We start from the raw sequence: 56,136 nt of genomic DNA on the forward strand, positions 1-56,136 counted from the left end.
AGGTGGTGCAGGTCGGCCATGAGGAGCATGTTCTCCTCGCCGGTGATCAGGCCGTCGACGGCGGAGAACTGCCCGGTCACGCCGATCGCGGCGCGGACCGCCTGCGGGTGGGTGCTGAGGTCGTGGCCGGCGACCTGGGCCTGTCCGCCGTCGGCGCTGATGAGGGTGGAGAGGATCTTGACGGCGGTGGTCTTGCCGGCGCCGTTCGGGCCGAGCAGCGCGAAGACGGTGCCTGCCGGGATGTGCAGGTCGATGCCGTCGAGGACGGTCTTGTCGCCGTACGACTTGCGCAGACCGAGGCTGGAGACGGCGGTGGGCGACTGGGGGCCGTCGCCGCTGTGAGCGGTCGTGGACATGACAGAAGAAGGCATGGAGCCCTCCCAATCGGAGGCTGAAGGGGCTGGGGACTGCTGGGGACTTGGGGCTGGGGACTGGGCCTAGGCCTGGGGACTGGGGCCTGAGGGGTGGGGCCGGGGCTCCGGGCCTGCGCGGGCGAGTTCGAGGGGTGGCGCTCAGGCCTTGGCGCGGCGGACGTCGACGTTGCCGTAGCGCGTCCGGGCGCGGACCTCGACGGTGTCCTCGGTCTTGCCCGGGGCGTCGGACGCGGTGAGCGAGTTGCGCACCTGTCCGTGGTCGGAGCTGCCGTCGAGCCAGGCGGCGGTGCCCTCGCGGATGCCGACCTCGATGGCGCCGTACGAGGTCTCCAACTGGACGACACCACGGGCGACTTCGGCGACGCGCAGGGTGCCGTGGGCGGTGGTGGCGGCGACCGAGGCCTCGGCGCGCGTGACGTCGATGTCGCCGGCGGAGCCGCTCACCCGCAGGTCGCCCAGGGCGGCGCCGACGGTCGTGGTGCCGTGCGAGTTCTTCAGGACGGCGGGGCCGTTGACGGTGCCGACGCGCAGGCTGCCGGAGCTGGTGGTGATCTCGGCCTGGCCCTCGACGCGGTCGACGGTGATCGAGCCGTGGGAGGCGGTCAGATGGAGCGGCCCGGTCGTGTCGAGGCGGACGTCGCCGGTCGAGATCTTCACGCGGACCTCGCCGAGCCTGCCCTCACCGAGGACCTGGGCCCAGGAGCCGGTCACGTCGACGCGCGAGCCCGTGGGCAGTTCCACCGTCACGTCGACGGTGCCGCTGCGGCCGAAGAGGTGGCGCTGCTTGGGCGTCCTGACGTGCAGGTTGCCGCCCGAGAAGGTGACCTCGGTCTGCTCGGCGGCCCGCACGTCCTGGTCCGTCTTCGGGTCGCGGGGCTGTACGTCCACGACCGTGTCGAGGCGGTCGCCCGCGGAGAACCGGATGGACCCGGCGTCCACGTGGGCGGTGGTCGAGATCGGCTCGGGAGTGTCGAAAGAAGGCATGGCTGTACCGTCCTCGTGAGTCCGTGGGGCGTCCCCGCTGGTGGGACGTGGTGTGGGTGAGGTGAGGTGGGGCGCGGTGGGGTGAGGTTGGGATGCGGGTGCGGGGCGTGGGCGCCGGGAGTGGGCGCCGGGCGTGGGCGTGGTTAGCGCACCCAGCCCGTGAAGCTCTGTCCGATGGACTGGGTCCTCTCCGGCGTACGCGGCGCGGCACCGCTGTCGACCGCGGCCGACACGGCCCGGATCAGCCAGGCGTTGACCGACAGGCCCTCGCGGTTCGCGGCTTCCTCGGCGCGCGCCTTGAGGTGGGCCGGCAGGCGCAGATTGACGCGGGCGGTGCCGCCCTCGTCGCTGTCGGCGGGCGCCTGGGACTTGAGCGGTTCGGTGGGTACGGCCGGTTCCGCGGGGCCGCGGTCGGTGGGCGGCAGCGTCACCACGAAATCGGGGTCGAGCCCGCGCAGCCGTACGTCGACGGAACCTGGGGCGAGGTCGCGGGTGATCTCGTCCATCGCGGCGGAGAGCACGTTGAGCATGGTCAGCCGGGTCGCCGACTCCAGGGGAGCGGTGAGGCGATCGGCCAGCTCGCGAGCGTCTTCCCCGCCGGCTTCGGCGGCCACCGCTAGTTCGCGGCGGAGGTTGTCGACATACGGGGTGAGGTCCATGACGCCATGATGGCACCATGTTGGCGCCATCCGCAAGTGTCATTGGTGCCTTAGGGGTCGTGGCGTCGAGGGTGGACCCTCTGACCTGCGGTGATGGGAGCGGATTGGCTGGAGCCGGTGTGGCGCCATGTGTGCGGGTGGGCCGATTTGGGGTGGAGGGTGGCACTGGTTGGCGCCAGGTGGTGCCAAGCGGTGCCAGGTGGGGGTCGTGGGCTGGGGAGGGGTGGTCTTTGGGGGGTGAGGTGACCGTACGCTGGTCTTTTCTGTGCACAGGTTGTGTGGAAGGCGGGCGGCCGGGGTGGGCGATGTGAAGGCCGGGGCGGTCGACGGAGCGGCGGGCAGTGCGGCGGGTGGCGCGTCGGGCGGCGCGGCGGGGAAGCGGCAGAAGCGGATGCCGCGGGCCGTGCGGGAGCAGCAGATGCTGGACGCCGCCGTGCGGATCTTCGGGCAGCGGGGGTACCGGGCGGCTTCGATGGACGAGATCGCGGAGGTCGCGGGGGTCTCGAAGCCGCTGGTGTACCTGTACCTGAACTCCAAGGAAGAACTGTTCACGGCGTGCATCCGCCGGGAGGCCGCGGCGCTGGTCGCGGCGGTGCGGGACGGGGTGAGCGGGGGCGGCCCCGCCGACCGGCAGCTGTGGGCCGGCCTGCGGGCCTTCTTCACGCATACCGCGGAGCGGCCCGACGCGTGGGTGGTCCTGCACAACCAGGCGCGGACGCAAGGGGAGCCGTTCGCGGCCGAGGTCGCCGTGATGCGCGAGGAGATCGTGGCGTTCGTGACGTCACTGATCGCGGAGGCGGCACGCGAGGCGCACCGCAAGCCGGAGCTGGCGGAGCGTGAAGTGGCGGGGCTGGCGCAGGCGTTGGTGGGGGCGGCGGAGTCGCTCGCCGGCTGGGCGAACGGGGACGCGTCGGTGTCCGCGAAGGAGGCCGCGGCGACGCTGATGAACTTCGCGTGGGCGGGGCTGGGGGAGCTGATGGAGGGGCGGCGGTGGGTGCCTTAGCGAAGGGTGCCTTAGCGGAGGGTGCCTTAGCGAGGAGTGCCTGAGCGAGGGGTGCCCTGGTGAAGGGTGCCGCTGAGGTGGATCGTGGTGCCGTCGGCGTCGAGGAGTTGGAAGGCGTGACCGTCGGCGGCGTAGGTGACGGTGCCGGGGAGCAGTACGGGTGCCTTGAAGTCGGCGTGGACGTGGGCGGCTTCGGGGGTGCCGTGCAGGGTGTCGTACTCCGCGAGGCAGCGGGCCACGGTCCACATGCCGTGGGCGATGGCTCGGGGGAAGCCGAGGAGGCGTGCGGTGAGGGGGTACAGGTGGATGGGGTTGCGGTCACCTGAGACGGCGCCGTAACGGCGGCCGAGGTCCGGGGGGAGCTGCCACTCGGCGCGGGCGGGGAGCGGGGCGACTTCGCGCGGGGGCGGGCCGGGCTGTGCGTCGGCGGTGCGGTGACGGGCCAGGTAGGTGCTGCTCGAGGTCCATACGGTGGTGCCGTCGACGCGGGCCTCCGTGACGAGGGTGGCTTCGGTGCCGCGGCGATGAGGGCTCAAGTGGGCCGCGTGTACGGAGAGTTCGAGGCTGTCGGCGGCTGTCAGGGCGCGGTGCCGGGTGATCTCGATGGACGTGTGGACGAGGCCGAGGAGGGGGAGCGGGAAGGCGCGGGTGGTCATGAGGCGCATGGCCAGGGGGAAGCTGAGGAGGTGGGGGTAGGTGAGGGGGAGGGTGCGCGGGGTTGTGCGGTAGCCGCAGAGGCGGGAGTAGGCGTCGAGGTGCGCTGAGCTGGGGCGCACGTCGGTGAGGGTGGGGCGGGCGCCGGGGAGCGGGGCGTCGGGGCGGGGCCGCCGCTTGAGGGGCGAGAGGATCGCGCCGCGGAGGAGCAGGGGGGCGAGCATGGGGGTCCTTTCGGGGGTGGGTGCGGGGCCCGCGCTCCGGGTGGGCTTACCGGCGCGTTCCCTTGCGTCGCGTTGCCGTGTGCGGGGCGTGGGGCGTGCTGCGGGGTCGGTCTGTTGGTGGGTGCGGTGCCGCGCCGGTATGTCCGTCCTCGCTATCGTCCGGTGGCCCCGGGGCTGCTTCGGCACCGGAGCTCCGCGAACCGTGCTCCGGGCGGACATACCGGCACGTCCCCTCCCGAGCGCTGCCGACTGCGGCGAATCACTGGTCGCTGCGGGGCAATCGGGCGGGTGGGCGGGAAAGGCCTGTTCGGTGAGGGGGTGCTGCGGGGCAATCGGGCGGGTGGGTGGGAAAGGCCTGTTCGGTGAGGGGTGCTGCTGGGTTGCGGGCGGGTGAGTGGGTGGGGGAGGTCCGTTCGTGGTGGGCGAAGCCGCGGGGCAGGGGAGAGGCCCGGTTCCGACGAGGGCTACGACCCGAGCAGGCTCTGGCCGCAGACCCGCACCACCTGCCCGTTCACCCCGCCGGAGCCCGGCGAGGCGAACCACGCCGTGGTCTCCGCCACGTCCACCGGAAGACCCCCCTGGGCAAGGGAGTTCATCCTGCGGCCCGCCTCGCGGATGAAGAGGGGGACCGCCGCCGTCATCTTCGTCTCGATGAAGCCGGGGGCCACCGCGTTCACCGTCACCCCGTGCTCCGCCGACGCCACCGGCGCCAGGGACCGTACGAGCCCGATGATCCCCGCCTTGCTGGCGGCGTAGTTCGTCTGGCCCACGTTCCCCGCGATCCCGGCGATCGACGCCGTGGCCACCACGCGCCCGCCCCGGTTCAGCGTCCCGGACTTCAGCAGCGCGTCCGTCGTGCGCAGCACGCTCGTCAGGTTCACGTCCAGGACCGGGTCCCAGCGGTCCGCCGGCATGTTGGCCAGCCTGCGGTCCCGCGTGATCCCCGCGTTGTGGACGAGGATGTCAAGGCCGGCAGGGGCGAGCGCCGACGCCATCCGGTCCCCCGCGTCGTCCGCCGTGATGTCCAGCGGCAGCGCCGTCCCGCCCAGCCGGTCCGCGACCCGTACCAACTCCGCCTGCGCCGACGGCACATCGAGGACGACCACCCGCGCGCCGTCCCGCGCCAGCACCTCCGCCACCGCCGCGCCGATCCCCCGCGCCGCCCCCGTCACCAGGGCCGTACGGCCCGCCAGGGGCCTGTCCCAGTCGACGGGGGTGGCCGGCGGCTCCGCTTCTCCCACCTCGATCACCTGGCCGCTCACGTACGCCGACCTCGGTGAGAGGAGGAAACGCAGCGTCGACTCCGCAGCCGCCGCCGAACTCATCCGGACCAGCGTCGCCGTGCGGCCCCTGCCCAGCTCCTTGCCCAGAGAGCGGACGAAGCCCTCCAGCGCCTGTTGCGCCGCCGCCTGGTGGTGGTCCGACGATGAGACCGGCGCGCCGAGCACCACCACCCGGCCGTTCTCCGCCACCGAGCGCACCACCGGATGCAGCGCCGCGTGCACCTCGGAGAGGGCTGGCACGTCGCTTATGCCCGTTGCGTCCACGACCACCGCTGCCGGGGAAGAGGATTCGGCCGCGAGATCGAGGTGCGTTCGCGACAGGACCGTCGACAGTTCCGGGCCGTGGGCGGACTCTCCTGCCGTCAGGAGCAGCAACTCGCCCTCCAGGTACGGGTGTTCCGGGGTCCAGCGGCGCAGTGGCGACGGCTGAGGGAGGCCGAGCCTTCGAGTGAGGAAGCGGCCGGGTGCGGTGCCCGTGAAGTTCAGATAGCGGTCGGCCATTGTCCAACTCCCAGCTCGGTCGTAAATTTACTTCAGAGTAAGGTTACTCAAGGGTCAGGAGCTGGTCGAGACATGAATCTGCCCACCACCCGCCGCGTGGCGGTCATCGGCGGCAGCCGCATCCCCTTCGCGCGCTCCGACGGCCCGTACGCGACCGCGTCCAACCAGGAGATGCTGACCGCCGCCGTGGACGGTCTCGTGAAGCGGTATCGGCTCGACGGACCCGGCGTCGTCGGGGAGTTCGTCGCCGGTGCCGTGCTCAAGCACAGCCGCGACTTCAACCTCGCCCGCGAGACCGTCCTCGGGTCCCGCCTCGCGGCCACCACACCCGCGTACGACATCCAGCAGGCCTGCGGCACCGGCCTGCAGGCCGTCGTGGCCGCCGCCAACAAGATCATGCTGGGGCAGACGGAGTCCGCTGTGGCGGGCGGAGCCGACACCGCGAGCGACGCGCCCCTCGGTCTCAACGACTCGCTGCGCAAGATCCTGCTCGCCGCGCGCCGCGCCAAGACCACTGGAGGGCGCCTCAAGGCGCTCGCTCGCGTGCGGCCCTCGCACCTCGTGCCCGACATCCCGCGCAACGCCGAGCCCCGCACCGGGCTTTCGATGGGTGAGCACGCCGCCGTGACCGCTCAGGCGTGGGGCGTCACGCGCGAGGCGCAGGACGAACTGGCCGCCGCGAGCCATCAGCGGCTTGCCGCCGCGTACGACCGTGGGTTCCTGGACGGGCTCGTCGTGCCGTTCCGGGGGCTCGAACGGGACCAGAACCTGCGGCCCGGGTCCAGCGTCGAGAAGTTGGGGCAGCTGAAGCCCGTCTTCGGGGTGGAGGGGCCCAATCCGACCATGACCGCCGGGAACTCGACCCCTTTGACCGATGGGGCGGCCGTCGCTCTCCTCGCGAGTGAGGAGTGGGCCGACGAGCGCGGGCTCGAACCGCTCGCCTGTCTGACCGCGTACGAGACCGCCGCCGTCGACTTCGTGGGAGGTGACGTCGTCGGGGGCGAGGACGGGCTGCTGATGGCGCCCGCGTACGCCGTGCCGCGCATGCTGGAGCGGGCCGGACTCGGGCTCGCCGACTTCGACTTCGTCGAGGTCCATGAGGCGTTCGCCTCGCAGGTGCTCGCCACGCTGGCCGCCTGGGAGAAGCGGGGGCTCGGTGCCGTGGACCGGGACCGGCTCAACGTCGCCGGGTCCTCGCTCGCCACGGGCCACCCCTTCGCCGCCACCGGCGCGCGGATCGTCGCCACCCTGGCGAAGCTGCTCGCCGAGCGGGGCGGGTCCGGACGCGGCCTCATCTCCATCTGCGCGGCCGGCGGGCAGGGGGTGACGGCGATTCTCGAGCGGTAGGCGGTAGCCGACCTGCAGGCCTCCGCCGGGTCCGCCACCGAGCAGCGGAACCGCGCCCGGCCCTCCCAAGACCACCCCCTGACAAGGAGCCGCCACCCCATGTCCCCCGTCACCCCGCAGCCCGCCCTCGTCGAACCCCGCCTGCGCCACCTCGACGGCGTCGTACGCGAAGTCTCCGTACCGCCGTTCGCCTCCGCCGTCAGCCGGGGGTCCCTCGCCGACATCCCCTTCGACAACGCCCGCGAGGCACCCGCCGAAGCCGTGCTCTCCCGCAAGGGCGACGACGGGCGGTGGCGGGACGTGTCGGCCGCCGCGTTCGCCGAGGAAGTCCTCGCCGTCGCCAAGGGGCTGATCGCCGAGGGGCTCGCCCCGGGGGACCGGCTCGCCATCATGGCGCGTACGACGTACGAGTGGACGCTGCTCGACTTCGCGGGCTGGGCCGCCGGGCTCGTCACCGTGCCCGTCTATCCGACCTCGTCCGCCTACCAGACCCGGTGGATACTCCAGGACTCCGGAGCCGTCGCGCTCGCCGTCGAGACCGCCGCCCTCGCCGCGTCGCTCGGGCCCGAGCGGGACCGGATGCCCGACCTTGAGCACCTGTGGTCCTTCGAGAAGGGGGACGTACGGCGGCTCGCCGAGCTGGGGCGGCGCGGAGGCATCTCCGATGTCGAAGTGGAGGGAAGACGCGCCGAGTTGGGTCCCGACTCCGTCGCCACGCTCATCTACACCTCCGGCACCACCGGGCGGCCCAAGGGCTGCGTCCTGACCCACGGCAACTTCTTCGCCGAAGTCGACAACGCGATCGAGCTGCTCCATCCCGTCTTCAAGTCCGTCAGCAAGGAGCCCGCCTCCACGCTTCTCTTCCTGCCGCTCTCCCACGTCTTCGGGCGCATGGTCGCCATCGGCTGCATGCGCGCGCGGGTGCGGCTCGGGCACGCGCCCAGCATCCAGACCGAGGATCTGCTGGGCGACCTGGGAGGCTTCCGGCCGACCTTCCTGCTCGCCATCCCGTACGTCCTGGAGAAGGTCTTCAACACGGGACGGGCCACCGCCGAGAAGATGGGGCGCGCCTCCTCCTTCGACCGCGCCGCCCGTTTCGCCGTCCGCTACGGCGAGGCGGTCGAGGCGCGGCAGCACGGCACGGGGCCCGGTCCGACGTTCGGGCTGCGGGTGGCCCGCGCGCTGTACGACCCGCTCGTCTACCGGCGTATCCGCGCGGCCCTCGGCGGCAAGGTGCGGTACGCGATCTGCGGCGGCTCGCCGCTCGGGCGCCGCCTGGCCGCGTTCTACGCGGGGGCGGGCATCGAGATCTTCGAGGGGTACGGCCTGACCGAGACCACAGCGGCGGCCACCGTGACACCGCCGCTGAAGCCGAAGCTCGGCACGGTGGGCTGGCCGCTGCCCGGGACGCGGGTGCGGATCGCCGACGACGGGGAAGTGCTGCTCGCCGGAGGGCAGGTCTTCGGCGGGTACTGGGACGGGCAGGCCGGGCGTGCGGTGCCCGCGAAGGGGGAGTGGTTCGCGACGGGGGACATCGGCGCCCTCGACGCCGACGGGTACCTCTCCATCACCGGGCGCAAGAAGGACATCCTCATCACCACCGGCGGCAAGAACGTGGCGCCCGCCCCGCTGGAGGACTGGCTGCGCGCCCACCCGCTGGTGGGCCAGTGCATGGTGGTCGGCGACGACCGGCCCTACATCACCGCCCTGCTCACCCTGGAGGCGGACGGCATCGCGCACTGGTGCCGGATGAAGAAGAAGGTCTACACCGGCCTCGCCGATCTCGTGGACGACGTCGATCTGCGCGAGACCCTGCAGCGCGCCGTCGACGAGGCGAACAAGCTCGTGTCGCGGGCCGAGTCCATCCGGCGGTTCGCCGTGCTTCCCGTGGACTTCACGGAGGACAGCGGCCATCTGACCCCGTCCCTGAAGCTGAAGCGGGACGCCATCGAGCGGGACTTCGCGGCGGAGATCGAGGGCCTGTACGGACACGCACGGTAGCGGCTGTCACGCGCTGTCACCTGAACGGGCGGGGCCGCTGCCCCGCGCTTAGGGTGATCGAGGGGCAGACCCTGGGAGGTTGCCGTGCGCAGAGCTGTCGCACTCGCCGGCGTGACCGCGCTGGCCGTCATGGGGACAGGGGCCTGGCTGCCGGGCGAGAGCGCGGCGGCCACGCCATCGCCTTCCTCGTCGCCCGATCTTTCCCGCTACTACACGCAGAAGATCAAGTGGGGCGCCTGCGAGGGAGACGGCGCGGGCCTCATATCCGAGTCCGACGCCACCGCCGTGCCCAAGGACAAGAACATCCGGTGCGGCAAGATCACCGTGCCCCTCGACTACGCGGACCCGGGGCGCGGCAAGGTCGACGTGGCCATGATCCGCATCAAGTCCAGCGGCAGGCCCAGGGGTTCGCTCCTGCTGAACTTCGGCGGACCCGGCGGCGCAGGTGTGTCCGGGCTGCTGAACGCGCAGAAGGAGTTCGAGTACCTCGGCAAGGGGTACGACGTGGTCTCCTTCGACCCCCGTGGTGTGGGCGAGAGTTCGCCCGTCAGCTGCGGGGACGCCGGTGCGCGGGAGACGGCGGTGGAAGGGGACTCGGACGACCCGGGTGCCGTCATCGACGAGATGCGCGAGATCGCCGAGCAGTGCAAGAAGGAGTCCGGACCCGTCCTTCCGTACGTCGGGACCGTCAACGTCTCGCGCGACATGGACGTCATGCGGCAGGTGCTCGGCGACAAGAAGCTCAACTATCTGGGCTTCTCGTACGGGACGCGGCTCGGCTCCGTCTACGCGGCCCAGTTCCCGAAGAACGTCGGGCGGATGGTCCTGGACGGCGTGGACACGCTGACCGAGGACGTCGCGGAGCAGGCCCTGGTGAGCGCGGAGGGGCGGCAGACCGCCCTCGACAACTTCATCAAGTGGTGCACGGACAACGCGGGTTGCGTCCTTGGCACCGACTCGCGTGGCGCACGCGACAGCATGGCCGAGCTGATCAAGGGCCTCGACACGTATCCGCTCCAGTCGTCGGACGGCGCGGAGTTCACCGGCCAGGACGTCGTGGCCGTACTCGGGCAGGCGCTCTACAGCAGGCAGTCGTGGCCCGCGCTCTCCCAGGCGCTCGGCGCGCTGCTGGCGGACGGCGACCCCCGGGCGCTGCTGCGGATGAGCGGGTCCCTGGCCCAGCAGATGCCCGGGGGCGCCATCCGGGGAGGCGTCCGGGGCCTGTCGCCCGAGGACGTTCCCGCCGACAACATGGCTGCCGCGCTCATGGCCGTGAACTGCGCGGACGACCCGGACCGGCCCGACGCCGAGAGCCTGGAGAGGGAAGTCACCGAACTCCAGGAGGAGTTCGAGTCGACGTCCGCCATCTTCGGGCAGTCGATGCTGATGCCGGTGCTGTTCTGCTTCGGGCGGCCCGCCGGTACGGACTACATCCGCGACGACGTACGCGACGTGAAGAGCCCCGACTTCCTCCTCGTCGGCACCCGGGGCGACCCGGCCACGCCGTACCGCTGGACCGAGGAGACCGCCGAGCGGCTCGGGTCGGCGGCCGTCGTCCTGGACAACAAGGGTGACGGACACACCGGTTACGCCGGGTCGAAGTGCGTGCGGGAGAAGGTGGACGGCTTCCTGCTGTACGGGGAGATGCCGAAGAACGGGTCCTCGTGCGGGGTGGACGAGGAGGAGTGACGGCGGGCGGGCGCGGGCGCCCTGCCCGAGCGACGAAAAGTCGGTGGGCGCGCCGCTTTCGCGGCGGCTACCGTCCCCTCCATGCGTCGACAAGCCGAACAAGAACCCGCCACCCCTGGGCCCGTGACACCCGATGATCTTGAGCTGGTCGTCCAGCTCGCGCTCGGCGTCCTGCGTGACGCGCCACCGGACGCCTGGGCCCGCAAGGCGGGTGCGCTGGAGTGGGACTGCTGGGAGACCGTCGAGCATCTCGCCGATGATCTCTTTGCGTACGCCGTGCAACTCGGCCCGAAGCAGCCGCCCTTGGAGGGTGAGGTGCCCTTCGTCTGGGAGGCCCGGCGGCCCGGCGGGCCCGCCAATGCCGTCCATGCCGACCGTGCCGCCGGACCGGCGGGGTTGCTCCAGGTCCTGGAGGCCAGTGGCGCGTTGCTGGTCGCCATGGTGCGTACGGCCCCGCCCGCGACCCGGGCCTACCACGGCTTCGGCGTCTCCGACCCCGAGGGCTTCGCCGCCATGGGGGTCGTGGAGACCGTGGTCCATGCGCACGACCTCGCCGAGGGACTGGGGCTGAAGTGGGCGCCTCCCGGCGATGTGTGTTCCCGCGTCCTCCACCGCCTCTTCCCCGACGTCCCGTCGGACGAGGGGCCATGGCAGGCCCTGCTCTGGGCCACCGGGCGCGGGGAGTTGCCGGGACGGGAACGGCGGGGCGCGTGGCGGTGGTACGGGGAGCCCCGGGGGTAGCGGGCGTCCGAACCCGGGCCCGGAAGCGGAAGCCTTCCGGGCCCGGGGCGGACGTCAGGACGTCGGCGTGGCCGACACCTCGGGGGAGAGGGCGGACACCAGGCCGTCCTCGTTGAGCGTGGCGACGGCGTAGTAGTACTTCGTGCCGCCCGTCAGGTCACGGTCCACGTACTGCGTGTCGCTCGTGACGTGCGTGAACTCCGCGTTGTCCTTGGTGATGCCGGGGCTCGTCGAGCGGTAGACGCGGTAGCCCGTCACCGGCGCCTCGTCGCTGCCGTACGGGACACCGAACCAGTTGAGCCGCACGCTGCCCGCGCCCGGCGTCACCTCGTAGACCCGCGTGGCACCAGGCGGACGCGGCTCCGTGTACGTCGGCTTGACCGACGCGGAGGCGGGCGAGGCGACGGAGTACGAGGACGTGGCGACGACGGCGTAGTAGTAGTCCCGCTCGCCCTCGTCCTCGCCCACCGTGGCGGTGTACTCCGTCCCCGTCGTGGTGGCCACCTTGTTGGCCGGGTCGGTTATGTCCACCGGGGAGGTCTTGGACCGGTAGACGGTGTAGGAGGACACCGGCACGTACGGGCTCTGCGACCACGACAGCGTGAGCCGCCGGCCCACCAGCTGGGCGTTGCCGAGGGCGGGAGCCTTGGGCGCGGTGCTGGAGCCGACCGTCTTGGTGCCGTTCACGGTGTTCGACGCCTCGGACTCGTTCCCGACGGCATCGACGCCCCGCACCTCGTACAGGTACGTCAGGCCCGGGTCGCCCTTCGTGTCGCGGAAGGTCAGCGACGTCGTCGAACCCACCTTGACGCGCTGCGCGTTGGGCGACACCGCGCGGTACACCACGTACTTCACCGAGTCCGAGTCCCCGGTGCGCCACGTCAGCGTCACCCCGCGCTCGTCCTCGCGGGTGCGCGTGAGGTCCCTCGGCGCGAAGGGCGCGACGGAGTCCTGGGTGCCGCGGAGGGCCTCGGTGTAGGGCGACACGTGACCCGCGCCGTCCACGGCGCGGACCTTGTAGGCGTACGTCACGTCGGGGTCACCGGCGCTGTCGACGTACGAACTCGCGGCCACGGTGTCGAGCAGCTCGTAGGGGCCGACCTCGTCCGGCTCGGTCCCCTCGGCCTCGGCGCGGTACACCTCGTAGCCGGTGGCCGCGGAGAGCGGGCTCCAGAAGAGGGAGACGGACTCGCGCCCGGAGGTGACGTAGAAGCTGTCGGGGGCGTCGTACAGCGGGTTGTCCGGCTGGTCCGGGTCGTCGCCGACGCGGGTGGCGGAGCTGGGGGCGGTGCCGGGTGCGGCGGCGTGGGCGGTGCCGGTTAACCCGAGGGCGAGGACGACGACGGCGGCCGCGGAGGCGACGGCTGCGGGTCTGAGGTGACGGCGTTGAGACACGGCTGGCGTTCCCTTTCCGATGGAACCACGTACGGACGTACGGGAGTTCGGGGTGCAGGCGTGGGGGGAGTTGGCGGTGCTGCCGTGGGGGCAAGGAACTGTAGCCGTACATGACTGCGAAAGGGGAGGCGGCGCGACCTCTCCGACGCGGCGGCGCGGCGCACATCACCGCCGAGCTCCGGCTCATGAGCCCCGTGGGGCACTGACGGGCACGGCGGCGGTCACCGGGCGGCGCTCACCGGGTGGGGGCGAGCGGGCCCTCGGGCACGTCGCCCCGGGCGATCCGGGCGGAGAGCTCGGTCAGCTTCTGCCGGCGGGAACGGGCATGGCCGCGCAGCCGCTGGAACGCCTCGTCCATGCCGACGCCGAGCCGGACGGAGAGGACGCCCTTGGCCTGCTCGATGACCACGCGGCTGTCCAGGGCGATCTGCAACTGGCCGAGGACCTCGTTCTTGTCGGCCGGCTGCTGCCGGAAGGACAGCGTCGAGCTGGTGACGTCGGCCAGTGCCTGGGCCAGCCGCAGGTCCCGGCCGCTGGGGTGGGGCGGGCCCGCCATCATCAGGTTCAGGGAGCCCAGCGGCAGCCGCGGCAGGTGGGGCAGGCGCAGGGTCACCGCGGCGACCGCCGTGATCCCGGCCCGCCGGGCGAGGGGAGCGAAACGTGGCCATCGGGTGGTGCCCGGTGGGCCGGTCAGCGAGATCACCGGCAGTGGCTGCCCGCTGCGGGTGCTGTCGAGGCAGGGGCCTTCCTTCAGCGCGGTCTGTTCCTCCTCCAGGGCCAGGCACAGCTCGTCGGACGCGGTGACGTAGACCGCGTTGGTGCCGCTGCGGTTCATGACCGTGATGCCGGCGCACCGGACCGGCAGCAGGGCGGCGGCCCGGCTGGTCAGGTCGTGCAGGAGCTCCAGCGGATCGAAGTCCGGGCGGGGGCGTGCGAGGTCGAGGAAGGCGTGGGCGATCCGTACTTCGCGGTCGGTGGTGGGCATGCTGCGCCTGCCGATCGAGCGGCTTCCGCGCCCATCGGCGGCAGGGGCCAGGCAGCGTCCGGCGACGGAAGGATGTCGGCCCTCCGAAGGGCCATGTCGCGTCCGCTGACAGGGAGTTCGCCGCTCGCCTCTCGCCCTTGGCCGACCCGCCAAAGACCGCCACTCCGACCGGTTCCATCCGGGCCGGGCGGCCTTACGGTACGGCACCCGGCTACCCGCCCCCCCCGTACCCGAAACCCCGGAGGCCGAGGCCTCCACAGGAGCTCGACAGGACCGGACGGGACCGGACGGGACCGGTCCGAACCGGGCACAGGATGTCGGGTCCGGCAGGGTGGGTCCTTCATAGCGTGAGGGCGTGAAAGGGAAGGAGACCGGGGTGCTGGAGCGGCTGAACCAGGCCATGGAGCACATCGAGGCCCACCTCGACCAGCGGATCGAGGTGGCCGACCTGGCGCGGACCGCGATGACGTCGGAGTACCACTTCCGGCGGATGTTCTCCGCGCTGGCGGGACTCCCGCTGTCGGAGTACGTCCGGCGCAGGCGGCTGACCGTCGCGGGCGCCGAGGTACTGGCAGGGGAGCGGACGCTCCTGGAGATCGCCGTGCGCTACGGCTACTCGTCGGGCGAGGCGTTCGCGCGGGCGTTCCGCTCGCTGCACGGGGTGGGTCCCGGTGAAGCCAGGCGGGGCGGCGCGACGCTGCGGTCCCAGCCCCGGATGTCCTTCCGCCTCATCGTCGAAGGGAGCAGCAGCATGCGGTACCGGGTCGTGGACAAGGACGCGTTCCGAGTCGTCGGCAGGAAGGCGCGGGTCCCCCTCGTGCACGAGGGGGTGAACCCGGACATCGCCGCGTTCATCCGGGGGCTGGGAAAGGAGACGCTGCGGCGCATCGAGAGCCTGTCGGACCAGGAGCCGCGGGGGATCGTCTCGGTCAGCGACAACCTGGACGAGAGCCGGGCCGAAGGGACCGAACTCGACTACTACCACGGTGTGGTGTCCGGCGCCGATGTGCCCGAGGACATGGACGCGCTCGACGTCACGGCCGGGGCGTGGGCCGTCTTCGAGAGCTCGGGGCCGTTCCCGCAGACGCTTCAGTTCCTGTGGCGGGACGTCTTCACGCAGTGGTTCCCGTCGAATCCGTACCGGAGCCGTCCGGGGCCCGAGATCCTGCGGACCCGCCTCTCGGACGACGGGACGGAGGCGGAGGCCGAGCTGTGGATTCCGGTGGAGCGGACGCCTCGGTGACGGTCTGAGGAACGGGTCACGGTCTGAGGAACGGATCACGGTCTGAGGAACGGATCACGGTCCGAGGGAGGACGGATCGCGCGGTGGCCTCGCCCCCCGGGAGGCGCCGCGCGATCCGTCGACACCGGCTAGCAGTTGCCCTTCGCCGGCTTCCCCGCGAAGCGGTCCGCCAGCCAGTTCGCCGCGAACGGCGACTGCGTGATGACCCCGGAGACGTGCTCGCCCAGCAGGATCGTGTGCCATTCCACGTTCGCGCCCTTGGCGCACCAGTCCTTGCGGACCTGCTTGCCCACGCCGTACGGGATCAGCTCATCGGTGATCACGTGGTACTGGTACACCGGCGCGTCCGGAGCCCGTGTGCCGACCGTCGACTCGCGCAGGCGCTGCTGCCAGTCCGGCTGGTCGAGGGGGTTCCTCACCGTCATGTCGGAGATCTTCTTGAAGGAGCCGAGCACCGCGCCGTCCGCCACACAGCTGTTCCGCAGCGTGCCGATCAGCTTCCTGCCCGCCGGGTTGAGGTACGAGTCGAGCTTCAGCTCGGGGAAGGCCGCGTCCTGGCCGATCGCCGCCATGAAGATCAGGCCCGAGCCGTACGAACCGTCGTTGAAGTCCGCCACCTCCATCAGGTCGCCGGGCACGCCGCCGGTCGCCGTGCCCTTGACCTTCAGATCGGGGGCGTACGAACCGTGCAGCTCGGCGGCCCAACCGGCGGCCTGCCCGCCCTGCGAGTACCCCATGACGCCGACCGGGGTGTCCTCGCCGAGCCCCGCCTCCGGGAGCCGGATCGCGGCGCGGGCGGCGTCCAGCATGGCGTGCCCCTCGGCCCTGCCGACCGTGTAGGTGTGGTCGCCGGGGGTGCCCAGTCCCTCGTAGTCCGTCACCGCGACCGCCCAGCCGCGCAGGGTGAGCTGCTGGATGAGGTTGGCTTCGAGGGTCGTCCCCCTGGGGAAGCCGGCGCTGGGAGCGCAGTGGTCGCCCATGCCGATCGTTCCGACGGCGTACGTGATGAGGGGGCGGGGGCCCTTCCTGCCGTCCTGCGGCACGATGACGGTGCCGGAGACGGTGTTCGGCTCGCCCTTCGCCGTCGTGGAGCGGTAGTTGATCTTCCAGGCCTTGGTGTTCGTCGGCTGGCCCGGGAGCGGGTGGAAGCTGCTCGGCGCGGAGCTGACGACGTCTCCGGGCGCTGCGGTGTCCGCCGGGGCGGCCTGCGCCGTGACCGGGGTGACGACCGACAGGCCGAGCGCGGCCACCACGGCCAGGGCTCTTGCGCTGGTACGTACGTGCATGCGGCTCTCCCAACTGTCCTCAGGGGCTGGGTTGGTCAGGCGACGACCGTAGTGACCGGCGAGTAAGTTCGGCGCTGGCGGGAGCGCTCACCTTTGTTGACCCCAGGTCTCGTAGCGGTACGCGCCGGGTGTCGTCCCCGTCCACCGCCGGAACGCCCGGTGGAACGCCGTGTCCTCGGAGAAGCCGAGCCGCGCGGCGAGCTCGGCGATCGGTTCGGAGCCCTCGGCGAGCCCCGCGATCGCGGCGTCGCGCCGCACGGCGTCCTTCAACTGCTGGTAGGAGGTGCATTCCTGGGCGAGGCGGCGGCGCAGCGTGGCGGGGCTCACCGCGAGGCGGGCGGCGATCTCGCCGAGGGAGGGCAGGCGGGGGGAGGTGCGCAGCGCGCGGGAGAGGGCGCGGCGCACCTGCTCGGCGACCGTGGTCCCGTACTCGCGCCGCGACAGGAGGTCGAACGGCGCCCGGTCCAGCATCCCCTCCAGGGCCGCCTCGTCCCGGATCAGCGGGGCGGCCAGCCAGTGCTCGTCGAACCCGGCACCGGTGCGGGCCGCGCCGAAGCGGACCGGGCAGCCGAACAGGAGCTCGTACTCGTCCTTGTGCGGGGGCGGCGGATGCCCGAACTCGGCCCAGTGGAGGGGGATGCGGCGCCCGATCAGCCAGCTGCACAGCCGGTGCCAGATGATGACGAGGCACTCGGCGAGGAAGTAGTCGTGTTCGAGGTCGTTGCGTACGGCGAAGACGGCGCTGCCGGTGTCGCGATGCTCGAGGGTGAGATCGGGCCCTCCAGGAAAGAGCCCGTAAAAGGTGACGCCCCGCTCCATGGCGGCGCCGAGATCGCGGCAACCGATGAACGCGTGGCACATCATCGCGAAGGTCCCGGGCCTGCTGACGGCCGATCCCAGGCCGAGGAACTCGTCACCGGTGGCGCGGTAGAGCCCCCGGAAGAGCCGGGCGAACTGGACCTCGGTGATGCGGGCCCGGTCGTCGCCGAGGAGGAGCGGGGGGATCTGGGCGGTACGGAGCAGCGGGACGGTATCGATGCCGTGCCGTTCGGCGCCGTGCAGCATGGCGCGGACGTGATGGACGGTGATGGTCCTGCTGGGCATGGGGGTTCCTTCCCCGCCGCGGGGGTTCTCGAACTCGGGGTGGCGGGTGCGCCTCCGGCCGCAGCGGGGGCTGAGCTTCCCGGCCAACCCCGCTGACGCTTCCCGTCATCCCGCGACGGCCCGCGCACTCCCTAGCGTTTGTGGGCATGCAGCCGACGGAGCGTCCCGAGACCCTGGCCGTCCTCACCGAGTGGGCGGCCGACCGCCACGGCGAGCGGCCCGCCCTCCGCTTCAAGTCCGGAGGCGGGGCGTGGGAGGAGGTCTCGTACGAGCAACTACGCGAGCGGGTCCGGGACTTCGGGCAGAAGCTGCTCACTCTCGGCGTCCGCCCGGACGACCGCGTGGCGATCCTCGCCGAGACCCGCCCCGAGTGGACCTATGCCCACTTCGCCACGTTCGCGGCGGGCGCGGTGGTCGTCCCCGTCTACCCGACGGCGGGCGACGAGGAGGTCGAGTGGGTCATCGGCGACTCCGGCACCTCGGTGGTGCTCTGCGAGAACGCCAGGCAGGCGGCAAAGATCGAACGCCTGCGGCCACGCCTGCCGGGCGTACGGCATGTGCTGCTGATGACGGGGCGGGAGGAGGGGAGCGCCGAACGGGGCTCGGTGGCTCAGTCCGCCGTTGCCGATGCCGAGCCGGGCTCGGTGGCTCATTCCGCCGAACCGGCCTCCCCTGATGCCCTGTTGGACCGTGCCCGGAGCCGGGCCCCCGGGGACCTGGCCACCATCATCTACACCTCCGGTACCACCGGTCTCCCCAAGGGCTGTCTGCTCACCCACGCCAATCTGGGTGCCGTCCAGTCCGCCACGCTCCCCCTGATCGAGAGCGGCCCCGGCGACTCCACGTATCTCTATCTCCCGCTCGCGCATCTCCTCGCCCAGCTCATCGAGTTCACGACGCTCATCGAGGGCGGCGAACTCTGCTTCTTCGGCGGGAGGATCGAGAACGTCGTGGCCGAGTTGGCGGAGGCCAAGCCCACGCACCTGCCGTCCGTGCCCCGCCTGTTCGAGAAGATCTACTCCGTGGTCCTCTCCCTCGCCGAGTCCCAGGAGGGGGGCCGCGAACGCTTCGAGGAAGCGGTACGCATCGGCGTCCTCGCGGCGGACGACGCCCTGCCGCCCGATCTCCAGGACGCGTACGAGGCTGCCGACAAGGCCCTCTACGGCCTGGTCCGGCAGGCACTCGGAGGGCGCGTGCGGTGGGCGCTGACCGGCGGTGCCCCGATCGCACCGCACGTCATCGACTTCCTGCGGGCCTGCGGCATCGCGGTCTACGAGGGCTACGGGATGACGGAGTCGGCCGGTGTCATCAGCCTCAACCACCCCGGCGCGGTCCGGTACGGCACGGTCGGCCGCCCCGTGGAGGGCTGCGAGGTCCGTATCGCCGATGACGGAGAAGTCCTCGCCCGGGGCGCGATGGTCTTCCCCGGCTACCACGCGGACCCGGCCGCCACCGGTGAGGCGCTGGACGAGGAAGGCTGGCTGCACACCGGCGATGTGGGCGAGCTGGACGCCGACGGCTACCTCAGCATCACCGGCCGCAAGAAGGACCTGATCATCACCTCCGGCGGCAAGAACCTCACCCCGTCCCTCAGCGAACTGGCCGTCCAGCGCTCACGGTTCGTCTCCCGAGCGGTCATGGTGGGCGACAAGCGCCCTTACCCCGTCGCCCTGATCACGCTGGACGCGGAGGAGATCAGCGGCTGGGCGGGACGCGAGGGCGTGGAGCTGACCGAGCCGCTCTCGCGGGACCCGCGCGTACGCGCCCTCGTCCAGGAGGTGGTGGACGAGGCCAACGCAGGGGTCTCGCGCCCGGCCCGCATCCGGGATTTCGCCCTCCTTGACGAGGACTTCACGGTGGAGGGCGGGCTGCTCACGCCGAGCCTGAAGGTGCGCAGGCGTGCGGTGACGGAGCGGTACGCGGAGGTGGTCGAGGGGCTGTACGAGAAGGAGGGCGCCGCGGCTACGCCACCCCGGCCAGACGCAACAACGCCGTAGTCGCCGCCGCGCCCACCACGACCACGGCAAAGGGCGCCTTCCGCCAGGCGAGCACCCCACCGACCAGAACCCCGAGCGGCCGAGCCCACCCGGCGAACCCGTGCCCCTCGGTAAGCGCCCCGGTGGCAAGCAGCGCGACGAGCAGGACGGTGGCGCCGACGGTCAGCAACTCCTGTACACGGGCGGGCAGTTCGACGCGCCCATGCAGCAGAGGCCCCGCGAGACGGAAGGCGTACGTCCCTGCGGCGAGGACAAGGACACAGGCGAGATAGGCATTCACGGAGCGCTCCTCTCGGGGGCGGAGTCGGTGTGTGTCGGGCGGCGGGTCGGGCCGCGCCTGGCTGCGAGCAGGCCGAGGAGCGCGAGCAGGACCGGTACCCCGGCGGGCAGCACCGGCGCGGCGGCCACCGCGATCACCGCACCGGCGGCCGCGGCCCGCCGCGTCATGCTGTCGCCGCGCAGCGCGGGCAGCACCAGGGCGAGAAGCACCGCCGGAAACGCGGCGTCGAGGCCGAAGCGGGCCGTGTCGCCGAGCGCGGAACCGGCGAGCGCACCCCCGAGGACGCTGACGTTCCATACGGCGAACAGACCGAGCCCGGATATCCAGAACGCGGCCTTGCGTCGCTTCTGGTCCGGCTGCGCGAGGACGAAGGCCGCCGTCTCGTCGGTGATGAGGTGCGCGCCCAGGAGCCGCGCGGCCCAGGAGCGCCCCAGGCTGTCGGCCACGGCCAGGCTGAACGCCGCCGTACGGGAGTTGAGCAGCAGGCCCGTCGCCGCCGCGGCCACCGGACCGCCGCCTGCGGCCAGGATGCCGACCGCGCTGAACTGGGCGGAGCCCGCGTACACGAGCAGCGACATCAGCACCGGCACCCAGACGGGCAGGCCGCCCGCGACGGCGATCGCGCCGAAGGAGACACCAACGACGGCGTCGGCGAGCCAGACGAGGGCGATGTCGCGCAGGACGCCGCGGGGCAGGTGGGAGAGGCGCACGAAACCGTCGTTCGTTCGCTCTGTCGGGCATTCTGTTCGGTGTGACGAACGCATACGTCGTAGGATGGGCGGAGTGGGTTACGTTCGTCAAGCCGAACGATCTGTCCGCTATGGCGAACGGCAGTAGATGGTGAGAGGCGAGGGAGCACGGGACATGGCGTCGCAGGACAGGGCGGGCGAGAGCGTTGGCGCGGGCACGCACGGCACGCACGGCACGGGCGCCGCGAAGAAGGCCGGCGTGACCGACGGCGCCGCCCCCGGCCCGGCAGCGGCCCCAGCCGCCGAGCCCCGCCCCACCCCCTCCCGCCTCCCCCGCGAATGGGTCGCCGCGGCCCTGCGCCGGGAGCGCGCCAAGGCGGGGATCTCGCTCTCCGAGCTGGCCAAGCGCGCCGGGATCGCGAAGTCGACCCTCTCCCAGCTGGAGGCGGCCACCGGCAACCCCGGGATCGAGACGCTGTGGGCCCTCGCCGTGGCGCTCGGCGTGCCGTTCAGCGTGCTCGTGGAGTCGCCCGCCCCCGCCGTGACGGTGATCCGGGCGGGGGAGGGGCCGACCATGCACGCCGAACAGGCCTCGTACGCGGGGACGCTGCTCTCCGCGGGACCCGCCGGTGTGCGGCGCGACATCTACCACTCCGCGATGGAGCCCGGCTCCGTGCGGGAGTCGGAACCGCACATCCCGGGCTCCATGGAGCACCTGGTCGTCTCCACGGGGCGGCTGCTCGCGGGCCCGCGCGACGAGACGGTGGAGCTGGCCGCCGGCGACTACATGTCGTACCGGGGAGACGTCCCGCACCTGTACGAGGCACTGGAGCCGGGCACGACCTTCGTGCTGGTCATGCAGCACGTCTGAGAGGCGACCCCGCAGCGCACCCCTTGCGCGGTCTCGCAGCTCACCCCTTGCGCTGCCTCGGCGACAGCAACTGTTCCCGCAATGCCGTCAGTTGATGTGACGTCTCCACCGCCCGGTCCTCGTCCAGCGTCGCAAGCGCGAGGAGCAGCGCGTCCGCCACCAGCAGCGCGGTCAACGCCTCCGTCGTGATGCCGGTGGGCGTATGCGGCGCCGTCAGGACCGCGTCCACCCGCGACCCGTACAGCTCCGCCAGTTCGTCCGTGACCAGCACCACCCGCGCCCCCACCGCCCGCGCCCGCTCTATCAGGACCGTCAGCTCGGTCAGCGCGCGCCCCGGCTGGAAGATCACCACCGCGTCACCCTGCCGCACGGCGAGGAGATGGTCGGCGAGGGTGAACCCCGTGTCCCCGAAGTAGCGCGCCCTGCGGCCGATCCTGCCCAGCGCCAACGCCAGGTGCCGCGCGGCGAGTTCGGACGCCGCGATGCCGTAGCAGTGGATCTCCGGAGCCTCCGCGAGGAAGCCCACCGCGTCCCGCAGCGCCTCGCCCGGCGTCAGGCGCCGCGCGTGCTCGATGCGCTCCTGGGCCTCGTCGAAGACCTCGCCCCAGATGTCGTCCAGGTCCCGGCCCACGTGCGCGATGCGCTGCTGGAGGCGCACCTCCGGCGGCACCGCCGACGTGAAGTCCGACGCCAGCTCCCGCTTGAGCGCGGGCAGGCCCGCATAGCCGAGCCGCTGCATGGCGCGGACCACCGTCGCGTTGCTGGTGCCGCTCGCCGTGCCCAGCTCCTGGGCGCTGGCGAAGAGCAGCGACTCGGCGGGGGCGCTGACCACGTACTGCGCCACGGCGCGCTCGGACGTCGAGAGCGTCTCCCACTGGTCGCGCACCGCGGCCCGCAGCCGCGCGAGCCCCGCCCCGCCGCCGGCACCGGACCCCGTCTGATCCTCTGAAATTTCCATTACAGCTATTGACTCTCGTGTGATGGCCGTTACTCTCCTGGGCAACGCATTCCAGAAGGAGAGCTTCCCGTAATGGACGTTACAGGACAGTTGACGGAAGCTCTCCGCCGCGAGGAGAAGAATGGCACCCCGCACCGCCCCCGCCGCCCCTGACGTCCCCGCCGCCCCTGATCGCTCCGAACGTTCCCTCCCGCTCATCGAGATATCCGGCACCCCCGTAGAGCGCGGCCACCAGTACGGCGAAGCCGTCCGGCCCCAGCTGCACGCCGCCCTCGCCTATTACGAGGAGGCGTTCGGCCAGTCGTCGGGCCTGACCTGGAGCCAGGTCGCCGACCGCGCCGCCCGCTGGACGGAGCCGGTCCGCGACTACGCGCCCCACCTCCTGGAGGAGATGCGCGGCATCGCGGAGGGCGCCGGAGTCGGCCTCGACGACATCCTCGCCCTCAACGCCCGCGGCGAGGTCATCTACGACCGCTCCTTCGCGGACATGAAGGCGGCCGGCAAGGCCGACAGCGAGGAAGAACCCGCCGAAGGCTGCACCTCCTTCGCCGCCTACGGAGAGGCCAGCGGCGACGGCCACGTATGGGCCGGGCAGAACTGGGACTGGCGGGCCGGAGTCGCCGGCACCGTCGTCATGCTGCGCATCGTCCAGCCCCCGCACCCGACCCTGATCATGCAGGTCGAGGCGGGCCAGATCGGCCGCCAGGGCGCCAACTCCGCGGGCATCGCCCTCAACGCGAACGGCCTCGGTGGCCGCTTCAGCGACGCGATCGGCCTCCCCCAGACCGTCGTACGCCGCAGCGTCCTGGACCAGCACTCCGTCACCGACGCCCTGGACGTGCTCTGCCGCACCCGCGCGCACATCGCCTCCAACGCCCTGCTGACCTGCCGCGAGGGCTTCGCCGTCGACCTGGAGACGACACCCGCCGGGCACGGCTGGATGTACCCCACGGACGGCCTCCTGGTGCACGGCAACCACTACCAGGCGGGCATCCCGGCCGCGATCGCCGCGAACTACCGCCCCATGTCGTCGGACTCGCTCGTCCGCGTCCCCCGCGCCGAGCAAGGGCTCAAGGCCCTGCGCTCCTCCACCGGCGCCGACGAGTCCCGCAAGTTGATCAAGCAGGCCATGTCCGACCACCTCGGCCACCCCGAGTCGCTCTGCACCCACCCCGACCCGCGCAAGCCCGAGGTCAAGCACTGGTCCACGCTCGTCTCCTCCTGCGTGGACCTGACCAGCGGCGACTACCACGTCACCGCGGGCACCCCCTGCGACCGCGACTACCAGCACATGCCCTGGAACCTCTACGACGGCCCGTACGGAGACAACAGATGACGACGACCACCAGGACTTCGAAGCGGCCGGTGGTCGCCGGGCTCGCCGTGGCCACCCTCCTCACCACCGCCGCGTGCAGCGGCGCCGACACCGCCGCGACCGGCGGCAAGCCCGCCGACGCCGCCAAGCTGAAGCTGAGCGCGACGACCGCCGCCGCCAAGGGCACGCTGGACAAGGCGGACTGGCTCCTGGAGGACGAACCGGACTCGCTCGACCTCGACACCCAGGGATCGAGCGCGGGCCGCGTCGTCCTCACGAACGTCTGCGAGCGGCTCTACCAACTCCAGCCGGACATGACGACGAAGCCCTTCCTCGCCGAGAAGGCGGCCACGCCCGACGACAAGACCCTCGTCCTGACCGTCCGGGACGGCGTCACCTTCCACGACGGCTCGAAGCTGACCGCCGACGACGTGCTCTGGTCCCTGAAGCGGCACGCCGATCCGGACATGGAGCAGGCCGACGAGTTCGGCAACGTCAAGTCCATGAAGAAGACCGGCGCCCGCGAGGTCACCATCCGCTTCAAGGCCCCCGACGCGCTCTTCACGAAGGCGCTCGCGGGCGACGCGGGCATCGTCTGGAACAAGGAGCAAGTCACCGGCGCGGGCAAGGACTTCGGCACGCCGGGACAGGGCGACGCGTGCAGCGGTCCGTACGAACTGAAGGGCTGGAAGTCCGGCGACTCGATCACCATCGAGGCGTACGACGGCTACTGGGGCGAGAAGCCGCTGACCCGCCAGGTCGTCTTCCGCTGGGCCTCCGACAGCGCCCTGGTCAACGCCCTGAAGACGGGCGCCGCCGACGGGACGTACGCGGAATCCCCGAACACCGCATCCGCCCTGCGCGCCAGCAAGGGGCTCGACCAGCACTACGGCCCGTCCACGGCGTCGCTCGTCCTCATCCCGACGGCCCGCGGCGGCCTGAAGGACCCGAAGATCAGGCGGGCCCTGTCCCTCGCGATCGACCGCACGGGCATCGCGAAGTCGGGGTACGGCGGCCTCGTCCAGCCGTGGGCCACACCGGTCGGCTCGGGCGCCTGGGGGTACGAGAAGCCCCGGTTCGCCGCGGCACAGAAGGAGCTGGCGTCCTCCGCGCCCGTCGCCCCCACGGCCGCCGACCTGGCACAGGCCAAGGAACTGGTGAAGGAGGCGGGCGCGCCGGCCGACCCCATCGTCATCGGCACGGACAGCAGCCAGGGCCGCACGGTCGTCGCGAACGCGGTGCGCTCCGCTCTCCAGCGGATCGGCCTCAAGGGCCAGATCAAGACGGTTCCCACGGCCCAGTTCGAGGAGTTCTACAGCGACCCGGCCGCGCGGGCCGACATCGACGTGCTGGTGGGCGACTGGTACATCTCCAAGGCCGACCCCATGGGCTTCTACGACAACGGCCTCTCCGACTCCTCCAACAACTGGGTCGGCTTCAAGGACGCCACGTACGACAAGTTGGTCCGGCGGGCGCTGAGCACCCTGGACGACGCGAAGCGGGCCGAGCTCGCGATCGACGTACAGAAGCGGTTCGTGGACGCGGGCGTCTGGATCTCTGTCGCGCAGGTCCCCACCGCCCTGGTAGTCGACGACAAGCTGACGGGCCCGCCCGCGTCGCAGGCCTACCTCTACTACCCGTGGGCCGCGCGACTCGGCCTGAAGAAAGGCTAGGTGAGGGACGTGCTCGCTCGGATCTCACGACGGCTCGCGGGCCTCGTCGCCACCCTCTTCGCCGCCTCCTTCGTCATCTTCGCCGCCGTGTACGCGGCGCCCGGTGACCCGGCGGTGTTCCTGGCGGGCGGCCGGGACAAGCTGACGCCGGAGCGCCTGGCCCAGGTGCGCTCGCAGTACCACCTGGACGAGCCGCTGGTGGTCCAGTACGGCCGCTGGCTGTGGGACTGCGTCCACTTCGACCTGGGGCGCTCCTTCAAGTACAGCGACCAGGTGGCCGACCTGGTGACGGCCCGCTTCCCGACGACGCTGCAACTCGTGGCGTACGCGACGGTGTTGTTCGTCGTCCTGGGCGTCGGCGCCGGCATCCTGGCCGCGGTCAAGCGGTCCACGTGGGTGGACTCGGCGGTGGTCGGGGGCACGACGCTCGCGGCCTCGGTGCCGTCCTTCGTGGCGGCCATCGCCCTGGTCTCCCTCTTCGGCGTACAGCTGGGATGGTTCCCGGTCTCCGGCTCGGGAGAGGGATTCACCGGCACGCTGCACCATCTGACCCTGCCCGCCCTGTCGTTGGCGCTCGGCGCGCTCGCCATCATCAGCCGGGTGACCCGGCAGGCGATGGCGGACGCCGCCGCGTCGGACCACGTGGAGGCGGCACGCGCCTCGGGCGTACCGGAACGCGACATCATCCGGCGGCACGTCCTGCGCAACGCGCTCGGGCCGATCATCACGATGTGCGGACTCGTCATGGCGGGAATGCTGGCGGGCACGGTGGTCGTGGAGACGGCGTTCGGCATCAGCGGAATCGGCTCGCTCCTGGTGGGCGCGATCAATACGCACGACTTCCCGGTGGCCCAGGCGGTCCTGCTGCTCATGGTCACCGGCTACATCGTGGTGACGACGCTGGTGGACGTGGTCCACCCGCTGCTCGACCCGCGCGTGAAGGAGGCACGCTCCTGATGGCTGCCGCATCGACTCCCACCGTCGCACTCGCACCCCTGCCGGTACGCCGACGCCGACGCCCCGCAGGGGTGATCGTGGCCGCGGCCCTGCTCGGCCTGGTCGTTCTGGCGGCGGTGTTCGCACCGCTCCTGGCGCCCTACGCCCCGGACGCGATCGACCTCTCGGTATCCCTGGCCGGAACGTCGGGCGACCACCTCCTGGGCACCGACTCGTCCGGCCAGGACCTCCTGTCCCGCGCGCTGTACGGCACCCGCACGAGCCTGATCGCCCCGCTCCTGCTCCTCGCCGTCGCGGCCGTGCTCGGCGTCACGCTGGGCGTGCTCGCGGCCTGGCGCGGGGGCTGGGTGGACGCGCTGGTCTCGCGGATCACGGACGTGATGTACGCGTTCCCGGGCCTGCTGTTCACCGTCCTGATCATCGCGGTCTTCGGCGCGGGCATGACGACGTCCGTACTGGCCCTGGGCCTCGCCTTCACCCCCACGATCGCCAAGTACGTGCGCTCACTGGCCCTTTCGGAGGCCCGCAAGCCGTACGTCGACGCGTACCGGGTGCAGGGAATGGGCGGCGTACGCATCTGCTGCGCGCACCTGGTGCCGAACCTGGGCCGCGCGATCCTCGGCTACCTGGTGGTGCTCTTCGGGGAAGCCCTGATGTCCCTGGCGACCCTCTCCTACCTGGGCTTCGGCGCCCAACCGCCGTCATCCGACTGGGGCTTGATGGTGCAGGAGGGGCAGGCGGCCGTGGTCCAGGGCGCACTGCTCCCCGCCCTCGTCCCCGGCACGGCCATCGCACTGGTCGTCGTGTCCTTCAACGTGGTCGGGGTCTGGGCCGCCGACCGGCTAGGGAGGCAGTGACCCATGCTGCTGGAGATCGAAGACCTCACCCTGCGGATACCGGGCGCGGCCCGGCCGCTCCTGGAGTCGGTGTCCCTCACCGTGCGGCCCGGCGAAGTCGTGGGCCTGGTCGGCGAGTCGGGCTCGGGCAAGTCGACCACGGCGAAGGCGGCCCTTGGCCTCCTGCCGGCGGGGTCGGCGACATCGGGCTCCGTCCGCGTGAACGGCACCGAAGTCCTCACCCTCACCGGCGAAGCCCTGCGGACACACCGCGCACGGACGGTGGCGATGGTCCACCAGGACCCCCGCGCGGCCCTCAACCCGGTGCGCCGCATCGGCGACTTCCTGGTCGAGAGGGGAGCGACGCGCGAACGCGCGGTGGAGCTCCTGGAGGCAGTCGGCCTCTCGGACCCCGGACACCGCGTACGCCAGCGCCCGCACGAGCTCTCCGGAGGCATGCTGCAACGCGTGGTCATCGCGGGCGCGCTCGCGGCGGAGCCGAGCCTGCTCCTGGCGGACGAGGCGACCAGCGCGCTGGACGTCACGACGCAGGCGGAGATCCTGGCCCTCCTCCGCCAGCTCCGCTCCACCCGGGACCTGGGCCTCCTCTTCATCACCCACGACCTGCACCTGGCGGCCGCGTACTGCGACCGCGTGTACGTCATGTACGCGGGCCGGGTGGTGGAACAGCGCTCGGCGAAGGCCCTGTTCGACACCCCGGCACACCCCTATACACGGGGCCTGCTCTCCTGCTCACCCACCCTGGGCGACACGACGCACTCCCTCCACCCGATCCCCGGCCGCCCGCCGTCCTTGTCGGACAGCTTCACGGGGTGCCCGTTCGTGTCGCGGTGCGGGGAGTCGGAGGCGACGTGCGAGACGTGGACTCCGGAGCAGTTGGAACTCCCGGACGGCGGAACGGCCGCCTGCGCCGTGACCGCGCCCGCTACCGCTACCGCAACCGAGGTGAGCCACTGATGCCCCAGGACCTGCTGTCGGTAGACGGCCTCAGCAAGAGCTATCCCCTGCCGGGCGGCGGCCGCCACCAGGCGGCGGACAGTGTGACGTTCACCCTGAAGGAGGGCGGCTCGACGGGCATCGTGGGCGAATCGGGCTCAGGCAAGACGACGGTGGCCCGGATGCTGGTGGGCCTGGCCCGCCAGGACGCCGGCACGGTGACGGTGAAGGGCCGCCCCCGCGAGGCCCGCACCCCCAGGAAGCGCACCGCCCGCCTCGCCAGGGCCAGGGAGATCCAGATGGTCTTCCAGGACCCCTACCTCTCCCTGGACCCCCGCCTCACCTCCACCCAGTGCCTGCGTACGTCCCTGAAGCTGCACGGCAGGGACGAGAACCTGGCGGCGGGACTCCTGGACCAGGTGGGCCTGGGCTCCCGCGAGGCCGGCGCACGCCCCCGTGAACTCTCGGGCGGCCAGCGCCAGCGCCTGGCCATCGCGAGGGCGCTTGCGGTGGACCCCCAGGTCCTGGTCCTGGACGAGGCGGTGGCGGCACTGGACGTGTCGATCCAGGCCCAGATCCTCCAGCTGCTCGGCGAGATCCGCCGGGACACCGGGGTGGCCCTGGTCTTCGTCAGCCACGACCTGGCGGTGGTCCAGCACATCACCGACGAGGTCCTGGTGATGCGCCGCGGCAAGGTGGTGGAACAGGGCCCGACGGAACGCGTCCTGACATCCCCGGAAGACCCCTACACAAGCCTGCTGCTTGCCTCGGTCCCGGGAGAGGGCTGGAATCCCCAGAACGCGATCAAGGCAAGAAAGGCACTAACGCCGAGCACCCCTTAGGGGAGCGCCCCGAAGGGGTGCGGGGAACTGCGCGCCAAGCCACAACGCACCTTCAACGGGACAAAGCACCCCGACCCCCCTAAAGCCCCACCCCGCAATAGGCCCCCCGGCCGGAAAAAGGCAGGAGCCCCGCCAACCCGCTCGCGCGGGAAGGCAGGGCTCCTTGGGTACTGCTATCCATGTCCGGATCAAGTCACCGGAACTGTCACACGCCCCATTCACATGGGGCGCCCCACCTACTGGGGGGTGACGTTCTCCGCCTGCGGACCCTTCGGGCCCTGCGTGACGTCGAAGCTCACGGCCTGGTTCTCCTCAAGGGAGCGGAAGCCGTTCGCGTTGATCGCGGAGTAGTGGACGAAGACGTCGGGGCCTCCGCCTTCCTGGGCGATGAATCCAAAGCCCTTTTCGGCGTTGAACCACTTCACGGTTCCGGTAGCCATAAGCCCTCCTTGGGCCAAAGGGTTGCCCTGCTCCAGAACCTGCGATTGTTGAAACAACTGCATAAGTCTGAAAACGACGAGAGCCCGCGGGTCACATGCTCCGCAGGCTCTGTACTGCAAGGGAAACCAAACTGCAACTTGCGGCGAGCTTAGCACGCAGGCAGCCGAAAGCAATAGGGGGCAAGATCACGTCACCCGGATGTTTGACGGACCCCCCAGAGGGGTTGACGGACCAGGTCCGAAGGGGTTGACAAGGACGGGATCGGGCCCCGCTTTCTGCACCGTACCGCAAGGGGGCTAGCCTCCCCGATGTGGACAATTCTCCCGTTGGCACCTTTGCCGGGGCGGGCTCAGATCAGCTCCCCGGCCACCACCGCACCCCCAGGCCGCGCGTCGGTCACATTCAGTTCCTGAACTGCATGCCTCTGTACTGGGGCCTCGCGCGGACCGGAACGCTGCTCGACTTCGAGCTCACGAAGGACACCCCGGAGAAGCTCAGTGAGCAGTTGGTGCGGGGCGATCTCGATATCGCGCCCGTCACTCTCGTCGAGTTCCTCAGGAACGCCGATGACCTCGTCGCTTTCCCCGATCTCGCGGTCGGCTGCGACGGCCCGGTGATGTCCTGCGTGATCGTCTCGCAGGTCCCCCTCGATCAGCTGGACGGCGCCCGCGTCGCGCTCGGCTCGACCTCGCGCACCTCCGTGCGCCTGGCGCAGCTGCTGCTCGCCGAGCGCTTCGGCGTACGGCCCGACTACTACACGTGTCCGCCCGACCTCGGCGTGATGATGCAGGAGGCGGACGCCGCCGTGCTCATCGGGGACGCGGCGCTGCGGGCGAACCTGATCGACGGCCCGCGGCTCGGTCTGGACGTGTACGACCTGGGTCAGATGTGGAAGGAATGGACGGGTCTGCCGTTCGTCTTCGCGGTCTGGGCGGCGCGCAAGGACTACACGGCGCGCGAGCCTGCGGTCGTGGACGCGGTGCACCAGGCGTTCCTCGCGTCGCGCGACCTCTCGCTCGAAGAGGTCGGCAAGGTCGCCGAACAGGCCGCGCGCTGGGAGGCCTTCGACGCGGGGGTCCTGGAGAAGTACTTCACGACGCTGGACTTCCGGTTCGGGAGCGCGCAGTTGGAGGGCGTCGCGGAGTTCGCGCGCCGGGTGGGCGATACGACGGGCTTCCCCGCGGACGTGCGGGTGGAACTGCTGGGTTCACAGCCGAAGTAGCGGACATGGCGGCCATGGCGGCGGTACGGGGGCCGCAGTCGGCAGTGGGGCATGACTGAACCACGGGTCGTGCCCGCGCACTACCCTGAGCTGCAGACAATGCGCGCGGCCCGAGTGGCCGCGGCCGTGCGGCGCGTCCGGGGGAGGCCTTCGTCATGCACCCGCTCGATCCCGGCGAACCAACCGCCATCGGTCCCTACCGGCTGCTCGGCCGGCTGGGCTCGGGCGGCATGGGCCGGGTCTATCTGGGGCGCAGCGCGGGCGGCCGTACGGTCGCGGTGAAGGTCGTCCATCCGCACTTCGCGCTCGACGAGGAGTTCCGCGCCCGCTTCCGGCGCGAGGTGGACGCGGCGCGGCGGGTGGGCGGCGACTGGACCGCGCCGGTCCTCGACGCCGATCCGGAGGCGGCCGTCCCGTGGGTGGCCACGGGGTACGCGGCGGGCCCTTCCCTGGCCGACGCGGTGCGCGACCTGTCCCCGCTGCCCGCCCATTCCGTACGCGTACTGGTGGCGGGCCTCGCCGAGGCCCTCGCGCACGTGCACGGACTCGGCCTCGTGCACCGCGACGTCAAGCCGTCGAACGTGATGCTGACGATGGACGGCCCGCGGCTCATCGACTTCGGCATCGCACGGGCGACGGACGGCACGGCATCGCTCACGTCGACCGGCGTCTCCGTCGGTTCGCCCGGCTACATGTCGCCGGAGCAGATCCTCGGCAGGGGCGTCGCCGGGGCGGCGGACGTCTTCTCGCTGGGAGCGGTCCTGGTGTTCGCGGCCACGGGGACTTCACCCTTCCCGGGCGACTCGTCCGCGTCGCTCCTCTACAAGGTCGTACACGAAGAGCCCGAACTCGGCGCCCTGGAGGGTGATCTGCGCGACCTCGCGCGGGAGTGCCTGGCCAAGGACCCCGGTGCGCGCCCGGCTCCGGTGGAGATCGCGCGGCGGCTTGCCCCCTCGGGTGCGGACGAGCTGGTGGCGGCCGGTTGGCTGCCTGGGCCGCTGGTCGAGCGGGTCTCCAGGAGCGCGGTGCGGCTCCTGGACCTGGAGACGGACGGGGCCGGGACGGGGGAACAGCCCTCGGGGCCGGTGCCGTTCGGCACGTCGATGATGGGCGGGGTGTCGGGCAGTCACGCGCCGGTGCGCGAAGTGCCGCAGGCCAGCGGCTCGTTCGGCCCGCCGGACCCTTCGTACGCGGCGCTGCCCGCCACCTCCACGCCCTCGGTCGCGTACGTCCCCACGCAGACGTCAGACCCGTCGGGACCGCCCGGCCGCGTGTCCGTCTCGGTGGCGGCGACCTCCACGCCCGGCGGAGCGGACGGGCGCGGTCGCAAGGTCAGTTGCACGCTCGTCCTGGGTGTCGCGGGCGCGCTCGCCGCGGTGACGGTCGGCTCGGTCTTCGTGATGGGGCTGCTTCCGGGGGACGGCGACGGGTCGAAGGACGGGGCCGCGCAGCCCCCGGCCGCGACCGCGAGCGAACAGCCCGGCGATGGCGACGGCGGCGCGGACCAGGCCGGCGGCAAGGTGCCCGCCTCCTACCGCGGCACCTGGGAAGGCCAGGCGGTCGCGGCGAACGGCGCGGTCCCGATGGGCACGTTCCGGCTGAAGGTCGAGCAGGGCAAGGTCGGCGAACGCTTCGCGGTCATGACGCAGACCGACCAGCTGGGCGGCGTCTGCGCGGTGGACCTGACCCTGAAGTCGGTGTCGAAGAAGGAGATCGTGGCCCGCGGCAAGGGCCGGGCGGACAGCGCGGCCCAGTGCACGAAGAACCCGCACACCGTCCGACTCCGCCCGAAGGGCGACGCCCTGCTGTACCTCTCCGAGAACGAGAAGTCCGGGAACCCCGAGGCGCAGATGACGCGGGTGGAGTGAGGGGGGGGAGTGAGTGGAGTGGGGTGGGGTGGGGCGACGTGATCTCACGTCGCCCCGCCTCACCCCACCCCCGAGGTCACAGCGGCGTGGTCACCGTCGAGATCTCTCCGCTGCCCAGGTGCAGCATCCCCTTGCCGGGGGCGATCGGCCCGCCCACCATGCTGCGCGAGATCCGCAGCCCGATGAGGTCACCGCTCGAACTGTCCTGCGGGGAGAGGAGGATGCCGCGTCGGCCCTTCTTCACGTCGACCTGCCAGCCGGAGAACCCGCTGCACACGTCCTCCTCGTCGCCCGCGAGGACCAGCGCGAGGCCCGTCTCCGTGCCGCGCTGGACGATGCGCTTGAACTGGCTCGCCGCGTCGCAGTCCTCCAGCATCTCGCCGTCGTCGATCAGCACGACGATCGGCTCCTCGGGGGACGCCGACTCGATGGACTCCTCGAAGTCGTCCTCGTCGATGTCGTCACCGGTGAAGATCTTCAGTACGCCTTCGGTCCCGTCGAGTTGACGCATCGGCGACTGGCGCGGGGCCGCGATCACGAGGCGTACGCCCTGTGCGAGGTACGAACGCGCCATGTTCATCAGGACCGTGGAGCGGCCGGACTTGGCCGGACCCGCGATGACGAAGGCCGGTACTCCCGTGGCGAGGTCGGGGCCGTGGCCCATGACCTCGTCGCCGCCGATGCCCACCAGGGCCCACAGCCTGGAGCGTGAAGCCTCCGGGTCGCGCAGCTCCCAGGCCTCGTCGAAGGAGATGCGGCTCGGCAGCGTGTCGACGCGGAACGGGCGCCGGTGGCGCGGCACTTCACCGTCGCGGGCCGCCGCTGCCTCGCCGATCGCGGAGATCGCGGCGGCCTGCCCCTGGCCGGTGACGTCGTCCGAGAGGAGCGCGAACTGCGTCTCGGTGCCGCTCTCGTTGCGGAACGCGCGGCCCGGCGGGATCTCCTCCGGCACCTTCTTGGCGGGGATGCCGAGCATGGAGAAGTCGGAGCGGTCCGCGAGCCGCAGGCCGTACTTGTCCTCGGTGAGGGAGGAGACGCGGCCGACCAGGAGCTGGCGGTCACCGGTGAGCACCATGTGCAGGCCGACGCTCGCACCCTCACGCATGATCGCGGTGAGCTCGTCCGTCAGACTTCCGTGGTCGATCTCGCCGAGCGTGGGCAGCCAGCCCTCCCAGCGGTCGAGCAGGACGACGATGTGCGGCAGCTGCTCGTCCTCGGCCGCGTCGGCCCGCTGCTCGCCGATGTCCGCGTACCCCTTGTCCGCCAACAGGTCCTGGCGGCGGGTCAGTTCGCCCTTGAGGCGGCTGACGAGGCGGACCACCCGCTCGGTCTGGTTGCGGCTGACGACGGCGCCGCAGTGCGGAAGGCGGGTCAGGGCGTTGAGCGCGCCGTTGCCGCAGTCGATGCCGTAGAGGTGGACGTCGGCGCACGAATGCGTGCGCGCGAGGGAGCCCGCGATGGTCCGCAGGACCTGCGAGCGGCCGCTGCGCGGCGCGCCGCCGATCATCAGATGCCCGAAGGAGGCGAAGTCCACGACGACCGGGCGACGCGCCTGGTCGCCGGGCAGGTCCTCGATGCCGTACGCGGCGGGGGTCAGCTTCCCCGGGCCCGTCCTGGGCGCCGGTGCCGGGATCTCGTCCAGGATCAGCGTCTCGGAGAGCGCGGGCAGCCAGGGGCTGTGCTGGGCGGGGATGCCGAGGGCCGCGTTCGCCTCGATGACGGTGTCGACCAGGACCTTCAGGTCGGTGATCTCCTCCTCCTCGCGCGCCTCGGCCTTCGGCTTGACCAGCGCGCCACGTCCCAGGGTCGCCCAGTCGAGCGAGTCGACCCACGGTGCGAGCAACTGCGGATCGGCGGCGCCGGGGCGCCGGCCGCCCACGCGGCCGGACTGGAAGGGAACCAGCGAGGCGTGGCCCAGACGCACGTACGCGCGGCCAGGGGTGTTCTTGGAGATGTGCCCGGCCTCGGGGGAGTCGATGACGTCGGAGGACTCGCCGCCGTCCGTCACGCGCAGGGCGATGCGCAGGTTGGTGTTGGCGCGGATCTCGGGGGAGACGACACCGCTCGGCCGCTGGGTGGCCAGGAGCAGGTGGATGCCGAGCGAACGGCCACGCTGGGCGATGTTCACCAGGCCCGTCACGAAGTCGGGCAGGTCGCGCACCATCGAGGCGAACTCGTCGATGACGATGAGGAGTCGGGGCACGGGCGCGTGCGAGGGATCGCGGCGCACCAGATCCTGGTAGTCCTCGATGTCCTTCGCGTCCGCGTCCGCGAGGATGTGCTCGCGCCGCTTCAGCTCGGCGCCCAGGGACTCCAGGGCGCGCTCGACGAGGTGGGCGTCGAGGTCGGTGACCATGCCGACGGTGTGCGGCAGCTTCACACAGTCCTTGAAGGCCGAGCCGCCCTTGTAGTCGATGAGGACGAAGGTCATGTTCTCGGGGGTGTTGGCCACCGCGAGCGCGGCCACGATGGTCTGCAGGAGCTCCGACTTGCCGGAACCGGTCGTACCCGCGATCAGACCGTGCGGCCCGTCCTTGCGCATGTCGATGCCGAACGGGCCGTCGTACGACTCGCCGATGACGGCCATCGTCGACTGTCCGCCCGCCTGCCAGCGGGCGGCGATGGCGCCCGGCGTGGGCGGCTCGAGCTGCAGCACGTCCAGCAGTCGGCTGGAGCCGGGCAGGGCGGAGTCCTCGGTCTCGCCGCTGATGTCGCGCAGCGGGGAGATCGAGCGGGCGAGCCGCAGGCACCAGGCGGGGGAGACGAAGTCGGGGCGTACGTTCAGGACCCGCTCCGCCCCCGTCATCTCCACGCGCAGCCGCAGTTCCTGCGCGGCGCTGGCCTGGGGGGTGTCGGGCGCGGTGGTGTGCCAGGCCTGGAAGGAGGGGAAACCGCCGGGGGCCTGCTGGGGCGCGGCGGCCGGCTGCTGCGGGGAGGCGCCGCGGGGCTGCTCGTTGTCCTTGGGCTTGGGCTCGGCGACGACGAAGGCCAGGCACTCACCGGGCAGGAACCGCTCCTCGGTGTCCAGGCAGAGCGCGTACACGCCCACGGAGGGGCCTTCGCGCAGCAGCCGTACGACACCCGGCAGGGACCGCAGCCGGCGCGACCCGTCCCAGACGACGACGATGTCCGGTTCGCTGAAGCTGGCGCCCTGGCTCTTGTTCGCCTCGAGGATCTTCAGCCGGGCGTCCAGGATCTGGGTCAGCTCACCGATGCGGGCGCCGACGGTCTCGGCGTCGGTGCCGATGAGTACGTTGATGTCCTGGCCGGAGGACGGCCTGATGTGCGGCAGCCAGCGCACCCAGTCCCAGCTGCTCCGCGCCCCGTTCTCGGTGAGGATGTAGAACTGCACGTCCATCGGGCTGTGCAGGGTCGCGGTCTGCGCGACCGCCCAGCGGCCGAGCGCGGTCGCCGAGTCGTCGGGGCCCGCGATGCCGATGACGCCCAGGCCCTTCAGGGGCAGCGCGACGGGCGCGTCCTCGATCTTCCAGGTGACCTGGCGGCGGTGCTCGTCCTTCTCGGGGTCGTCCAGGACGACCTCGGAGGGCAGTTGGCCGGTGCCGAAGCGGAGCAGGAGGTGGTCGGCGTCGGTGCGGCGCCGCTCCCACAGGCGGGTGCGCGGGCCGGTGCTCAGGGCGAGGACGGTGGCCGGGTCGGGGATGGCGTTGCGGCGGTCGAGACGCTCGGCGACCAGGGCGTCCTGTGCGTCCTTCTCGATCCGCTTCTTGGTCTCCTTGTACTCCTTGACCTGCTTCGCATGGGACTTGCGCCCGTGCTTCTTGTCCATGAAGTAGTTGCCGAAGAGCATGATGGGACTGAGCCCCGCCATGATCAGGTAGTACCAGCGGTCGAAGATCATCGCGGCCACGACCGCGCCGACCAGCGGGAAGAGCGCCATCAGCCAGGGCAGCGGCCGGGCCTCGAAGTCCCGTACGGGGGCCGGGAGTCGGAACGTGGTCTGCCGCTCGGGCGGGCGCAGTCGCGGGGGCCGGTTGTAGTCGAGGCCCGCGCCGTCCTCGGACCACTTGAGGGCCGCGTTGGGGGGTGCGTACCGGATGAGTTCGAAGAGGGTGTTCCCGACCGCGATCTGTGCCCCCAGGGGCCACTCACCGCTGTCGCGCCGGGCGCCGCCGCGCTTGTTGCTCTCGCGCTTGGCCTCCTTCTTCTCCCGCCGCCGCTCCTTCCGCGTCTTCTCGTCGTCGTGCTGGTCGCTCTCGCTCTTGTCGAGGCCGAAGGGCTCGCCGTCGAGCGTTACGGCTTCCTTGTCCTTCTTCTCCCCGTGCAGGGCGACTTGGCATGTTCCATCGGTTGCAACTGACAACGTGAGGGCGCGCGCGGGCATCTCGGGGTCGTCGACGCGGATGTACGAGGCGTTGCCGCTGCCGATGTCGTAGCGCCCGATCCCCAGCCGGTGCAGGGAGCCCGCCGAGGGCCCGCTCACGACGCGCAGCTCGACGAGGCCGGCGGGCTCGCCGGGCAGACATCCCGCCGGGTCGTTCAGGCTGACGACGGCGCCCTCGCGCAGGGGCGAGGTGCCGACGGTGGCGCTGGGATCGACGGCGTACCCGTCCACGTAGATCATCGGGGCGCCCGCTGCGGGCGACTGGTGGCGCTGGCCGATCGGAATGATCTGCGCGCCGGTGTGGCCGACCTGCCGGGCCAGCTCCACCGCTATGTCCTGCACGGTGGACTCGGGATCGGCGTCGAGGACCACGTCGGCGGCCCCACCGCCGAACGGATCGACGACGGTCAGAGTCAGGCGCACGATCGTCCTCCCCGTAATGAACAATGGCGTTGACGATAGCCGCTCCACCCTTCCCACTGGCAACGGCCTGTGCACCGGCTCATAGCAGAGCTGTGACTCAACCGGGGTGTGAACCCACCAGCCCCACCCGTAAGCTGCTGCCGCAAAGAGCGGACGATCACACCATCCGCGCACACGGGAGCCACGGGGGCCTTCCCTGCGGCAAGTTGATTAGGGAGTGGGCTACATGGCCAAGGACCTTGATGTCACATATCAGGACATGCGTGACGCGGCCAAGCATGTGGTCAAGGAGAAGGACAAGCTCAAGGAGAAGCTCGACGGTCTGCGGAAGTACATCGCAAACCTGGTCGAGTCCGGCTTCGTGACCAAGAGCGCGTCCAAGGCGTTCGACGAGAACTTCGACGAGTTCGTCAAGGGCGCGAAGGACACGCTCGACGGTCTGGACGGCATGGGCGACTACCTGACCAACGCCGCGGACAAGTTCGAGCAGATCGACGACGAGCTGGGTCGCGCCGCCAAGAAGTAGTGACGGTGGCTGTTCCGAGAGTGGCGGGGTGACGGGGGATCCTGTCGCCCCGCCCTCGTCGGCGGGACTGGAGAGCCGGGCGTCCGGGCGGACGGTCGTGAGTACGGGGAGCGCATCAGCGATGAGTCGTGAGGCGGCTGCGGTGAGGCCGATGGGTGGTGAGGCCGATGAGCGCTGACGCCACCACCACGGCGGAGACCGGACGCGTCCGGCGGGACCGCCGGAACCGTCTGGAGTCGGACGAGCCGGGCATCGTCGCGCAGCCCCCCAGAAACATCCGCATCTTCTTCCCAGTCTGCTTCCTCACGCTGCTCACGGTCGTCTGCGTCTGCCAGCTGCTCGACCCGCGAGGCCTGTTGGGCGTGACGCTGATCGCCGGAATCGCGACCCTCGTCGCGGTACGTCCCGTACTGGCACTCCTCTATGCCGCCTCGACCGCTCCCTGAGGAGCCGCGTACGCAGGTCGCTCGGAGCGGCGTTCCCGGAGCGCACGCATGCGGTGCGCCCGAGCTGAGCACCACGCAGCCGCAGGCGCTCGGGGCGGACATGTCGGCTGTGGGAGTCCGGGTGTTGCAGGAAGTCGGTCAGGAGGTCCCGGGCGGCGGCGCGGGGTTTTCAGCCGGCGGTGCGGGGCTGGCGCAGGAGGTACATGTGGAGGTCGCTGCGGGCGTCTTCGGTCTCGACCCGCAGCCAGGAACCGTCGCGGAACCGCAGCAGCAGCATCTTGGTCTCGAACTCACCGAAGAACGGGTCGACAAGGGCTGCTTCGGCAGCGGGAAGGCGGGCGACGATCTCCATCAGCTTCTCCCTGCTCCCGGAAACGCGCCGGGGCGGGGCCGCCAGAACGATGTCGCCCTGGGACACGAGGACGAGTCGCATGTCGTGCGGGGAATGGCTGTACCAACGCAGCAGGAACTGCCCGGCGTTGCCCTGCCAGTTGCCGTCGAAGACGCGGTCGAGTCCTTGCTCTGTGACGAGGGCGTCGCGCCGCTGCTCGTCCTCGCGCTTGGCGCGCAGCCTCTCCTTCACCGACTTCGGGGCAAGGGATCGCTCGATCGCCTGTCCCATGTTGGCAAGAAGGACGAACAGCAAGCCGAACGGCACGAACGGCAGACAGAGCGCGGCACCGAGCATGTCGAGCGCGGGCTTCCTCCCGGGGCGAAGGCGCGGGGCACCGGCCGCCTGGAGCACGTCCGACGGCGGCTGGGGAATCTTGTCGATCGAGCACCACGCCCCGGCGTCGACCTGGAGGCCGAGACGGTCGGATATCACGCTCTGTCTGCCCCTGGATGTCACGTCAAGGCTCTCCTTGCATCAGGTGCTCAGTCGGGAATCAACGAGAAGAGGGGTGGCCCTCATGGGGGACCATATCAAGGCGGATCTCGCCGCCATCAAGAAGTGCTCACGCGATCTTGGCAAGATTCACAACGAGTTCGAGCGCAACGGAAATCCGGCCGATGAATACGGAAGTGCGGTGGGGCACGGCGGCCTGAAGGACGCCTTTTCGGAATTCGGGGACACCTGGAAGAAGACCAGGAAGAAGCTGATGAAGGAACTCGAGCAGCTCGCCGAGTTCACGTCGACCGCCGCCAAGGCGTACGACAAGATCGACCATGAGCTGGCGAAGGCCATCCGGGACGCCAAGGCGAAGAGCAAGGGGAAGTAAGTGAGCAGGACGGACAGCGACTGGCCGCCACTCTGGCACGACGACCCCACGCCCGGCGACCCCGAAGAAGTGGCCGAACTGGGGCGCAAGTTGCGCAAGATGGCCGACATGATCGACGAGCAGTCACGGGTCATCAAGGCGCTGGCCTCGGTGGAGGGCTGGGACAGTGAAGCCGGAAGAGGCTTCCATGAGATGGCCGGTGGCACGGCGGACAAACTGAAGAAGTCCTTCGAGCGCTACGACGAAGCGGCCAAGGCCGTCGGCGAGCAGGTGCGGGAAGGCAGCTCGAACGAGTTCGCCAGCGAAATGCGCAGGGCGCAGCGCAAGGCGGACAAGGCGCTGAGCGATTATCGCGAGGCCGAGGGTGACCATGACATCGCCGACCGCGAAGTAAAGAAGTACGAAGAGAAGTACCCCACGCGCAATATCCCTGAGAAGGACAAGGAGGACTACGACCGCTGGGTCGAGAAGCGTGCCGACGCTCTGCGCCGCTACGGCAGCGCGAGAAAGGGTGTGAAGGACGCCAGGGACATCTATGACGACGCGGGGGACAAGGCCGCGAAGCACATCAAGAACGTCGTGCACCATGATGACGTCCGGGACCCCGGCGGCTTCATGAACATGCTCGCGGACTGGGCGGACGCGCTCTCGAACATCTCCGCGGTCCTGTCCGTGCTCGCGGTGATCTGCGCTTTCGTTCCCCCGCTCCAGGTCCTGGTTCCCATCCTCGCCACCCTTGCGGTGCTGACCAGTGCTGCCGCACTCGCGGGCCACGCGTACGACATGACGGCGCGCGGCGGAAAGCTCGACTGGATGAAGTTGGGCACCGACGCACTGGGCGTGCTGCCCGGCCTCGGCGCCCTCAAGGGATTCAAGGCCTTCAAGGGCATGAAGAACATGACGAAGCTCGGGCGCATGGGGGCCAGGGGCCTCAATGCTCTCGATGGCGTCGGGCACAACTTCCTGAACGGCCTTGCCGTCAAGGGGGTCAACAAGATCCTGGGCAAGACGGCGCGCAAGGACCTCATCGACGGCAAGAAGATCACAGCGGTGATCAAGGGGTCGGGCCTCGCGAGTGCCTTGAACCGTATGCGCAATGGTGAGAACGGCGAGAAGACCGGATACCAGGAGCCGAAGAAGGCCGAGCCCTCTCCCACGCCTTCTCCCACTCCCTCTCCTGCTCCCCGGCCTTCACCCACACCCCAGGCGTCGCCGAAGCCGTTCAACGCGGCCTTGGCGGCATAGGCGATGTCCGGCGAAGTACGCGACCGAGAGCGGACCCTCAATTGACCACCGACACGACCGACACCACCGACAGCACGGACACCACGGACAGCACGGAAGACACCCGGCGCAGCCTTGAGGGAAGCGACGGAATCGAAGTCCGCTGGGTCATGCCCGAAGGGTTTCTGGAGCTCCCCTTCGAGGCGGACGACCTGGACGAACTCACGGACCAACTGGAGGAGTTGGCCCGTAAGGCCCTGCCGGGCGGCACGGAGGACGTACAGCTCGAATGGGCCGCCATGTGTATGGCGAACTACGACGAGTTCATCGAGGCGGGAGTCCAGTACGCGGGCTTCGTCACGACGGAGGTCGAGGGCGTCCGCTGCACCGCCACGGTGAACGTCAGCCTCGTGGACCTGGACGAACGGGCCGGGCCCAAGCCGGTGGGCTTCATCGCGTCCACGATGCGGCACCTGGACATAGGCCAGGTGGACGAGGTGAAGCTGCCCTGCGGCCCGGCAGTGACCTGCATAGGCGCCCGGCAGTCCTACGTGGACGGCAGCCTCACGGAGTCGGGGGAGGACGAGCCGATCTGGACGTCGTTCATCCAGGTCCAGATACCGCTGAGCAATCAGACCGTGATGCTGCTGGAGATGGGTACGCCGACGGCCGAGGGCTGGGACACGTTCTCCTCCATGTTCGCCGGCGTCGTGAAGAGCGTGCGCTTCTTCGACGAGCAGGGTCTGCCCTTGGTGATGCCGGGGTGAACGCGGTCAACGAACCACGGCCGGCGTCGGGTTCACCCCTCACGGCGGACCAGCAGGCGGTCCCCACGGACTACCGCCTGCTGGTCCCCCGCGAGTGGTTCCGCGTCGACCTCACGCAGGACCGGTGGCGCAGTCACCTGAAGACGTTCGTGGACCGCGAGGCGCAGGGCCGCGGCGTCTCCGCGGAGCTCACACGCAACGTATGGACCACGCTGCGGAACACCGCGGAGGCCGGCCTGGCGCGCGGCGCCATGGAGTTCTTCCTCCTGACCACCTCCCAGGAGGGCGGCCTGCCCGCATCACTGCTGGTGTCGCTGAGGCCACTGGGCGATACGCCGGCGGACCCAGAGCGGTACGCGACGTACTTGGCGGCGCGGGAGTCCGAGGAGGACGGGGCCGGAAGAGAGGTGTCCGTGGTGAACCTTGCCGCAGGCACGGCGATACGCGTACTGGGCCCCACGTCCCTGGACATCCACGTCCACATGCCAGGCGGAACGGCCTACTTGACCCTCTCCTTCTCGGCCCCCGTAACGGGAATGTCCGGCCCGATGGAGCGCCTGTGCGATGCGATGGCGGGGTCGCTGCGGTGGGTTATGTGAGGCGTCGGCTGCTGCGGGGCAGGCCCGTGCACCCCCTGCGGTACCACCCGTAAGCTGCTGGCCCGTAAGCGGGCAACCACACCATGAGCAAGGAGGAGTCACTTGTGGAGCGGACCATTGAAGAGGTGAGGCGCGTCAGGCGCGACAGGCTTGCGTCGGATGAACCCGGCATCACCGTCCAACCTGGCACCAACATCGTGATCTTCTACAGCGTGTGCTTCACGGTTCCTCTGATGGTGGCGATCGCCTGCCTGGTTCTTGGTTCGCGCCAGCTACTGCCTGTAGTGCTGATCGCCGCGCTGGCAGCCGTCGTTGCCGTACGCCCTCTGATCGTGATCGTCGCTGACTGCATCCGCAACAAGGCTCTGATGGCCCGCGTGCGCAAGGCGTTGGGAGCTGAGCTTCCCGAGCGGGCACATGCCGTGCGGTTCGGCCTCCATGCCGAGGAACAGCCTGCGTCTTCACCGTGGGATGCAGCCCCCATGAAGGAGGGCGCCATCGCGGTGACCCCCGATGGGCTGCACCTGCTCAGCACCGTCGGTTCTGCGGTTGTACCGCTGACCGACGTAGTGGGAGCCGTTCTGACGCCGGGGCGAAGGTTCGTTCCCGATCGGTTCGACATCCACCTTCGTTCGGGTGAGGCGATCGAGGTGAGCACGACGGGGCCGCGCGCCCTTGGGGCAGACATGTCGATTGCTGGCGTCCGAGTGCTGCACGAGCTCTGAAGGAGAGGGGCCTTTCACGGCCCCATCACCTGGTTCACCCGCAGGCCGACTGAGCGAAAAGCATCGATCAGAGACTGGGGCTCGAGCGAGCGCACCAGCAGACACTGGCCGTCCAGGAGATGCAGTTCTATGTCCCAGTGAGGGAGCCTGATCACAGTGGCTCCAAGCAGTTCCGCGAGGGGGAGCTCGAGTGTCTCCTCACCGGATCCCACCAGTGTCAGGGAACGTTCGTCGACGGTCAGGCCCGCGACGCGCTGAGGACCGAAGTCCCATGCCGTCAGGCCCTCGACCGGTACGAGGCTCTCCGGCTGGAGTCCGTGGCGTACGGCATAGGTCCGTTTCCCAGGGAACCGAGTGGCAAGCGCGGTGGATACGGCCGAGCTTTCCCTCCGTTCCCGGGCGAACGACCGCGTCACCAAGACGACCGCCACGGCGAATACGGTGGCGCAGACGGTCCCTGCGATCACATAGCCCGTCGCGGAGTCCGGGGCATTACCGAAGTACAGGGCGACTGTGATCACCATGGGCAGCGCGTACCAGAGAACCGCGAGCGGAAAGCGCCTGGGCGGGACGCGGCTGCCGGCTGCGAAAGCGTCGGAGGAGGTAGCGGCCAGCTGCATGTGCCGTTCCGCGCGGGCCTGGCGCAGCCCTCGAACCCGGTTTTCCCCGTTCATCCAGTTGCTGCGGCAAGAAGCCCTTCGCACCGTCGCACCTGAGTACACGGCGAAGGTGAGCAACGCACAGACCCAGCCGACCGACTCGCGGTTCGCCAGGCCGGACGTCGCCGTGATCGAGAGGGCCACGATGGCGGCCGAGAGGCAGCCAGTGAGTCCAAGAATCAGGCGGAGACGAGGAAGCGCACCGGATCCGTAGTCCTCTGGTACCTCACCCGAAGCGACAGCCGGGTCATCCGCGTCGGCCAGTGCCAAGGCGTCCGCATGACGGTCCAGGACGGTCCACTGCTTGATCGCGGTCCAAAACCGCACACCACGTGAGTGGTGTCGGTGAAGAGCAACAGCCGGTAGCCCTACGAGAACGAGTAGGGTGCCGAGCGAGATCAGCAGAGCGAAGCCGATGCTCGGCGCTCCCTCCTCTCCGCCAACGGCGCCCACGAGGAGGCTGGTGACCACCAGCACGCCCAGTGAAAGAACCAGGGCGCAGAGCAGGGACAACAAAGCCCGGGGAAATGACCGGTCGGCTTTGATCAACTCGCTGAGAGCAGTGGTACGTGCACGCAGAAGCGCCTCTCGGTCTGGGTATGAACCGATGAGCGGGGGACCGGCGGCCTGGGGTGCAGTCGTCATGGGGCGGGTTCCTGAAGAGAGGGGGGACGCTGGGCTTCGAACGGGTCGGCAGGGTCGTCGAAGGTGGACCGACCGGCCATCATCGCGAGGAGCCCTGCCAGTTCCCCCACGTGACGGGGGTCGAGACTCACACCGATGAAGAGAATGCCTCTTCCGCCGCCGGGCGGGCAGGTGAGAGCACCGACAACGCCGACCTGGGCAGACAGAACCTCATCGTCGCTGTCGTCGGGTGGTGTCTGAATCGTCGACTGAGTGACGAATCCGAACCCGATTCCCAAATCTGTCGTGAAGGATTCCTGGTAACTCGGCTCGTCGGTCTGGGAGGCGTACGCAGTGGAGAGCAGAGCGCCGATGTCCAGTTCCTCGGAAATTGCTGGTACGTCGACCACTCCGGCCATGACTTGCCAGTTGGCGATGGTCTCGGCGTCGCCTGGAATCGGCCCTGAGGCGATCCCGTAGAGCACTGTTCCGCCGGTCAGTAGATGTTCGTACCAGGCCATGAGAGCAACTACGAACTGTGTCTGCCGCTCCTGCGGAACCGTCGGATAGGACCGTTGAACGATCTCCGTACAGCGCCGCCGAGTTGTTTCACGGTCGGACCCATCTTCCAGCAGGTCGAACCAGTCCAGCGGGACGAAGAGTTTGACGGTTCCCAGCGGGGCTGCAGCAGTCACTTGTCCCCCATTGCGGATCGGTCGATGAGCGGCCCGAAGGAGGCCCCGGTGAAGAGGTTGTTCCCGGCTTCCACCAGGCCGTCGGTGCCCATGGAAGTGAGTGCGTGGCCGGTCCAGGTCGTGAAGAACTGTCCTCCGCGCCATCCCATCTCTGTCGTAGACATGGCATGACGGCTGCTTCTCCCCAACTGAAAGAGACCGTTGGGGAGCGTTTCTGTCGCCGGTACGACTCGAGAGAACCCTGGGACCCTGGCGAGGGCCTGTGGCACCTCCCGCACTCCGTTTCCGGCCCGTGCGTTCTGGAGGACCTTCGCTCCTACCTTGAGGGCTCCGACACCGACGGCGAGTCCAGCCGCATCGAGGATCACGTCCTGGTCCGTGAGCGCCTTGACGAAGCTTCCGCTCTTTCCCGCCGCGGACAGGTAGTGGGCGACTAGCGCGACACCTGCCAGGGCGAGGGAGACCGCGCCCAGAATTTGAAGTCCGGGAACCATTGCGAGCAGACCGAGGATGGGGCTGAGGAAACCTGCAATGTCGCCGATGACCTTCAGCAGCGGAGCGAGAGCTTTCAGGGCGTCCATGGGGTTGCTGACGGCCCACGCGATGGTCTTCAGGGCATCACCGATCGCGTCGGTGAACTTGTCCCAAGCGCCGGGCTCGTTCGGTGCGATCTCGCCTGCGTGCTTCAGCCGCTCCGCGATCTCGCGACCCTTTTCGTTGTACTGCGAATGAAGGGTTCGCGCGCGCTTGCGGACTGCTTCCACGGGGTCATCGGCGTCGCCCTCGGGCTTCTTCGAGGCCTTCTCTTGGTCGCCCTTCTTAGAGTTCTTTTCCTTCTTGTCTGCCTGCTCGGCTTCGTAGGCTTCTGTCTCCAGTTTTCCGGCGCTCTTCTGATGCACCTGCATGTAGTCGGCCCAGTCATCGAGCGCCTTCTTGGCAAGGTCGAACGATTCATGGGCTTTGACGACCTTGGGTCGGAAGTCGTCGGCGAGCAGCTCACGAAAACCGGTGGCCGCTTTGCCGCGCCATTCACCGTTCGCAGCCCCCTGTAGTACCAACTTGATCTCGGCGAGCGCCTCCGTCGTGTGCTTCACGAGGTCGACGACGTCGGTCAGCGCGGGATGGTCCCCGGGGCAGGGAACGAAACCGATGGTCGGGAAGTCATCGAGAGTAGGAGCCTTCACTTCTTCTTCGCCGCATCACGAAGGGCCTTGGCCAGTTGCTCATCGAGGCCGCCAAAGGCTTTCTCGATCTTGTCGAGTGCCTTGGCTGCATCCTTCGAAAACTTCTTGAGCTGGCCGACTCCGTATTTCCATTCGTCACCGAACTCGTCCATGCGCTTTTCGAGTTCGGGTGCGCCCATAGCTTTGGCGTCAACCTGGTCCATCGCCTTGGCCGGCTTGTCCAGCAGGCCGCCGATGTGCTTCAAGTTCTCTCGCACGCGCTCCAGCATTTCACCGTCGATATACAGGTCGCTCATTGGATTTCATCAGCCCGCGTAGTCGTCGTTCAGTGATTGATCAGGGATTGTCGACGGTCTCGGCCCAGAGTCTGGGCACGTCGCCCTTTGTGTGATGCTCATCAAAATCTGCTCTGTTCCGGCAGGTCGAGTTCGGCGGCGTCGGGATGAAAGTTCGCGGCGAACGGGTACGGCCCGTAGTGCGGGTAGAAGGTCGGCACATCGCCGCCGTTCTCCGCCGCGATGTGCGCGATCTTCCGGTACGCGGCTGCCCTGGCCCGGACCTTCTGGCGGGGGCGGTTGCCCCACTGTCGGATCAGCATGACGACGAAGAACGCAAGGGTGGCGACGACGACGAGGCCGGCCCCTGCGTAGAACATGGACTGATTCCTGGCGGACTCCCAGTACCGGACGTAGGCGCCCCAGTAGAGAAAGAGCCCGAAGAGGATCAATGCCGTAGGAAATCCGGCTTTCAGCCCAGCGCTGTTCAACTGTTGATCGTCGATATGGCGCAGGCGCAGCATCTTCAAGACTGCTTCGTCGTCGAGGAAGTCGAACTGCAGCCTTCGGCCATCGGATTCGGCGGCCTCGCGGGCAGCCGGTACCGCGGCGATGACGTCGCCCGGGATCATCTTCCTGATGATTCCCTCACGCGCTCTGTACTCCCAGGGGCCGGGCTCGCGATCCTCGTCGTCCGACATGCGACTGCTGCTCCTCTATACGTAGGGTGCGCTGGTCTAGCGGTTGATGGACTGGATTTCCTTGACGGCGACGTCCTGCTCGAACGTGGACAAGCCATCCGGGAGCGCCGGTTCCTGTGGAGGGCCGTCAGGGTTGTCGGAGTCGGTCCAGGTCACCTTCCACGTGATGCGAGCCTGGAGTGGATAGGTTCCGTCACCCGAGGATTTTTGGTAAGTGACATTGCAGTCCGAGGTGGAAGTGTCGACCTTGTAGCCGGACTTGGACTTGGTGAGGTCGTAATCGCAGGCCTGCGGATCGGCGAATTCGGTGCCTGCTTCCACGCGCAGAGCGACGGGCGTCGCGACCGTGGTGGCGGCAATGTTCACACCGAGATGATTGAACCTCGCCGTGACCCACACCGGATCGAGCGGAGCGTCGAACTTCACGTGGGTGCCCAGGTTCACGATCTGCCTGCCAGCGGGGCGGAGCGTGACCGGAGCTGCGGGAAGCTTCGTTTCGGCGAAGGCGAGGCCCGCGAGTGCGAGAGGGGAGATGGCGTCCTGGGGAGCGTCTTCTTGCTCAACCCATTGGGTGCCCTGGATCGTGTTGCACTTCTCCATGTCCCCGAGCTCGATGTTCCCTGACTTGAGCTGATCCACGGCGTACGTTCGGTACCACCAGGCACCCTTTTCGCCCTTGTGGGACTCCTTCCCCTTGTTCCAGCCGGGAAGGGTCTTACCGGTGCTGGGGTCAATCGGTGCGGTCTTCTTCTGCTCTTCTTCGTACTGCTTAGGCGTGAATTTGGGTTGGGCCCAGCACAAAGGCGGCTCCCAAGGCCCGCCGCTCGGAGCTATGGGAGACGCGTCCGGAGCACCCTTGAAGTTGGTGTCGTACTGCACTTGTGCACCGATGGAGCCGTTCCCCGAGGAGCCCTCACCGCTACCCGCGGGCGGCTTCCCTGAGCTTCCGGTGCCGTCACCCGCGCTTGCAGTCCCCGCATGAGCGAGAACCAGAAGAAGTGCGAGACCGGTCGAAGTGGCCGTGGTGCGGGTCAGGGCACTCACTGGCACTCCTTCGCCTCGGCCTCCCCACGGAAGGACTGAACCAGCCACGTGTCGTGCTCGGTCTTGCTCAGAGTCGCGGTGTTCCGGATGAAGTCCTCGGGGTTCGGAGCGGTCTTCCGTACCTTGCCCGAGTCGACGTCCTTCGCGAATGCCTTGGTGCGGTCTTCGCAGTAGGTGACGATCGCGCGGTCGTCAGTGTTCTGCTCGACCTTCCGGTCGTAGTAACGGTAGGTCCCCGTAATGGTGCGGCCCTCAGACTTCGCCTTTTTGATCTCCGAGACGTAGTACGCCCGCGCGTCGCCGGAGTAATAGCGGCTCAGGAAGCGGGAATTGGGATCCAGGTCGACGTAGATCCGCTGTCGGGCCATGAGCCCCTCGGCCTGTTCCTTGAGGATCTGGTCCTTGGCCTTGTTGCCGGTCTCGTTCGGCTCGATCTCCACCTTGATGTCACTGGGGAGGCCGAAGTCGGGGACCTTGGCCGATGCGGTCGGCGATGCCTTGGGGCTCGACGAGCCCGAGCTTCCCGCCTGGTCCGCTCCCTCAATCTTGTCCCCTGAGCCCGAGCCACCTCCGCAGGCCGTCAGTAGGAGGGCTGTGGCTGCGGCAAGCGCGGCTGCAACGGGCAAAGAGCGGGGGTTCACGAACGACTCCTGGCGAGGTGGGGGCAAGTCAAGGGTCACGACGCTATCTGTGGGGCAGCCCATTTCGCCAGGTCGAACCCCGCGGGCGGAACACTGCCAATTGCGGATGAACGAGGGCGAATCGGGTGATGGTCGTGGCGTGATCTGCGCCGGGGCCGGCCCGTATGGATCCCGTATGGATGCGGGGCGGGTACTCCGGTATGTGCGGAGAGCGCCTGTGCGGCCGCGCGTTGCTGCGCGCTATCGCAACCGTGGAAAGGGCCGCTGAAGGGAGGGCCCGGGGGCGGCTTCATGGCTCCGCCACTTCGCCCCCCGAGGCAGGCGATCAACGCGGCAGCGATATGCCGCTGCCGCGTGAGGCGCCGGTTACGAAGTCAGCGGTTGATGGACTGAATTTCTTCGACCTCGATCTGCTGGACCGCCTCGATCGTGCCGTTGGGCATGCCGACCGGCGTCGCCTGGCCCGTGCCCTGCCAGGTGATCTCCCAGGTGAGGGAGGCCTTCAGCGGGAACGTGTCGCCGCCGGACGAGCGGCGGTAGGTGATGCCGCAGGGCGGCGTCTCCTTGGACTTGCCCTTGGCGTAGGGCTCGCCGATCTTGCCGTCGACTATGGGGCACTCACCGTTCGCGGGGATCGTGGTGGCGTCCTTGGTGCCGGGGTCGAGCGTGAGGGACTTGGGGGTCGCGGTCGTCGTCGCCTGGAGGTTGAAGCCGGGGACGTTGATCTCCGCCGTCGCCGTGACGTCGTCGAAGACGGCCTTGTCGAGCCAGGCCCACGTCGGCAGATTCACCTTGGTGACGGCCTCTGGCGCGAGGGTGACCTTGGTGCCGGGGAGCTCCATGTGCTGGTAGGCGAGGGCGGCCAGCATCTCCGGGGTGATGGCCTCCTCGTGCTGGGGAGGCGGCGGCTCGCCGTTGTCGACCCAGAAGGGGATGTCGGAGCAGGACATGCGCTTGAGGACGTCGGGCTCGTTGGGGTTCTGGACACCTGCCCAGAACATCCCCTCGCCGTCCTTCTCGACGTTGTAGTCCTTGTATCCGGGGGTGTCGGTCCAGCCGAAATCGTCCTCGTAGTGGCGCTTGAGCTGCCCCAGGGCGGTTCCCCCCGAGCCCAAGCCGGGGGTGTTCAACTGCTCCTTGATGTTCGCGGACATCTCTTTCTTGAAGTCCTTGGCACCGAGGTACGGGGCGTACCAGCAGGCCGGCGGATCCCAGTTCACGTCGGCAGACGTGACGTTTCCGCTGCCGCCGTCCTTGGTGACGGCTCCTGAGTACTTGACCTGTGCGGCGGCGTAGACGCCGGTCTTGTCGCTGCCGCCCTCTTCCTTGACGCTTCCCTTGCCGTTGCCGAAATCTTCGTCGGCGTGGGCGACGCCGCCCGTCAGAAGACCGCCGACGACGAGGGACAGTGAGAGGCAGGTGATCGCGGCTCTGTTCACGCGCACTGGTCTGCCTTCTCCGTCACGAACACAACCGAAGCGCGCCACAAGTCGTCCTTCCCCGGGAACTTATTCATAACGATCTTGAAGAAGTCGTACGACGCCGCACTGGGTGCCCCCTTGCGGACCTTCTTCGACTTCACGTCCTTTGAATAGAACTTGCTGGAGTCCACGCAGAACGAGACCTCGACCGCGCTGCCGTTCGGGGACTTCCGCACCTTCTCCTGGAAATGGCGTCGGGTGCCTGTGGAGGTCACTCCCGCGTCGACGCGGCCCTTGATCTGGGTGCGGGCGTAGCTGAGTCCCTTGTCCGTCGCGTAGGTGGCGACCGCCGGGTCGTCGACCTTCTGCTCGGCGACGCCCCGGTAGATCGACTGCACGAAGTGCCGGGCGTCGTCCATCGCCGCGGCCTCGTCCTTGTCCGCCGGCTTGTCCCAGTCGAAGACCAGGACCATGTCCTTGGGCAGAGTCAGGTCCACGCCGTCCGGCTTGTCCTCGGCGGGTGCGTCCGACGGCTCGTTCGACTTCTTCGACTTGTCTGCGCCCTGGTCGGCGCCGGCGATCTTGTCGTTGTCCTTGGAGCCGTCGTCTTCGCTGCCGCAGGCGGTCAAGAGCAGGGCTGCGGTCGCGGCGAGCGCGGCGGTGACGTGCTTGGTCCGGCGGTTCACAGTCGGCTCCCGGTGGGGCGAGGGGGTCTCCAAAAGGCCGACGTTAACTGTGGGGTTGTTGGTTCCGCCAGGGTCGATGGCCGGACAAAGTGCTCTATTTCGACGAACTGTCATCGTGTCGTGACGCGAAGAACGCCGCTATGCGGGGCCTCGCCCGGTTTTGCGGGGATGGGGCTCAGCCGCGCGGGGGGTTCGACGCCGCGTCAGAGGGTCCGTCGCGACGGGCCCTCGCCCTCAACTGAGCTTCTGTTCCTGCGACTTGACAACCGCAGGGAAGATCTTGGCGTCGCCGGCACGTGACTGGAGGTAGGCGTTGCCGTCCACTGCGAAATAGATGGCGATGGCGTCGCCGTGGCGGCTGACCTGGGTGCGCACGGTGTGCGTGTTGCCCTTGTACTTGCTCGTCGTCCTGAAGGCCAGGGACTCGTCGGCGCCGGGAGTGGGTGCGGTCCCGGTGGTCTCGGAGGCGACGGACTCGTACGGGCTGGAGGCCTTGTCCCCCTTCGCGGTGAAGCCACCCGCGCAGGCACTGACCGCCTTCGTCATGCCGGCCATGGCGTCCTTCGCCTTCCCGGGCGCGTACGTGGCGAGCGTGATGTAGGTGAAGGTGCCGTCGAACTCCTTCGCCTCCGCGACGCGGACGAAGCTGTCCCGCGGGTCGCCGGCGGGGAACTGGTTCATCGCGTACGCAAGCGGAGTACAGGCGGGCTTGCTGACCTTGATGTTGTCCCTCGACTTCGCGAAGACGAAGCCGTCGGCGGGCTTCACCACGGCGTGGGCGGGCACTTCGTTCCTGGTCAGGGAGAGCTGAGAGGCCGATTTGGTGGGCTTCTTCTCGGCGGGGGCCGCGGAAGAGGCCGCCGCCTTGCCGGCACTGTCGCCCTTGCTTCCCTTGTCGTCGTCTCCGCTGCCGCATGCCGTCAGCAGCAGGGCTGCGGTCGCGGCGAGCGCGGCGGTGACGTGCTTGGTGCGGCGGTTCACGGTCGGCTCCCGGTGGGGTGGGTGGGGGGGGCTTCAGCGGGCCGACGTTATCCGTGGGGCTGTTGGTTCCGCCAGGGTTGTCTGTGGGGCAAGTGGGATCATTTCGGCGGACTGTCATCGTGTCGTGATGCTGGGGAGTGCCGGGGCTGCCGGGGCGGATGGCGGTGGAGGTAGTGGACTCGGCGACGAACGGATCGACAGTACGGCTGCCTTCGGCAGGGATGGACGACGGTCACTCGGTCCTCCGGCGGCACGTGGCCATGACGGCGGCGAAGAGTTCGACGTGGATCTCACTGAGGTCGCCCGAGAGACCCGTCGCGGAGATCGGTGTCGGTCTTTGCGACGCGGGTGCGACGCGGGGGCGACGCAAGTGCGTTGCGGTGCCTCCTAGGGTGGCGCGCATGTACATCTCACCCCGAGCGCTCGAGGGCAGTCGTCGGTACCGGCTGGCTGCCGGTGTCATGTTGTTTTTGGGGTTGCTCGTACCCGGCCTTGGGATGACGGTTTCGGCTGTCTCCGGGGACATGGGGGGTCTCGGAGGGCTGGCCCTGGGGTCGGTGGGGGTGTCTCTGTTGGTCGTCGCCTGGTGGGCGGCGCGCTACTGGTACGCCGCGTTCCTTTCCGGGCGGCGCGAGGAGCCGGTGCCCGATCCGGATCCGTGGCCCTGGATGCTGCCCTGGACCGCGCTGATGACGGTGGCGATCGTCGGCGGGGCGCGTCAGTTGACGCAGGGGAACAGCGGGGGCTGGTTCGCGCTCGGGTTCGGGGCGATCATGGCCGTCCCCTGGGGGCTGATGGTGGCGGCCGGGGTGCTGGCGTTGCGGGAGCGGTGGCGTGTGAGGGGTGCGGCGTCGCCTGGGACCGCCGGTTCCGGCGCGCCTTCCGAGCCGCCCCGGCCGCGGCGCGACTGGGGCCCGATCGGTTGAGGTGTCGCCGTCCTCTGCCTGTGAGGTCGGCCGTCCTGGTCCGGCGGTGACCGTGGTCAGCGATCGCCCTGCCTCATCGCACCCTGCCTGCCCCGCTGCCCATGTGCCATTGCCTCTTCCCGATCCCGTGGCCCGCCCTGACCGGCCCGGTGCCGACCTACGCCTCCGCCTCCTGGAGAACGCCCCCGGAAGGTGTGGCGGGTCGAGTGGCACGACGGCCCGTGGCTCATCGCGGAGTGGGGTACGGAAGCCTGCCCTCCGCAGGATTCCGACGCGGTTGTCCCGTGCGAGATCGGGCTGGACGATCTGCTCGCGTTCGCCAGGGCCCGCTCGCGGGACGAATCACCCGCCGGGGACACGGAAAGCCACGGCTCCGAACACCGCGGCTCCGAACACCGCGGCTCCGAACACCGCGGCTTCCGAGCCCGCCAACGGGCGGGGAGCGATCAGACCTCCCCGCCCGCGTGATCAGCGCGGCACTTCAGCCCGCCGGATCAGCTCAGCGCAACTCGCGTCAGCGGCGGTTCATGCCCCGCTTCACCCTCTTCCCCGCCGCCGACTCGTCCAGCGTCTTCCACAGCTTCGATGAGCTCACCGACGTGTAGACGCCCGGAGCGCCCTGCGCCCCGCAGCCGTCTCCGTACGAGACGACACCTATCTGGATCGGCGCCCTGCGGCCGGGGACGTTACGGAAGATGGGGCCGCCACTGTCGCCCTGGCAGGAGTCCTTCGTCTCAACTCCCGCGCAGAAGTTGACCTTTGATTCGTATTCCTTGTAACTCGTCGCGCATTCCGCGTGCGAGAGAATCGGGACCTTTACCTGGCGCAAGCGGTCAGGGGTGTTGGGGAGTTCCGTGTCCGTGTTTCCCCAGCCCGCGACCGTGGCCTTCTGGCCGGGGCGGATCAGGGCGTCCGTGCCCTGCGTGGGGAGGGCGATCGGGGAAATGCCCCGCACCGGCTTGCTGAGTTGGATGAATGCCACGTCGTACGCTTCCTGGCCCTTGAGGTAGCGCGGGTGCACGACCACGCCGCCCTTGGCCACGTTGCGTATCTGGCCCTGGCCGGAGGCGGAGAGGACCGTGCGGCCGACCGCAACCTGGAGCTTCTTCGGCTTCAGCGGCTTGCCCGCGTCGTCCACCAGGCAGTGCGCCGCCGTCATCACCGTGTCCGCGGTGACCAGGCTGCCGCCGCAGAACTGGCGGTCGAGCGGGCTGCCGGGGCCCTTGTCCAGCACGGCAGCCATGAAGGGGTAGGCGTCGTTGGAGACTTCGGTGCCGCCGATGATCGCGTGCGCGGCGGGGGTGCTGGTCGCCAGCATGGCAAGTGCCGCCGTGGTCACGCCGGCTGCCGCCACCGTCTTACGTGATGCCTTGCGCGAGGTACGTCGTACGTGCGAAGGAAAGGAAAGTCTCATGGGGGTTGAATTTCGCTTCCGTGTCGAGCACAGCAGGGATTCTTGTGGTGCGGTACATCACCGCTCGGCTCGCCGTCGCTGCGGGTCTCGGCGTGCCGGACTGTGAGACGGGGGAGCGTTGGTGGGGGTTCATCGGGTGCCGTGGAATGTCGAGCCGCCGGGCCATGGCGCCATGACGCCATGGCGCCCTTTCCGGGGCGTGGATCGACGGCTGGGTTTCTCGTGTGAGAGGTGAGCTGGCCGTCTATCTCAACGAGTTCGAGTTCCGGTTCGGGTATCCGGCCCGACCTCAACTCCGTCGAGACCGGAAGTGGGTGCGACGAAGCCGTTCGCGACGAAGCCTCCGCCGTCTCCGCCGTCCCCGCCGCCCCCGGCGACCTTGCGCTCCTCTATCGCCACATCAGCCGCCTCAGCCTGCCGGACGTAGGAGTCGGACTCTTCGTCCATTCCGTGCGGCAGACAGCTGACGGGCTCCGCGGGGATCTGCCCACCCGGGTCGTGGGCGAGGTCGAGGACTCCGTCGTCGTCTTCGGGTCCGACGGCGGCGGGGCGCTCTTCGCCCTCAGCCGTACGGATGGCGCGACCGTGTATCGCCTTCCGCCAGCGCGAGTTGACGGCTCCGTCTACCGCTGTGCGGAGGGCATCGAGGTCGTCGCCCTCGGCCTCCGAGGCTTCCTCGTCCACGTCGAGAGCGAGCTGCGGCGGAGCTGATCCACCCCCAGCGCCAACCCCAGTGCCACCCCCACCTCCAACCCCAGTGCCACCTCCAGCCCCACCCGCACCACCCCACATGGCCGAACTCCGCCCACCCGGGAACCACTCCCGCCCCTCCCGGCGTCATCCGTCCGGCTGGTGGATCAGCTGTTCATCGGTCACCGGTCGGCTGGTGTTCCTCATCACCGCACTCCTCGGGGCCCGTTGCGCAAAGGGTAATTATTCGCGTACGCACATCCTCGCCCTCCGTCTCCGATGCCGGAATGCGTGGGAACCATGGAGTACGGATTGCGCGTGGATAACGATGAGGGGCGTGGGCCGCAGCAGTCTCAGCGCGCCTTGAGGGGCTTATGTGCTGCTGATACGGTGCGATGACTTGACACTGTGCCTGGGGCTGAATAGCCCGCCCGAGGCGGGCGAAGAGAGTCGCGAGTGTCTGAAAATGACCGAATCTTCTTGGGCGTGCGGGGAGCAGTTGCGTGAAGATCCAAGAGCGTACGGGGGCGGGCAACAGCCGTTCCGCCGCGCCGGTTCAGCCAGCGGTCGGTGAGCGCCTTCCCGCGCCGCCTCGCGAGCGCAAACCGGCACTCGCCGCCCTGGCCGTTCTGCTCATCCTCATCGGCGCCCTCGGTGCCACCGTCCTCGTGCTGCGCGCGGGGGACCGGATCGAGGTCGTCCAGGTGACGGCGGAGATCCCTGCCGGGGAGTCCGTCGTCCGCGACAAGAACGTCAGCTCGGTGATGGTCGCCGAGGACTCGGCGATCAACTACGTCAAGTGGTCCCAGCTCGACAGCCTGACGAAGCTCAAGGCAACCAACACCATCCCCAAGGGTGCCGTGGCCGTCGGCGAGATGTTCTCCAGCAAGAGCGGCCTGCCCGCGGGCAAGTCCGCGGTCGGCGTCTCCCTCAAGGAGGGGCAGTACCCCGCGGACGGCGTGAAGGCCGGCGACAGCGTGGACGTCTACCAGGTCGGCGACTCCGCGTCCTCGGGGTCCAGCGACAAGGAGACCGGCGGCTCCGCCGGATCGAGCGCGAGTGACGCGCCGATCGTCTCGGCCGCCCGCGTCAGCTCCGTCGCGGCCAAGAGCGACGCCACCGTGAGCACCGGCTCCCTCGGCGTCACGCTCCTGGTGGACAGCGCCGACGCCGCAGCCGTCACCAGGGCCGCGTCGGCCGGTGCCGTCTCCCTCGTCCAAGTGTCTCCCGACGGCAACTAGAGGCGAGTAGAAGAGACATGGCGCTCATTGCTCTCGCCGCCGACAAGGGGTCTCCCGGAGTCACCACCGCGGCCGTCGCGCTCGCAGCCGTCTGGCCGCGGCGCGTCCTTGTCGCGGAGACCGACCCCGCCGGCGGCGACCTGGTCTACCGCAGTGCCGCCGCGCACGGCGGACCGCTCAACCCCAACACCGGGATGCTCAGCATCGCGGCCACCGCACGCCGCGGCCTCGTGCCCGACCAACTCTGGGACCACACGCAGCCGTTGGCCGGTGGGCTCGAAGTCCTCGTGGGGCTTGGAGTGG

Annotated in this window: 53 protein-coding genes (1 of these 53 only partly in view); 27 read left to right on the forward strand and 26 right to left on the reverse strand. The window is 69.8% G+C overall.

The features are described from left to right. The 3 genes from ACZ6ZP_RS38230 to ACZ6ZP_RS38240 form a co-directional block, all read right to left on the reverse strand. The coding region (locus ACZ6ZP_RS38230; protein WP_469410254.1) for an ATP-binding cassette domain-containing protein at positions 1-371 on the reverse strand (371 nt) is incomplete at its 3' end. 141 nt (positions 372-512) lie between these two features. Continuing rightward, complete coding sequence (locus ACZ6ZP_RS38235; RefSeq protein ID WP_351173995.1) at positions 513-1,358, reverse strand: DUF4097 family beta strand repeat-containing protein; 846 nt, start codon at positions 1,356-1,358, stop codon at positions 513-515. Positions 1,359-1,501: 143 nt separating this feature from the next. Continuing rightward, on the reverse strand, positions 1,502-2,017 hold the full coding sequence (locus tag ACZ6ZP_RS38240; protein ID WP_351173992.1) for a toxin-antitoxin system HicB family antitoxin: 516 nt from the start codon (positions 2,015-2,017) through the stop codon (positions 1,502-1,504). Between the two features lie 391 nt (positions 2,018-2,408). Between ACZ6ZP_RS38240 and ACZ6ZP_RS38245 the strand changes: the two genes are divergently transcribed. Continuing rightward, the gene (locus ACZ6ZP_RS38245; RefSeq protein ID WP_361473829.1) at positions 2,409-3,020 is read left to right on the forward strand and encodes a TetR/AcrR family transcriptional regulator; all 612 of its coding nucleotides are present in this window, start codon (positions 2,409-2,411) and stop codon (positions 3,018-3,020) included. Positions 3,021-3,046: 26 nt separating this feature from the next. Here the strand turns inward: ACZ6ZP_RS38245 and ACZ6ZP_RS38250 are convergent, their stop codons facing one another. Together ACZ6ZP_RS38250 and ACZ6ZP_RS38255 are read right to left on the reverse strand one after the other, a co-directional pair. Next, positions 3,047-3,898, reverse strand: coding sequence for a MaoC/PaaZ C-terminal domain-containing protein (locus ACZ6ZP_RS38250; RefSeq protein WP_469410255.1), 852 nt, complete (start codon positions 3,896-3,898; stop codon positions 3,047-3,049). Positions 3,899-4,362: 464 nt separating this feature from the next. Beyond that, positions 4,363-5,682 carry a 3-oxoacyl-ACP reductase gene (locus ACZ6ZP_RS38255; RefSeq protein WP_469410256.1) on the reverse strand — a complete coding sequence of 440 codons (1,320 nt, stop codon included), beginning with the start codon at positions 5,680-5,682 and terminating at the stop codon, positions 4,363-4,365. A 72-nt stretch (positions 5,683-5,754) separates the two neighbouring features. Here ACZ6ZP_RS38255 and ACZ6ZP_RS38260 point away from each other — a divergent pair, with 72 nt between their 5' ends. The 4 genes from ACZ6ZP_RS38260 (at position 5,755) to ACZ6ZP_RS38275 (ending at position 11,460) form a co-directional block, all read left to right on the forward strand. Then, positions 5,755-7,029, forward strand: coding sequence for an acetyl-CoA C-acetyltransferase (locus ACZ6ZP_RS38260; RefSeq protein ID WP_469410257.1), 1,275 nt, complete (start codon positions 5,755-5,757; stop codon positions 7,027-7,029). 99 nt (positions 7,030-7,128) lie between these two features. Beyond that, positions 7,129-9,030 (forward strand): AMP-dependent synthetase/ligase, encoded by a 1,902-nt coding sequence (locus ACZ6ZP_RS38265; protein WP_383820401.1) that lies wholly within the window; start codon positions 7,129-7,131, stop codon positions 9,028-9,030. An 84-nt stretch (positions 9,031-9,114) separates the two neighbouring features. Further along, positions 9,115-10,719 (forward strand): alpha/beta hydrolase, encoded by a 1,605-nt coding sequence (locus tag ACZ6ZP_RS38270; protein WP_469410258.1) that lies wholly within the window; start codon positions 9,115-9,117, stop codon positions 10,717-10,719. 81 nt (positions 10,720-10,800) lie between these two features. Continuing rightward, positions 10,801-11,460, forward strand: coding sequence for a maleylpyruvate isomerase N-terminal domain-containing protein (locus tag ACZ6ZP_RS38275; protein WP_469410259.1), 660 nt, complete (start codon positions 10,801-10,803; stop codon positions 11,458-11,460). A 54-nt stretch (positions 11,461-11,514) separates the two neighbouring features. On the opposite strand, the gene ACZ6ZP_RS38280 is transcribed toward ACZ6ZP_RS38275, so the two are convergent. Both ACZ6ZP_RS38280 and ACZ6ZP_RS38285 read right to left on the reverse strand, forming a co-directional pair. After that, positions 11,515-12,855 carry a hypothetical protein gene (locus tag ACZ6ZP_RS38280; protein ID WP_366462522.1) on the reverse strand — a complete coding sequence of 447 codons (1,341 nt, stop codon included), beginning with the start codon at positions 12,853-12,855 and terminating at the stop codon, positions 11,515-11,517. 235 nt (positions 12,856-13,090) lie between these two features. Next, a complete protein-coding gene (locus tag ACZ6ZP_RS38285) occupies positions 13,091-13,840 on the reverse strand; it encodes an ANTAR domain-containing protein (protein ID WP_469410260.1) in 750 nt (249 codons plus the stop codon). Between the two features lie 376 nt (positions 13,841-14,216). Between ACZ6ZP_RS38285 and ACZ6ZP_RS38290 the strand changes: the two genes are divergently transcribed. Then, positions 14,217-15,083 carry an AraC family transcriptional regulator gene (locus ACZ6ZP_RS38290; RefSeq protein ID WP_351174004.1) on the forward strand — a complete coding sequence of 289 codons (867 nt, stop codon included), beginning with the start codon at positions 14,217-14,219 and terminating at the stop codon, positions 15,081-15,083. Positions 15,084-15,211: 128 nt separating this feature from the next. Here the strand turns inward: ACZ6ZP_RS38290 and ACZ6ZP_RS38295 are convergent, their stop codons facing one another. Together ACZ6ZP_RS38295 and ACZ6ZP_RS38300 are read right to left on the reverse strand one after the other, a co-directional pair. Then, positions 15,212-16,369 carry a lipase family protein gene (locus ACZ6ZP_RS38295; RefSeq protein WP_383820394.1) on the reverse strand — a complete coding sequence of 386 codons (1,158 nt, stop codon included), beginning with the start codon at positions 16,367-16,369 and terminating at the stop codon, positions 15,212-15,214. Between the two features lie 87 nt (positions 16,370-16,456). Further along, positions 16,457-17,473 carry an AraC family transcriptional regulator gene (locus ACZ6ZP_RS38300; RefSeq protein WP_469410261.1) on the reverse strand — a complete coding sequence of 339 codons (1,017 nt, stop codon included), beginning with the start codon at positions 17,471-17,473 and terminating at the stop codon, positions 16,457-16,459. Positions 17,474-17,619: 146 nt separating this feature from the next. On the opposite strand from ACZ6ZP_RS38300, the gene ACZ6ZP_RS38305 reads away from it, so the two are divergent. After that, on the forward strand, positions 17,620-19,470 hold the full coding sequence (locus ACZ6ZP_RS38305; protein ID WP_469410262.1) for an AMP-dependent synthetase/ligase: 1,851 nt from the start codon (positions 17,620-17,622) through the stop codon (positions 19,468-19,470). Here ACZ6ZP_RS38305 and ACZ6ZP_RS38310 read toward each other — a convergent pair. Next, positions 19,436-19,750: an AzlD domain-containing protein gene (locus ACZ6ZP_RS38310; RefSeq protein WP_351173956.1), complete on the reverse strand. Its 315-nt coding sequence runs from the start codon at positions 19,748-19,750 to the stop codon at positions 19,436-19,438. The two genes, ACZ6ZP_RS38305 and ACZ6ZP_RS38310, sit on opposite strands and share 35 nt — an antisense overlap. Beyond that, positions 19,747-20,514, reverse strand: coding sequence for an AzlC family ABC transporter permease (locus ACZ6ZP_RS38315; protein ID WP_351173953.1), 768 nt, complete (start codon positions 20,512-20,514; stop codon positions 19,747-19,749). Before ACZ6ZP_RS38315 ends, ACZ6ZP_RS38310 begins: the two co-directional genes overlap by 4 nt. A gap of 100 nt (positions 20,515-20,614) precedes the next feature. On the opposite strand from ACZ6ZP_RS38315, the gene ACZ6ZP_RS38320 reads away from it, so the two are divergent. Continuing rightward, entirely contained in the window at positions 20,615-21,310 is a 696-nt protein-coding gene (locus tag ACZ6ZP_RS38320; protein WP_383820386.1) for a helix-turn-helix domain-containing protein, read from the forward strand. A gap of 40 nt (positions 21,311-21,350) precedes the next feature. Here ACZ6ZP_RS38320 and ACZ6ZP_RS38325 read toward each other — a convergent pair whose 3' ends face one another. After that, complete coding sequence (locus tag ACZ6ZP_RS38325) at positions 21,351-22,268, reverse strand: MurR/RpiR family transcriptional regulator (RefSeq protein WP_361473806.1); 918 nt, start codon at positions 22,266-22,268, stop codon at positions 21,351-21,353. A gap of 121 nt (positions 22,269-22,389) precedes the next feature. On the opposite strand from ACZ6ZP_RS38325, the gene ACZ6ZP_RS38330 reads away from it, so the two are divergent. From ACZ6ZP_RS38330 to ACZ6ZP_RS38355, 6 genes are read left to right on the forward strand one after another with little or no spacing between them, the layout of a single operon-like run. Beyond that, the gene (locus ACZ6ZP_RS38330; protein ID WP_361473809.1) at positions 22,390-23,604 is read left to right on the forward strand and encodes a C45 family peptidase; all 1,215 of its coding nucleotides are present in this window, start codon (positions 22,390-22,392) and stop codon (positions 23,602-23,604) included. Continuing rightward, a complete protein-coding gene (locus ACZ6ZP_RS38335; protein WP_469410263.1) occupies positions 23,601-25,256 on the forward strand; it encodes an ABC transporter substrate-binding protein in 1,656 nt (551 codons plus the stop codon). The genes ACZ6ZP_RS38330 and ACZ6ZP_RS38335 overlap by 4 nt, the downstream gene beginning before the upstream one ends. A gap of 9 nt (positions 25,257-25,265) precedes the next feature. Next, complete coding sequence (locus ACZ6ZP_RS38340) at positions 25,266-26,213, forward strand: ABC transporter permease (protein ID WP_351173939.1); 948 nt, start codon at positions 25,266-25,268, stop codon at positions 26,211-26,213. Continuing rightward, a complete protein-coding gene (locus ACZ6ZP_RS38345) occupies positions 26,213-27,070 on the forward strand; it encodes an ABC transporter permease (RefSeq protein ID WP_469410264.1) in 858 nt (285 codons plus the stop codon). The genes ACZ6ZP_RS38340 and ACZ6ZP_RS38345 overlap by 1 nt, the downstream gene beginning before the upstream one ends. 3 nt (positions 27,071-27,073) lie before the next feature. Continuing rightward, positions 27,074-28,027 carry an ABC transporter ATP-binding protein gene (locus ACZ6ZP_RS38350; protein WP_361473819.1) on the forward strand — a complete coding sequence of 318 codons (954 nt, stop codon included), beginning with the start codon at positions 27,074-27,076 and terminating at the stop codon, positions 28,025-28,027. Then, on the forward strand, positions 28,027-28,848 hold the full coding sequence (locus ACZ6ZP_RS38355) for an ABC transporter ATP-binding protein (RefSeq protein WP_361473822.1): 822 nt from the start codon (positions 28,027-28,029) through the stop codon (positions 28,846-28,848). The genes ACZ6ZP_RS38350 and ACZ6ZP_RS38355 overlap by 1 nt, the downstream gene beginning before the upstream one ends. Before the next feature lie 236 nt (positions 28,849-29,084). Here the strand turns inward: ACZ6ZP_RS38355 and ACZ6ZP_RS38360 are convergent, their stop codons facing one another. Continuing rightward, positions 29,085-29,288 carry a cold-shock protein gene (locus ACZ6ZP_RS38360; RefSeq protein WP_018528239.1) on the reverse strand — a complete coding sequence of 68 codons (204 nt, stop codon included), beginning with the start codon at positions 29,286-29,288 and terminating at the stop codon, positions 29,085-29,087. 401 nt (positions 29,289-29,689) lie between these two features. On the opposite strand from ACZ6ZP_RS38360, the gene ACZ6ZP_RS38365 reads away from it, so the two are divergent. Together ACZ6ZP_RS38365 and ACZ6ZP_RS38370 are read left to right on the forward strand one after the other, a co-directional pair. After that, positions 29,690-30,511: a menaquinone biosynthetic enzyme MqnA/MqnD family protein gene (locus tag ACZ6ZP_RS38365; RefSeq protein ID WP_351174001.1), complete on the forward strand. Its 822-nt coding sequence runs from the start codon at positions 29,690-29,692 to the stop codon at positions 30,509-30,511. 155 nt (positions 30,512-30,666) lie between these two features. Further along, the gene (locus ACZ6ZP_RS38370) at positions 30,667-32,379 is read left to right on the forward strand and encodes a serine/threonine-protein kinase (RefSeq protein WP_469410265.1); all 1,713 of its coding nucleotides are present in this window, start codon (positions 30,667-30,669) and stop codon (positions 32,377-32,379) included. A gap of 76 nt (positions 32,380-32,455) precedes the next feature. On the opposite strand, the gene ACZ6ZP_RS38375 is transcribed toward ACZ6ZP_RS38370, so the two are convergent. Next, positions 32,456-37,144, reverse strand: a complete 4,689-nt coding sequence (locus ACZ6ZP_RS38375; RefSeq protein ID WP_383820375.1) for an FtsK/SpoIIIE domain-containing protein — start codon at positions 37,142-37,144, stop codon at positions 32,456-32,458. Between the two features lie 226 nt (positions 37,145-37,370). Here ACZ6ZP_RS38375 and ACZ6ZP_RS38380 point away from each other — a divergent pair, with 226 nt between their 5' ends. After that, on the forward strand, positions 37,371-37,670 hold the full coding sequence (locus ACZ6ZP_RS38380) for a WXG100 family type VII secretion target (RefSeq protein WP_351170116.1): 300 nt from the start codon (positions 37,371-37,373) through the stop codon (positions 37,668-37,670). Positions 37,671-37,837: 167 nt separating this feature from the next. Continuing rightward, positions 37,838-38,116, forward strand: coding sequence for a hypothetical protein (locus ACZ6ZP_RS38385; RefSeq protein ID WP_469410266.1), 279 nt, complete (start codon positions 37,838-37,840; stop codon positions 38,114-38,116). 169 nt (positions 38,117-38,285) lie between these two features. On the opposite strand, the gene ACZ6ZP_RS38390 is transcribed toward ACZ6ZP_RS38385, so the two are convergent. Next, positions 38,286-38,966, reverse strand: coding sequence for a phospholipase D-like domain-containing protein (locus ACZ6ZP_RS38390; RefSeq protein ID WP_351170121.1), 681 nt, complete (start codon positions 38,964-38,966; stop codon positions 38,286-38,288). A gap of 61 nt (positions 38,967-39,027) precedes the next feature. On the opposite strand from ACZ6ZP_RS38390, the gene ACZ6ZP_RS38395 reads away from it, so the two are divergent. The 5 genes from ACZ6ZP_RS38395 to ACZ6ZP_RS38415 all read left to right on the forward strand — a co-directional run bounded on the left by ACZ6ZP_RS38395 (position 39,028) and on the right by ACZ6ZP_RS38415 (position 42,651). Beyond that, positions 39,028-39,336, forward strand: a complete 309-nt coding sequence (locus tag ACZ6ZP_RS38395; protein WP_351170124.1) for a type VII secretion target — start codon at positions 39,028-39,030, stop codon at positions 39,334-39,336. Further along, positions 39,337-40,581: a putative T7SS-secreted protein gene (locus tag ACZ6ZP_RS38400; RefSeq protein WP_361469112.1), complete on the forward strand. Its 1,245-nt coding sequence runs from the start codon at positions 39,337-39,339 to the stop codon at positions 40,579-40,581. A 41-nt stretch (positions 40,582-40,622) separates the two neighbouring features. Next, a complete protein-coding gene (locus ACZ6ZP_RS38405; protein WP_399980150.1) occupies positions 40,623-41,327 on the forward strand; it encodes a hypothetical protein in 705 nt (234 codons plus the stop codon). Continuing rightward, complete coding sequence (locus tag ACZ6ZP_RS38410; RefSeq protein ID WP_351170133.1) at positions 41,324-41,926, forward strand: hypothetical protein; 603 nt, start codon at positions 41,324-41,326, stop codon at positions 41,924-41,926. The genes ACZ6ZP_RS38405 and ACZ6ZP_RS38410 overlap by 4 nt, the downstream gene beginning before the upstream one ends. An 83-nt stretch (positions 41,927-42,009) precedes the next feature. Next, the gene (locus ACZ6ZP_RS38415; protein ID WP_469410267.1) at positions 42,010-42,651 is read left to right on the forward strand and encodes a hypothetical protein; all 642 of its coding nucleotides are present in this window, start codon (positions 42,010-42,012) and stop codon (positions 42,649-42,651) included. A gap of 14 nt (positions 42,652-42,665) precedes the next feature. Here the strand turns inward: ACZ6ZP_RS38415 and ACZ6ZP_RS38420 are convergent, their stop codons facing one another. From ACZ6ZP_RS38420 to ACZ6ZP_RS38465, 10 genes are all read right to left on the reverse strand, one after another. Further along, positions 42,666-43,955 (reverse strand): hypothetical protein, encoded by a 1,290-nt coding sequence (locus ACZ6ZP_RS38420; protein ID WP_469410268.1) that lies wholly within the window; start codon positions 43,953-43,955, stop codon positions 42,666-42,668. Further along, positions 43,952-44,629: a hypothetical protein gene (locus ACZ6ZP_RS38425; RefSeq protein WP_469410269.1), complete on the reverse strand. Its 678-nt coding sequence runs from the start codon at positions 44,627-44,629 to the stop codon at positions 43,952-43,954. Before ACZ6ZP_RS38425 ends, ACZ6ZP_RS38420 begins: the two co-directional genes overlap by 4 nt. Further along, the gene (locus ACZ6ZP_RS38430) at positions 44,626-45,813 is read right to left on the reverse strand and encodes a putative T7SS-secreted protein (RefSeq protein ID WP_469410270.1); all 1,188 of its coding nucleotides are present in this window, start codon (positions 45,811-45,813) and stop codon (positions 44,626-44,628) included. The genes ACZ6ZP_RS38425 and ACZ6ZP_RS38430 overlap by 4 nt, the downstream gene beginning before the upstream one ends. Then, positions 45,810-46,109, reverse strand: coding sequence for a hypothetical protein (locus tag ACZ6ZP_RS38435; protein WP_469410271.1), 300 nt, complete (start codon positions 46,107-46,109; stop codon positions 45,810-45,812). The genes ACZ6ZP_RS38430 and ACZ6ZP_RS38435 overlap by 4 nt, the downstream gene beginning before the upstream one ends. A 101-nt stretch (positions 46,110-46,210) precedes the next feature. Next, the gene (locus ACZ6ZP_RS38440; protein ID WP_469410272.1) at positions 46,211-46,789 is read right to left on the reverse strand and encodes a hypothetical protein; all 579 of its coding nucleotides are present in this window, start codon (positions 46,787-46,789) and stop codon (positions 46,211-46,213) included. Between the two features lie 36 nt (positions 46,790-46,825). Continuing rightward, positions 46,826-47,833 (reverse strand): hypothetical protein, encoded by a 1,008-nt coding sequence (locus tag ACZ6ZP_RS38445; RefSeq protein WP_469410273.1) that lies wholly within the window; start codon positions 47,831-47,833, stop codon positions 46,826-46,828. Then, entirely contained in the window at positions 47,830-48,474 is a 645-nt protein-coding gene (locus ACZ6ZP_RS38450; RefSeq protein ID WP_469410274.1) for a hypothetical protein, read from the reverse strand. The genes ACZ6ZP_RS38445 and ACZ6ZP_RS38450 overlap by 4 nt, the downstream gene beginning before the upstream one ends. 374 nt (positions 48,475-48,848) lie before the next feature. After that, positions 48,849-49,919, reverse strand: coding sequence for a hypothetical protein (locus tag ACZ6ZP_RS38455; protein WP_399980171.1), 1,071 nt, complete (start codon positions 49,917-49,919; stop codon positions 48,849-48,851). Further along, positions 49,910-50,581, reverse strand: a complete 672-nt coding sequence (locus ACZ6ZP_RS38460; RefSeq protein ID WP_351170139.1) for a hypothetical protein — start codon at positions 50,579-50,581, stop codon at positions 49,910-49,912. Before ACZ6ZP_RS38460 ends, ACZ6ZP_RS38455 begins: the two co-directional genes overlap by 10 nt. Before the next feature lie 234 nt (positions 50,582-50,815). Beyond that, the gene (locus tag ACZ6ZP_RS38465) at positions 50,816-51,562 is read right to left on the reverse strand and encodes a hypothetical protein (RefSeq protein WP_469410275.1); all 747 of its coding nucleotides are present in this window, start codon (positions 51,560-51,562) and stop codon (positions 50,816-50,818) included. 563 nt (positions 51,563-52,125) lie between these two features. Here ACZ6ZP_RS38465 and ACZ6ZP_RS38470 point away from each other — a divergent pair. Next, positions 52,126-52,488, forward strand: coding sequence for a hypothetical protein (locus ACZ6ZP_RS38470; protein WP_469410276.1), 363 nt, complete (start codon positions 52,126-52,128; stop codon positions 52,486-52,488). A 514-nt stretch (positions 52,489-53,002) separates the two neighbouring features. On the opposite strand, the gene ACZ6ZP_RS38475 is transcribed toward ACZ6ZP_RS38470, so the two are convergent. Next, the gene (locus ACZ6ZP_RS38475; protein ID WP_351170148.1) at positions 53,003-53,827 is read right to left on the reverse strand and encodes a S1 family peptidase; all 825 of its coding nucleotides are present in this window, start codon (positions 53,825-53,827) and stop codon (positions 53,003-53,005) included. A gap of 306 nt (positions 53,828-54,133) precedes the next feature. Here ACZ6ZP_RS38475 and ACZ6ZP_RS38480 point away from each other — a divergent pair, with 306 nt between their 5' ends. The 3 genes from ACZ6ZP_RS38480 to ACZ6ZP_RS38490 all read left to right on the forward strand — a co-directional run. Beyond that, entirely contained in the window at positions 54,134-54,613 is a 480-nt protein-coding gene (locus ACZ6ZP_RS38480; RefSeq protein WP_469410277.1) for a hypothetical protein, read from the forward strand. Between the two features lie 482 nt (positions 54,614-55,095). Then, complete coding sequence (locus ACZ6ZP_RS38485) at positions 55,096-55,833, forward strand: RcpC/CpaB family pilus assembly protein (protein WP_351170154.1); 738 nt, start codon at positions 55,096-55,098, stop codon at positions 55,831-55,833. A 17-nt stretch (positions 55,834-55,850) separates the two neighbouring features. Beyond that, on the forward strand, positions 55,851-56,136 hold the beginning of the coding sequence (locus tag ACZ6ZP_RS38490) for a hypothetical protein (protein WP_351170157.1). It continues 575 nt past the right edge of the window; the window shows 286 of its 861 coding nt (coding positions 1-286); the start codon lies at positions 55,851-55,853; its stop codon lies off the right edge, out of view.

The organism is Streptomyces sp. NPDC054047, from assembly GCF_055585065.1.

What these genes read in the sequence shown, in the direction of transcription:
- ACZ6ZP_RS38320 (WP_383820386.1), top strand. Translation starts at nt 20,615, where the DNA reads ATGGCGTCGCAGGACAGGGCGGGCGAGAGCGTTGGCGCGGGCACGCAC.
- ACZ6ZP_RS38420 (WP_469410268.1), bottom strand. Translation starts at nt 43,955, where the DNA reads ATGACGACTGCACCCCAGGCCGCCGGTCCCCCGCTCATCGGTTCATAC.
- ACZ6ZP_RS38305 (WP_469410262.1), top strand. Translation starts at nt 17,620, where the DNA reads ATGCAGCCGACGGAGCGTCCCGAGACCCTGGCCGTCCTCACCGAGTGG.
- ACZ6ZP_RS38235 (WP_351173995.1), bottom strand. Translation starts at nt 1,358, where the DNA reads ATGCCTTCTTTCGACACTCCCGAGCCGATCTCGACCACCGCCCACGTG.
- ACZ6ZP_RS38355 (WP_361473822.1), top strand. Translation starts at nt 28,027, where the DNA reads ATGCCCCAGGACCTGCTGTCGGTAGACGGCCTCAGCAAGAGCTATCCC.
- ACZ6ZP_RS38385 (WP_469410266.1), top strand. Translation starts at nt 37,838, where the DNA reads ATGAGCGCTGACGCCACCACCACGGCGGAGACCGGACGCGTCCGGCGG.
- ACZ6ZP_RS38265 (WP_383820401.1), top strand. Translation starts at nt 7,129, where the DNA reads ATGTCCCCCGTCACCCCGCAGCCCGCCCTCGTCGAACCCCGCCTGCGC.
- ACZ6ZP_RS38300 (WP_469410261.1), bottom strand. Translation starts at nt 17,473, where the DNA reads ATGCCCAGCAGGACCATCACCGTCCATCACGTCCGCGCCATGCTGCAC.
- ACZ6ZP_RS38370 (WP_469410265.1), top strand. Translation starts at nt 30,667, where the DNA reads ATGCACCCGCTCGATCCCGGCGAACCAACCGCCATCGGTCCCTACCGG.
- ACZ6ZP_RS38380 (WP_351170116.1), top strand. Translation starts at nt 37,371, where the DNA reads ATGGCCAAGGACCTTGATGTCACATATCAGGACATGCGTGACGCGGCC.
- ACZ6ZP_RS38250 (WP_469410255.1), bottom strand. Translation starts at nt 3,898, where the DNA reads ATGCTCGCCCCCCTGCTCCTCCGCGGCGCGATCCTCTCGCCCCTCAAG.
- ACZ6ZP_RS38240 (WP_351173992.1), bottom strand. Translation starts at nt 2,017, where the DNA reads ATGGACCTCACCCCGTATGTCGACAACCTCCGCCGCGAACTAGCGGTG.
- ACZ6ZP_RS38315 (WP_351173953.1), bottom strand. Translation starts at nt 20,514, where the DNA reads ATGCGTTCGTCACACCGAACAGAATGCCCGACAGAGCGAACGAACGAC.
- ACZ6ZP_RS38330 (WP_361473809.1), top strand. Translation starts at nt 22,390, where the DNA reads ATGGCACCCCGCACCGCCCCCGCCGCCCCTGACGTCCCCGCCGCCCCT.
- ACZ6ZP_RS38415 (WP_469410267.1), top strand. Translation starts at nt 42,010, where the DNA reads ATGAGCAAGGAGGAGTCACTTGTGGAGCGGACCATTGAAGAGGTGAGG.
- ACZ6ZP_RS38360 (WP_018528239.1), bottom strand. Translation starts at nt 29,288, where the DNA reads ATGGCTACCGGAACCGTGAAGTGGTTCAACGCCGAAAAGGGCTTTGGA.
- ACZ6ZP_RS38260 (WP_469410257.1), top strand. Translation starts at nt 5,755, where the DNA reads ATGAATCTGCCCACCACCCGCCGCGTGGCGGTCATCGGCGGCAGCCGC.
- ACZ6ZP_RS38275 (WP_469410259.1), top strand. Translation starts at nt 10,801, where the DNA reads ATGCGTCGACAAGCCGAACAAGAACCCGCCACCCCTGGGCCCGTGACA.
- ACZ6ZP_RS38435 (WP_469410271.1), bottom strand. Translation starts at nt 46,109, where the DNA reads ATGAGCGACCTGTATATCGACGGTGAAATGCTGGAGCGCGTGCGAGAG.
- ACZ6ZP_RS38245 (WP_361473829.1), top strand. Translation starts at nt 2,409, where the DNA reads ATGCCGCGGGCCGTGCGGGAGCAGCAGATGCTGGACGCCGCCGTGCGG.
- ACZ6ZP_RS38285 (WP_469410260.1), bottom strand. Translation starts at nt 13,840, where the DNA reads ATGCCCACCACCGACCGCGAAGTACGGATCGCCCACGCCTTCCTCGAC.
- ACZ6ZP_RS38350 (WP_361473819.1), top strand. Translation starts at nt 27,074, where the DNA reads ATGCTGCTGGAGATCGAAGACCTCACCCTGCGGATACCGGGCGCGGCC.
- ACZ6ZP_RS38325 (WP_361473806.1), bottom strand. Translation starts at nt 22,268, where the DNA reads ATGGAAATTTCAGAGGATCAGACGGGGTCCGGTGCCGGCGGCGGGGCG.
- ACZ6ZP_RS38395 (WP_351170124.1), top strand. Translation starts at nt 39,028, where the DNA reads ATGGGGGACCATATCAAGGCGGATCTCGCCGCCATCAAGAAGTGCTCA.
- ACZ6ZP_RS38255 (WP_469410256.1), bottom strand. Translation starts at nt 5,682, where the DNA reads ATGGCCGACCGCTATCTGAACTTCACGGGCACCGCACCCGGCCGCTTC.
- ACZ6ZP_RS38335 (WP_469410263.1), top strand. Translation starts at nt 23,601, where the DNA reads ATGACGACGACCACCAGGACTTCGAAGCGGCCGGTGGTCGCCGGGCTC.
- ACZ6ZP_RS38345 (WP_469410264.1), top strand. Translation starts at nt 26,213, where the DNA reads ATGGCTGCCGCATCGACTCCCACCGTCGCACTCGCACCCCTGCCGGTA.
- ACZ6ZP_RS38440 (WP_469410272.1), bottom strand. Translation starts at nt 46,789, where the DNA reads ATGTCGGACGACGAGGATCGCGAGCCCGGCCCCTGGGAGTACAGAGCG.
- ACZ6ZP_RS38295 (WP_383820394.1), bottom strand. Translation starts at nt 16,369, where the DNA reads ATGCACGTACGTACCAGCGCAAGAGCCCTGGCCGTGGTGGCCGCGCTC.